Origin of the sequence: Actinomadura geliboluensis (assembly GCF_005889745.1) — a bacterium.
Lineage (GTDB): Bacteria > Actinomycetota > Actinomycetes > Streptosporangiales > Streptosporangiaceae > Spirillospora > Spirillospora geliboluensis.
The window spans coordinates 1-46667 of record NZ_VCKZ01000014.1 but is presented as its reverse complement, the minus strand read 5'-3'; the positions used below and the strand labels follow the sequence as shown (position 1 = coordinate 46667).

39 protein-coding genes are annotated in these 46667 nt (G+C 75.2%); 19 read left to right on the top strand and 20 right to left on the bottom strand.

Going from position 1 to position 46667, the window contains the following annotated elements; all coding sequences use genetic code 11:
• From ETD96_RS44390 to ETD96_RS04085, 8 genes are all read left to right on the top strand, one after another.
• On the top strand, positions 1-295 hold a 295-nt coding region (locus ETD96_RS44390; RefSeq protein ID WP_171068846.1), incomplete at its 5' end, for a hypothetical protein.
• Positions 296-338: 43 nt separating this feature from the next.
• The gene (locus ETD96_RS47455; RefSeq protein WP_138634268.1) at positions 339-4856 is read left to right on the top strand and encodes a type I polyketide synthase; all 4518 of its coding nucleotides are present in this window, start codon (positions 339-341) and stop codon (positions 4854-4856) included.
• A gap of 19 nt (positions 4857-4875) precedes the next feature.
• The gene (locus ETD96_RS04110) at positions 4876-6363 is read left to right on the top strand and encodes an FAD-dependent oxidoreductase (protein ID WP_138634265.1); all 1488 of its coding nucleotides are present in this window, start codon (positions 4876-4878) and stop codon (positions 6361-6363) included.
• A gap of 22 nt (positions 6364-6385) precedes the next feature.
• Positions 6386-7423: a 3-oxoacyl-ACP synthase III family protein gene (locus tag ETD96_RS04105; RefSeq protein WP_138634262.1), complete on the top strand. Its 1038-nt coding sequence runs from the start codon at positions 6386-6388 to the stop codon at positions 7421-7423.
• On the top strand, positions 7420-9333 hold the full coding sequence (locus ETD96_RS04100; RefSeq protein ID WP_138634259.1) for an HAD-IIIC family phosphatase: 1914 nt from the start codon (positions 7420-7422) through the stop codon (positions 9331-9333). Before ETD96_RS04105 ends, ETD96_RS04100 begins: the two co-directional genes overlap by 4 nt.
• Positions 9330-9557 carry an acyl carrier protein gene (locus ETD96_RS04095; protein WP_138634256.1) on the top strand — a complete coding sequence of 76 codons (228 nt, stop codon included), beginning with the start codon at positions 9330-9332 and terminating at the stop codon, positions 9555-9557. The genes ETD96_RS04100 and ETD96_RS04095 overlap by 4 nt, the downstream gene beginning before the upstream one ends.
• A complete protein-coding gene (locus ETD96_RS04090) occupies positions 9554-10297 on the top strand; it encodes a 2-oxo acid dehydrogenase subunit E2 (RefSeq protein WP_138634253.1) in 744 nt (247 codons plus the stop codon). Before ETD96_RS04095 ends, ETD96_RS04090 begins: the two co-directional genes overlap by 4 nt.
• Positions 10294-11370: an alpha/beta hydrolase gene (locus ETD96_RS04085; RefSeq protein WP_138634249.1), complete on the top strand. Its 1077-nt coding sequence runs from the start codon at positions 10294-10296 to the stop codon at positions 11368-11370. The genes ETD96_RS04090 and ETD96_RS04085 overlap by 4 nt, the downstream gene beginning before the upstream one ends.
• Positions 11371-11445: 75 nt before the next feature.
• Here ETD96_RS04085 and ETD96_RS04080 read toward each other — a convergent pair whose 3' ends face one another.
• The 5 genes from ETD96_RS04080 to ETD96_RS04060 form a co-directional block, all read right to left on the bottom strand.
• A complete protein-coding gene (locus ETD96_RS04080) occupies positions 11446-11643 on the bottom strand; it encodes a ferredoxin (protein ID WP_138634246.1) in 198 nt (65 codons plus the stop codon).
• Positions 11644-11657: 14 nt separating this feature from the next.
• Positions 11658-12899 (bottom strand): cytochrome P450, encoded by a 1242-nt coding sequence (locus tag ETD96_RS04075; RefSeq protein WP_138634243.1) that lies wholly within the window; start codon positions 12897-12899, stop codon positions 11658-11660.
• A gap of 34 nt (positions 12900-12933) precedes the next feature.
• Entirely contained in the window at positions 12934-13710 is a 777-nt protein-coding gene (locus ETD96_RS04070) for an AfsR/SARP family transcriptional regulator (protein WP_138634240.1), read from the bottom strand.
• Positions 13707-14507 (bottom strand): thioesterase II family protein, encoded by an 801-nt coding sequence (locus tag ETD96_RS04065; RefSeq protein WP_138634237.1) that lies wholly within the window; start codon positions 14505-14507, stop codon positions 13707-13709. Before ETD96_RS04065 ends, ETD96_RS04070 begins: the two co-directional genes overlap by 4 nt.
• Positions 14508-14619: 112 nt before the next feature.
• Positions 14620-14841, bottom strand: coding sequence for a DUF5988 family protein (locus ETD96_RS04060; RefSeq protein ID WP_138634234.1), 222 nt, complete (start codon positions 14839-14841; stop codon positions 14620-14622).
• A 242-nt stretch (positions 14842-15083) separates the two neighbouring features.
• On the opposite strand from ETD96_RS04060, the gene ETD96_RS04055 reads away from it, so the two are divergent.
• Complete coding sequence (locus ETD96_RS04055; RefSeq protein WP_138634231.1) at positions 15084-15284, top strand: DUF6059 family protein; 201 nt, start codon at positions 15084-15086, stop codon at positions 15282-15284.
• A gap of 33 nt (positions 15285-15317) precedes the next feature.
• Here the strand turns inward: ETD96_RS04055 and ETD96_RS04050 are convergent, their stop codons facing one another.
• From ETD96_RS04050 to ETD96_RS04040, 3 genes are all read right to left on the bottom strand, one after another.
• The gene (locus ETD96_RS04050; protein WP_138634228.1) at positions 15318-16280 is read right to left on the bottom strand and encodes an SGNH/GDSL hydrolase family protein; all 963 of its coding nucleotides are present in this window, start codon (positions 16278-16280) and stop codon (positions 15318-15320) included.
• A gap of 139 nt (positions 16281-16419) precedes the next feature.
• The gene (locus ETD96_RS04045; RefSeq protein ID WP_240807186.1) at positions 16420-17178 is read right to left on the bottom strand and encodes an SDR family NAD(P)-dependent oxidoreductase; all 759 of its coding nucleotides are present in this window, start codon (positions 17176-17178) and stop codon (positions 16420-16422) included.
• Positions 17175-18458, bottom strand: a complete 1284-nt coding sequence (locus tag ETD96_RS04040; protein ID WP_138634225.1) for a class I SAM-dependent methyltransferase — start codon at positions 18456-18458, stop codon at positions 17175-17177. Before ETD96_RS04040 ends, ETD96_RS04045 begins: the two co-directional genes overlap by 4 nt.
• A 189-nt stretch (positions 18459-18647) precedes the next feature.
• On the opposite strand from ETD96_RS04040, the gene ETD96_RS04035 reads away from it, so the two are divergent.
• The 7 genes from ETD96_RS04035 to rfbB are packed head-to-tail and all read left to right on the top strand — an operon-like array spanning position 18648 to position 26492.
• Entirely contained in the window at positions 18648-19463 is an 816-nt protein-coding gene (locus tag ETD96_RS04035) for an NAD-dependent epimerase/dehydratase family protein (protein ID WP_138634222.1), read from the top strand.
• Positions 19464-19473: 10 nt separating this feature from the next.
• The gene (locus ETD96_RS04030) at positions 19474-20700 is read left to right on the top strand and encodes a nucleotide disphospho-sugar-binding domain-containing protein (RefSeq protein ID WP_138634218.1); all 1227 of its coding nucleotides are present in this window, start codon (positions 19474-19476) and stop codon (positions 20698-20700) included.
• Between the two features lie 23 nt (positions 20701-20723).
• Complete coding sequence (locus ETD96_RS04025; RefSeq protein ID WP_171068845.1) at positions 20724-21914, top strand: nucleotide disphospho-sugar-binding domain-containing protein; 1191 nt, start codon at positions 20724-20726, stop codon at positions 21912-21914.
• A 12-nt stretch (positions 21915-21926) separates the two neighbouring features.
• Positions 21927-23141, top strand: a complete 1215-nt coding sequence (locus ETD96_RS46415; protein WP_138634215.1) for a nucleotide disphospho-sugar-binding domain-containing protein — start codon at positions 21927-21929, stop codon at positions 23139-23141.
• Between the two features lie 14 nt (positions 23142-23155).
• Positions 23156-24382 carry a nucleotide disphospho-sugar-binding domain-containing protein gene (locus tag ETD96_RS47450; protein ID WP_138634212.1) on the top strand — a complete coding sequence of 409 codons (1227 nt, stop codon included), beginning with the start codon at positions 23156-23158 and terminating at the stop codon, positions 24380-24382.
• 17 nt (positions 24383-24399) lie between these two features.
• The gene (locus ETD96_RS04010; RefSeq protein ID WP_138634209.1) at positions 24400-25467 is read left to right on the top strand and encodes a glucose-1-phosphate thymidylyltransferase; all 1068 of its coding nucleotides are present in this window, start codon (positions 24400-24402) and stop codon (positions 25465-25467) included.
• Positions 25464-26492, top strand: a complete 1029-nt coding sequence (rfbB, locus tag ETD96_RS04005) for a dTDP-glucose 4,6-dehydratase (RefSeq protein WP_138634206.1) — start codon at positions 25464-25466, stop codon at positions 26490-26492. The genes ETD96_RS04010 and rfbB overlap by 4 nt, the downstream gene beginning before the upstream one ends.
• Positions 26493-26578: 86 nt before the next feature.
• On the opposite strand, the gene ETD96_RS04000 is transcribed toward rfbB, so the two are convergent.
• The 10 genes from ETD96_RS04000 to ETD96_RS03955 form a co-directional block, all read right to left on the bottom strand.
• Positions 26579-27700, bottom strand: coding sequence for a DegT/DnrJ/EryC1/StrS family aminotransferase (locus tag ETD96_RS04000; protein ID WP_138634203.1), 1122 nt, complete (start codon positions 27698-27700; stop codon positions 26579-26581).
• Complete coding sequence (locus ETD96_RS03995; RefSeq protein ID WP_138634200.1) at positions 27697-28143, bottom strand: sugar 3,4-ketoisomerase; 447 nt, start codon at positions 28141-28143, stop codon at positions 27697-27699. Before ETD96_RS03995 ends, ETD96_RS04000 begins: the two co-directional genes overlap by 4 nt.
• A 40-nt stretch (positions 28144-28183) precedes the next feature.
• Positions 28184-28450 carry an acyl carrier protein gene (locus tag ETD96_RS03990; RefSeq protein ID WP_138634197.1) on the bottom strand — a complete coding sequence of 89 codons (267 nt, stop codon included), beginning with the start codon at positions 28448-28450 and terminating at the stop codon, positions 28184-28186.
• A gap of 32 nt (positions 28451-28482) precedes the next feature.
• A complete protein-coding gene (locus tag ETD96_RS03985) occupies positions 28483-29541 on the bottom strand; it encodes a ketoacyl-ACP synthase III family protein (RefSeq protein WP_138634194.1) in 1059 nt (352 codons plus the stop codon).
• A 38-nt stretch (positions 29542-29579) separates the two neighbouring features.
• Positions 29580-34871, bottom strand: coding sequence for a type I polyketide synthase (locus tag ETD96_RS03980; RefSeq protein ID WP_138634191.1), 5292 nt, complete (start codon positions 34869-34871; stop codon positions 29580-29582).
• A gap of 92 nt (positions 34872-34963) precedes the next feature.
• The gene (locus ETD96_RS03975; RefSeq protein WP_138634188.1) at positions 34964-36004 is read right to left on the bottom strand and encodes a ketoacyl-ACP synthase III family protein; all 1041 of its coding nucleotides are present in this window, start codon (positions 36002-36004) and stop codon (positions 34964-34966) included.
• A 79-nt stretch (positions 36005-36083) separates the two neighbouring features.
• Complete coding sequence (locus ETD96_RS03970; RefSeq protein ID WP_138634185.1) at positions 36084-36941, bottom strand: ABC transporter permease; 858 nt, start codon at positions 36939-36941, stop codon at positions 36084-36086.
• Positions 36941-37855 carry an ATP-binding cassette domain-containing protein gene (locus ETD96_RS03965; protein WP_138634182.1) on the bottom strand — a complete coding sequence of 305 codons (915 nt, stop codon included), beginning with the start codon at positions 37853-37855 and terminating at the stop codon, positions 36941-36943. Before ETD96_RS03965 ends, ETD96_RS03970 begins: the two co-directional genes overlap by 1 nt.
• A gap of 89 nt (positions 37856-37944) precedes the next feature.
• Entirely contained in the window at positions 37945-40497 is a 2553-nt protein-coding gene (locus tag ETD96_RS03960) for an ABC transporter permease (protein ID WP_138634179.1), read from the bottom strand.
• Positions 40497-41279, bottom strand: a complete 783-nt coding sequence (locus ETD96_RS03955) for an ABC transporter ATP-binding protein (RefSeq protein ID WP_138634176.1) — start codon at positions 41277-41279, stop codon at positions 40497-40499. The genes ETD96_RS03960 and ETD96_RS03955 overlap by 1 nt, the downstream gene beginning before the upstream one ends.
• A 285-nt stretch (positions 41280-41564) precedes the next feature.
• Here ETD96_RS03955 and ETD96_RS03950 point away from each other — a divergent pair, with 285 nt between their 5' ends.
• Complete coding sequence (locus ETD96_RS03950) at positions 41565-42848, top strand: sensor histidine kinase (RefSeq protein WP_138634173.1); 1284 nt, start codon at positions 41565-41567, stop codon at positions 42846-42848.
• Here the strand turns inward: ETD96_RS03950 and ETD96_RS03945 are convergent.
• A complete protein-coding gene (locus ETD96_RS03945; RefSeq protein WP_138634169.1) occupies positions 42827-43678 on the bottom strand; it encodes an ABC transporter permease in 852 nt (283 codons plus the stop codon). The genes ETD96_RS03950 and ETD96_RS03945 overlap by 22 nt on opposite strands.
• A complete protein-coding gene (locus ETD96_RS03940) occupies positions 43678-44655 on the bottom strand; it encodes an ATP-binding cassette domain-containing protein (RefSeq protein WP_138634167.1) in 978 nt (325 codons plus the stop codon). Before ETD96_RS03940 ends, ETD96_RS03945 begins: the two co-directional genes overlap by 1 nt.
• A gap of 177 nt (positions 44656-44832) precedes the next feature.
• Between ETD96_RS03940 and ETD96_RS03935 the strand changes: the two genes are divergently transcribed.
• Positions 44833-46281, top strand: a complete 1449-nt coding sequence (locus tag ETD96_RS03935; protein ID WP_240807184.1) for an NDP-hexose 2,3-dehydratase family protein — start codon at positions 44833-44835, stop codon at positions 46279-46281.
• Between the two features lie 25 nt (positions 46282-46306).
• Positions 46307-46667, top strand: a 361-nt coding sequence (locus ETD96_RS03930) for a Gfo/Idh/MocA family protein (RefSeq protein ID WP_138634161.1), incomplete at its 3' end; no start/stop codon positions are given.

Here is a 46667-nt window from a genome sequence, read left to right as displayed (position 1 = left end):
CCCCACCGCCACCGCACTCGCCACCCACCTGCGGGAACGGCTCGCGCCCGCCGAGCCCGCCGTCCCGCAGGACCCGGTGCTGGCGGCGCTGGACGAGCTGGAACGGGCGCTCGCCGCCGCGCCGGCCGACCGCGCGGGCGGCGCCGACCCCGCGGTGCCGGCCCGGCTCCACGCCCTCGCGGCCAAGTGGGGCGGCACGGAACGGGCCGAGCCCGCCGCGGTCGCGGACCGCATCCAGGCGGCCTCCGCCGACGAGATCTTGGAATTCATCGACCGGGAACTCGGCCGGTCCTGACCGGCCGGGCCGACCACACCACCAGTTCTGGGGCTGATGCCGGATGCCGAGCCAAGAGCGACTCCTCGACTACCTGCGCTGGGTGACCGCCGACCTGCACCGGACCCGCGAGCGGCTGCGGGACGCCGAGGCGGGCCGCCGCGAGCCGGTCGCGATCGTGGCGATGAGCTGCCGCTACCCCGGCGGCGTCCGGTCGCCCGAGCAGCTGTGGCGGCTGGTCGCCGAGGAGACCGACGCGGTCTCGGGCCTGCCCGCCGACCGGGGCTGGGACCTGCCGGCGCTGTACGACCCGGACCCCGACCATGCCGGCACGACGTACGCGCGCGAGGGCGGGTTCCTGTACGACGCCGACCACTTCGACCCCGCGTTCTTCGGCATCAGCCCGCGCGAGGCCCTCGCGATCGACCCGCAGCAGCGGTTGCTGCTGGAGACCGCGTGGGAGGCCGTCGAGCGGGCCGGGATCGACCCGGCGTCGCTGCGCGGCTCCCGGACGGGCGTCTTCGCGGGCGTCATGTACGGGGACTACGCGGCGCGGCTCCTGCACCACGTCCCCGACGGGTTCGAGGGCCTGCTCGGCAACGGCAGCGCGGGCAGCGTCGCGTCCGGCCGGGTGGCCTACACGTTCGGGTTCGAGGGCCCGGCGGTCACGGTCGACACGGCCTGCTCGTCCTCGCTGGTCGCCCTGCATCTCGCCGCGCAGGCGCTCCAGAACGGCGAATGCGACCTCGCGCTCGCGGGCGGCGTCACCGTCATGGCCACCCCCACGGTCTTCATCGAGTTCAGCCGGCAGCGCGGGCTCTCGCCGGACGGCCGCTGCAAGTCCTTCTCCGCCGCCGCCGACGGCGCGGGCTGGTCCGAAGGCGCGGGGATCGTCGTGCTGCAGCGGCTCTCGGACGCCCGGGCGGGCGGCCATCCGATCCTCGCGGTGATCCGCGGCAGCGCCGTCAACCAGGACGGCGCCAGCAACGGGCTGACCGCACCGAACGGGCCGTCCCAGGAGCGGCTGATCCGGGCGGCGCTCGCCGACGCCGGGCTGGGGCCCGCCGACGTGGACGCCGTCGAAGCCCACGGCACCGGCACCACGCTCGGCGACCCGATCGAAGCCCAGGCCCTCCTCGCCGCCTACGGGCAGGACCGGCCGGACGACCAACCCCTGCGGCTCGGGTCCATCAAGTCCAACATCGGGCACACGCAGGCCGCCGCAGGCATCGCCGGGATCATCAAGATGGTCATGGCCATGCGGGAAGGCGTCCTGCCCAAGACGCTCCACGTGGACGAACCGTCCCCGCACGTCGACTGGACGGCGGGCGCGGTCTCCCTCCTCACCGAGGCCGCCCCCTGGCCCGACACCGGACGGCCCCGCCGGGCCGGGGTGTCGTCCTTCGGGATCAGCGGCACCAACGCCCACATCATCCTCGAAGCCCCTCCCGAGGACGAGGAGCGAGAAGCCGAAGCAGCGGACGCCGACGTCAGCGACGCCCCGATGCCGGGCGTGCTCCCCTGGCTCGTCTCGGCCAAGACCGGGCAGGCTCTGCGCGACCAGGCGTCCCGGCTCGCGGCGCAACTCCCGGACGCGCCCGTCCGGGACGTCGGGCACGCCCTCGCGGCGACGCGCACGCCGTTCGAGCACCGCGCGGTCCTCATCGCGGACCGCGCCGACGACTTCCGCGACGGGCTCGGCGCCCTCGGACGCGGTGAACCGCATCCGCTACTCGTCCAGGGACGGGCCGTGCCGGGCGGCAAGCTGGCGTTCCTGTTCACCGGGCAGGGCAGCCAGCGTCCCGGCATGGGCCGTGAGCTGTACGAGACCGCCCCGGCCTTCGCCCGTGCCTTCGACGCGGCCTGCGAGCACTTCGACGCGCACCTCGACCGGCCACTCAAGGACGTGGTCTTCGGCGACTCCGACGGCGGCTCAGACGACGACGCGCTGCACCACACCGAGTACACCCAGGCCGCGCTGTTCGCGGTGGAGACCGCCGTGTTCCGGCTGCTGGAGTCGTGGGGCGTCCGCCCCGACTACCTGGCCGGGCATTCGATCGGCGAGCTGGCCGCCGCGCACGCCGCCGGGGTGTTCACGCTCGCCGACGCCTGCCGCCTGGTCGCGCTGCGCGGCCGCCTCATGGGCTCGGCGCGGGCCGCCGGCGCCATGGTGGCGGTGCGCGCGCCCGCCGACGCCGTCACGGCGGCCATCGCCGGGCGGGAGGACGAGATCGCGATCGCCGCGGTGAACGGCCCCGCCGCGACCGTCGTCTCCGGGGACGAGGGCGCGGTGCTGGAGCTGGCCGCGCGGTGGAAGGCCGAAGGCCGCCGCACCCGCAGGCTCCGCGTCGGCCACGCCTTCCACTCCCCGCACATGGACGGGATCCTCGCGGAGTTCCGGAAGGCCGCCGGGGAGATCCCGATGAGCCCGCCCGCGATCCCGGTCGTGTCCAACGTGACCGGCGACATCGCCACCGACGAGCAGCTGTGCTCCCCCGCCTACTGGGCCGACCACATCCGGCGGACGGTGCGCTTCGCCGACGGCGTCCGCACGCTCCACGACCGGCGCGTCACGCGCTACCTGGAGGTCGGGCCGGACGCCGTGCTCACCGCGATGGTCCAGGAGTGCCTGGACGCGCCGCCCGCGGCGCTCGCACCGGTGCTGCGGGCGCGCAGGCCCGAGCCGCGGACCGCGCTCACCGCCCTCGCCCACCTGCACGTGTCCGGGCATCCGGTGGACTGGTCGACGTGGTTCCCCGGTGAGCCGCCCCGCCGCATCGCGCTGCCGACCTACGCCTTCCAGCGGCGGCGGTACCGGCTCGACCCGGCCGCCCCGGCGCGGCCCGGTGACGAGCACGGCTTCTGGGACGCGGTCGAGAAGGGCGACCTGGGCGGGCTCGCGGACCGGCTCCAGCTGTCCGGCGGGCAGCGGGGCGCCCTGGAGTCGCTGCTCCCCGCGCTGTCGGCGTTCCGCAGGCGGCGCGACTGGGGCTACCGGATCGGCTGGACCCCGCTGCCCGACGTCCCGGCCCCGGCCCGGACGGCCGCGTGGCTCGCCGTCGTCCCCGAGAACGCGGGCGACAGCGCGGCCGACCCGCTCGTCGCGGCGGCGGCCGAAGCACTGGCCGAGCACGGCGCCGAGGTGACCGCCGTGCCGCTGCCCGCCGGAGCCGACGCGGACGAACTGGCCGGACGGCTGCGCCGCGCGGCCGGGACCACCGGGGCCTCCGGGCCCGGGATCCTCTGCCCGCCCGACCTGGACCTCGCGGCGCGGCTCGCGGCGGCGCTGGAACCGGCCGGGCTGGGCGGGCCGCTCTGGGTGCTGACGCGCGGCGCGGTCTCCGTCGGCGACGACGACCCGCTCACCGCGCCCGACCAGGCAGCGCTGTGGGGCCTGGGCCCCGTCCTGGCCGCGGAATGGCCGCGCCACTGGGGCGGTCTGGTCGACCTACCCGCCGAGCCCGGCCCCGCCGCACGGCGGCGGCTGGCCGCGGTGCTGGCAGGCGCGTCCGGCGAAGACCAGGTCGCAGTGCGGGACGACCGCGTGTTCGGCCGCAGGCTGCTGCGCACCCGGCTCGGGCACGGCGAAGGCGGCTGGCGTCCCAGCGGCACCGTGCTCGTGACCGGGGGCGGCACCGCGCTCGGCGCGGCGGCGGCGCGCTGGCTGGCCGCACACGGCGCCGAACGCGTCCTGGTGACGGGCGGCGCCGACCCGGACGGCCCCGGCACGGCCGTGGACTGCGACCCCGCGGACCGCGACGCGCTCGCCGCGCTGCTCGCCGAGCATCCGGTGACCGCCGTCGTGCACGTCGCGGCGGAGGCCGCCGGCCGGGGCATGGACGACCCGGCGGTGCGGGCGGCGGCCAACCTCGACGAACTGGCCGGCGACGTGGACGCGTTCGTGGTCCTCTGCTCCGCCGACGCCGTCCTCGGCGGCCCCGGCCTCGGCGGCACCGCCCCCGGCCAGGCGTTCGCGGAGGCGCTGGCACGGCGCCGCCGGGCCCGGTCCGCACCCGCCCTCGCCGTCGCGTGGGGGCCCTGGGACGGCCATCCCGCCGCCGACGTCCTGCGCGCCCGCGGGCTGAACCCCGTCGTCCCCGACCAGGCGATGACCGTGCTGGAGGACGCCGCGTCCGCCGACGCCACCGTGCTGGTCGCCGACCTCGACTGGCCGCTCCTGCTCCCCGCGCTCACCGCCGAGCGGCCCGCGCCGCTGGTCCGCGACGTCCCGGAGGCGCGGCGCGTCGCCGACGCCACCGCCGTGACGCCCGACGCCGAACTGGCCGGACGGCTGGCCGCGGCGCCGGACGCCGAGCGCCGGGAGATCCTCACCGAGCTGCTGCGCGGGCACGCCGCCGCCGTGCTCGGCCTGCCGTCCGCCGCCGAGATCGAGGCCGACGGCAACCTGCTGGACCTCGGCTTCTCCTCGTTCACCGCGCTGGAGCTGAGCAACCGGCTGAGCGCGGCCGGGCTGAGCCTCCCGCCGGTCCAGGTGTACGACGACCCGACCCCGGCGGCCCTCGCGCGGCGGCTGAGCGCGCAGCTCGGCGCCGCCGGCCCGGTCGCCGCCGAAGAGCACTGACAACGGAAGGAACACCGCCATGAGTCCTGCAGTCGCCGTCGCCGGAGCCGGGCCCGTCGGCCTGATGCTGGCCTGCGAGCTCAGCGTCGCCGGGGTGGAGGTGGTCGTGCTGGAGCGGTCCCCCGAACCGCGGCGGGACGCGCTGGGCATGGCCATCAACGCGACCGTCGTGGAACTGCTCCACCAGCGCGGCCTCATGGACGGGCTGCGCCCCCACGGCCTGTCGTGGCCCGCCGCGCACTTCGCGCACATCCCGCTGGACCCCGCCCGGCTGACCGGGCGCCGCGAGAACAACTTCATCGTCCCGCAGGCGCGGCTCGAACGCAGGCTGGAGGAGCGCGCGGCCGAACTCGGCATCGAGGTCCGGCGCGGGACGGAGGTCGTCGGCCTGAGCCAGGACGGCACCGGGGTGACCGTGCGGGTGCGGACGTCCGGCGGCGCCGAGGACGAGCCGGTCCGCGCCGCCTACCTGATCGGCTGCGACGGCGCCGACAGCACCGTCCGGTCACTCGCCGGGATCGGCTTCCCCGGCGAGGACCTGCCGTTCCACGGCATCACCGGGGACCTGCCGGCCACCGACGCGCTGTCCGCCTGGTTCGGCGCGCACCAGCTCGACCGCGGCATGTTCACCGTCGCGCCGTCCGCCCCCGGCGTGCTGCGCGTCTCCACCGGCGAGTTCGGCGTCGAGCCGGCGGACGCGGCCGCCCCGGCCGGCGTCGCCGAGCTGCGGGACGCCGCCCGGCGGCTCACCGGCCGGGACCTCGACCTCCCCGAACCGCACTGGCTCGCCCGCTGGGGGCACCGCACCCGCCAGGCCGAGCGCTACCGGGACGGGCGGGTGCTGCTCGCCGGGGACGCCGCGCACGTGATCTTCCCGCTCGGCGGGCAGGCGCTCAGCACCGGCGTCGAGGACGCCGTCAACCTGGCCTGGAAGCTGGCCGCCGCGCTGCGCGGCGACGCCCCGGCCGGGCTCCTGGACACCTACGAGGCCGAGCGGCACCCGGTGGCGGCCCGCGCGCGCCGCACGACGCTGGCGCAGTCGGCGCTCATGCACCCGATGGACCGGATCGCGCCGCTGCGCGAGCTGTTCGCCGAACTCGTCGAGCTGCCCCAGGTCAACGAGTTCCTGGTGGACATGGCGGCGGCCCGCGACGTCCGCTACGCGTTCGGGCCGGACCACCCGCTCGTCGGCGACCGGCTGCCCGACGTGCCGCTCACCACCGCGTCCGGCGGGATCGGCCTCGCCGGGACGCTGCACGCCGCGCGCGGGGTGCTGCTGGTCCTCGGCGACGGCGGCGCGCTCGCCGAGGAGGCCGCGGGCTGGGCCGGCCGGGTCGACGTCGTCCGCGCCGCGCCGTCCGCCGAGATCGACGCGACGGCGCTGCTGCTGCGCCCGGACGGGAGGGTCGCGTGGGCGGCCGGGGACGGCGGCGCGGCCGGGCTCCGCGACGCCCTCGCCGCCTGGTTCGGCGACCCGGTCCCCGCCGGCGCGCAAGGGCGTCTTTAGCCCCGCGTCCGACGATGGGGGCATGACGAACGGTCCCGACGTCCACCTGCTCGGGGTAGGCACGGCGCTCCCCGGCCCGCCGGTCGACAACGCCGCCCTCACCCGCCGGTTCGGCATGCCGCCGGTCTGGGAGCAGTGGATCGACTCCTTCATCGGCATCCGCACCCGTCACTTCGCCCTCGACCTCGACACCGGCGAGATCCGGCACACCCTCGCCGACCTCGGCGAGACGGCGGCGCTGCGGGCGCTGTCGGCGGCGCGGACGCGGCCGTCGCAGATCGACCTGATGGTGCTCGGCACGTCGTCGCCGGACCGGCTGATGCCGGGCACCGTCAACGTCGTCGCCGACCGGCTCGGCATCGACCAGATCCCCACCTACCAGCTGCAGTCCGGGTGCAGCGGTGCCGTCCAGGCGCTGGAGCTGGCCCGGCGGCTGCTCGGCACCGGCGCGTACCGCACCGCGCTGGTGCTGGGCGCCGACACCTGCGCCAAGCACATGGACCTCACCGTGGACGCGGCCGCGCTGCCGCACGCCGAGCAGGTCAACGGCGTGCTGTTCGGCGACGGGGCGGGCGCGGCGGTGCTGTCCACCGAACCCGGCCCCGGCTCGGCCGTGCTGCGCCACACGATGGTCCGGCTGACCGGCCTCAACCGGGAGCCCGGACAGATCGTGGAGTGGTTCGGGCGCGGCGACCGGGACTCCGGCCGGCAGCCGCTCAGCGAGGACTACAAGGCGATCGAGGAGTCCGTGCCGAAGATGGCCGTGGAGATCCTCGAAGAGATCCTGGAGGAGCTCGGCTGGGCGGAGACCGACGTGGACCGGCTGCTGCCGCCGCAGCTCTCCGGCCGGATGACCGAGCGGATCGCGGCGGCGCTGGACCTGCCCGGCGCGGGCCAGGTGAACTGCGTCGCCGAGACCGGCAACACCGGCAACGCGCTGCCGTTCTTCCAGCTCGAACGGGTCCTGCCGCAGCTCGCGGAGGGCGACCGCGTCGTCGGCGTCGCGGTGGAGTCGAGCAAGTGGATCAAGGCGGGCTTCGCCCTGGAGAAGGCCGGATGACCGGAGAAGGCCGGCTGGACGGCGCCCCGCCGGCGCACGCGGAGCTGCTGCGCCTGCACCGCGACGGTCAGCTCGCGGACCGCTTCCCGGCGGCCGTCCGGCTGCTGGACGGCCTGTCCGACGAGGAGCTGGCCTCGGCGGGGCGGCTGCTGGCCCGGCTCGACCCGGCCGCGGTGGCGGGCGCCCACCCGGGGGTGCGGGCCGTCACCGTCGCGGTCACCGGGCACGGCACGCTCGCCGCGCTCGTCCCGGCGCTGACCGGGCAGCTCGCGCGGCACGGCCTGCTGATGCGGCCCCATGTGACCGAGTACGACGGGCACGTGTTCGCGCTCGGCGACCCGGAGAGCGAGCTGTACGCCGCCGACCCGGACCTGGTGGTGTGCGTGCTCGACGCCGACCTCGTCTTCGGGCGGCTGCACGTCCCGTGGCGGGTCGAGGACGTCGCCGAGGCCGCCGCCGGGCGGCTCGCCGAACTGCGCCGCCTCGCCGCCCGCTACCAGGAGACCGGCCGGGGGACGCTGGTGTTCAACACCGTCCCGCTGCCGCAGCGGTACCGGGCCCAGCTGGTCGACCACGCCTCCCGCGCCGGACTCGGCGTGCGCTGGCGCGAGTTCAACATCGGGCTGCTGCGGCTGGCCGAGGAGCACCCGTCCGTCGCCGTCGTGGACCTCGACCCGCTCGTGGCCGAGGGGCATCCCGCCGACGACGTCCGGCTGAGCCTGTACGCCAAGGCGCACCTGTCGGCCGAGCTGCTCGGCAGGTACGCCCGCGAGCTCGGGCACCTGGCCCGGCATCTGGCCGGCCGGACGAAGAAGTGCCTCGCCCTGGACCTCGACGACACCCTGTGGGGCGGCGTCCTCGGCGAGGACGGCCCGGAGGGCCTGGCGGTCTCCGAGGGCTACCGCGGCGAGGCGTTCACCGCCTTCCAGCGGGTGGTCAAGCAGCTCGGGTCGCAGGGCCCGCTCCTCGCGGCGGTCAGCAAGAACGACCCGGAACCGGTCCGCGCGATGCTCCGCGACCATCCGGGGATGACGCTGCGGGAGGACGACTTCGTCCGCGTCGCGGCGAGCTGGCGGCCCAAGCCCGAGGCGCTCACCGAGCTGGCCGCCGCACTCAACGTCGGCGCCGACTCCTTCGTCTTCGTGGACGACAGCCCCTACGAGCGCGGGCTCGTCCGGCACTCGCTGCCCGGCACCGCCGTCGTCGACATCGACGGCGAGCCCGCCCTCCACATGGAGCGGCTGCTGTACGACGGGTGGTTCGACGTCCTGGAGCTGACCGCCGAGGACCGCGCCCGCGCGGCCCGCTACCGCGCGGAGCTCGACCGCAAGGACTTCCTCGACACCTTCGACTCCATCGAGGACTACCTGCGCGAGCTCGGGGTGCGGGCGCGGCTGGAACGGATGCGGGACGAGGACGCCGCCCGCGTCGCGCAGCTGACCCTGCGCACCAACCAGTTCAACCTCACGACCCGGCGGCTGCAGCGGCCCGAGGTGCGGGCGTTCGCCGACGACCCGGACGCGCTCGTCCTCACCCTGCGCAGCGGCGACCGGTTCGGCGAGAACGGCCTGGTCGGCGCGCTGTTCCTGCGCCGGGACGGCGACGAGCTGCACATCGACAACTTCCTGCTGAGCTGCCGGGTGTTCGCCCGCGGCCTCGAACAGGCGTGCCTGGCGGCGGTGCTGCGGCACGCGCGCGCGACCGGCGCCCGCGCGGTCCTCGCCGGGTACCGGGAGAGCCCCCGGAACGCCAAGGTCGCCGACCTGTACCCGCGGTACGGCTTCGCGCCGGCCGTGGACGGGCCGTGGCCGCGGACCTTCCGGCACGACCTCGCCGAGATCGTCGGCGTGCCGGGGCATCTGGAGCTGACCGCGGACCTGGAAGCGGACCTGGAGGGGGACCCCCGTTGAACACCATCGACGACTTCATGCTCCTGGTGGAGGAGGAACTCGGCCTGCCCGTCACGGCGGAGGAGGCCGGGCGGCACTTCGACGAGCTGGCCGGCTGGGACTCGCTGCACATGCTGGCGCTGCTCGCCGCCGTGGAGCGGCGGACCGGGCGGCGGGTGCCGCTGCCCGAGATGCTGGAGGCCACCAGCCTGCGGGACGTGTACGCACTGGCGGTCGGCACATGACCACCGCGCCCGTGGCCCGCGAGCGGCGGCACACCCTGCACTTCCTGCGCGCCGTCCGTCCGGCCGCGCCGGTGTACCTCGACATCGAGGTGGACATGGGCGGCGTGCTGCGGCACCGCGAGACCGCCCGCAAGTACTCGCTGGTCGCGTACGTGCTGCGGACGGCGGGCCGCGTCCTGGCGAACCACCCGGAGGCCAACGCCGCGATCAGCGGCGGGCCCTGGCCGCGCGTCGCGCGCTACCCGTCGGTGACCGGGAAGCTGACCCTCGACCGGACGCTGAACGGCCACCGGGTCGTGCTCGCCGCGCTGCTGCCCGACCTCGACACCGCCGGCCTCGACCGGATCCAGGACGAGATCGACCGGATCCGGGACGCCGACCCCCGCACCGCGCCCGAGTTCGCGGGCGCGCGGCTGCTGCACCGGCTGCCGTGGCCCGCCGGGTCGCTGCTGTACCGCGCGGTGACCGGGCCGCTCGGCCGCCGCCCGGCGGTGTTCGGCACCGTCGCGGTCACCTCGCTGGGGCACCGGCCCGTGGACGCCTTCCACTCCTACGGCGGCACCGCCGTGACGCTGGGCGTCGGGCGGGTGGCGGACCGTCCGGTGGTCCGGGACGGGGCGGTCGCCGTCGCCCCGGTGATGCGGCTGAGCCTCACCTTCGACCACCGGGTGATCGACGGCGCGGAGGCCGCCGACGTGCTCGCCGAGATCAAGGACGGACTGGAGGCGGTCTCCCCATGAACGACGTCGCGGAACTGAAGCGGTTCGCGGTCGTCCACGCGCGCAGCGGGAACCTCCCGGGCTACCGGGAGGTGCTGGCGCGCATCGAGACCGACGACGGGGACGCCCCCGGCTCCTGGGTCGGCGAATGGTCGGCGGCGGCCGAGCGGCTGGGCGCCGAAGGGCGCGTGATGGACGCGTGCCGCGCCTACGCCATGGCCCGCTTCCCCTACGTGGACGGGCCCGCCCGGCAGCGGGCGCTGGAGCGCTGCACCGCCGCGTTCGAGCAGGCCAGGCCCGCCGGGGTGGAGCGGCTGGACGTCGAGACCGCCGGCGGCCTGGTGCGCTGCTGGACCGCCGGGCTGTCCGCCGACCGGCCGCGTCCCGTGCTGGTCATCATGGGCGGGATCGTCACCGTGAAGGAGCAGTGGGCGCCCGTGCTCGCCCGCGTCGGGCGGCTCGGCATGGCGGGCATCGTCACCGAGATGCCCGGCACCGGCGAGAACACGCTGCGGTACGACGCCAAGAGCCCGCGAATGCTGTCCGCGGTGCTGGACGCGGTGGCCGGCCGCGCCGACGCGTCCCGCGCCTACGCCATGACGCTGAGCTTCAGCGGGCACATGGCGCTGCGCGCGGCGCTGGACGACTCGCGGATCAGGGGCGTCATAACGACGGGCGCGCCGGTGCGGGAGTTCTTCACCGACACGGCCTGGCGGCCCCGCGTCCCGCGCATCACGATGGACACCCTCGCCCACATGGCGGGCGTACCGGCCGACGAACTCGGCGGCGAACTGGCCACGTTCGCGCTGAGCGACGCGGAGCTGGCCGAGCTGGCCGTCCCCGTCCGGTACGTGGCCAGCTCCCGGGACGAGATCATCCCGCCCGCCGAGGCTGCGCGGCTGCCCTCCCGTGTCCGCGACCTGCGCATGCTCGTGCACGACGACGTGCACGGCTCGCCCGCGCACACCGTCGAGACCCAGCTGTGGTGCCTGCGTGAGCTGGTCCGGATGAGCGGGGCCGGGCTTCCGCAGCGGGCCGTGTTCGACCTGCTGTGGCGGGCCGCCCGGCTGCGCGGCGCGCTCCCCGGCAACTGAACCCCGAACGCGAGCGGTTCTCGAACACGAAGGAGGGCGGCCCCACGGCGGGGCCGCCCTCCTTCGTGTTCCCGTTCAGTCTTCGATGAGCGTGAGCGCGCGTCCGGGGCACCACTTGACGGCGTACCGCACCTCGTCGGCCAGGTCGTCCCCAGGCCGCTCGTTCAGCAGCAGGACGCGGCCGTCCTCGTCGCTCTGGTCGAACACGGTGTCCTCGGTGAGCACGCACATGCCCGACCCGATGCACTTGTCCCGGTCGATGGCGATCCTCATGCCGGCCCCCTCCGCTACCAGGCGACCGGCAGCTCGTGGACGCCGTAGATGCTTGCGTCGTCCTTGAACTCCAGCTCCTCCAGCGGCTTCGCGAGGCGCAGGTCCGGGATGCGGGCGAACAGCGTGTTGAACACGATCTCCAGCTCCAGCCGCACGAGGTTCTGGCCGAGGCACTGGTGGATGCCGAAGCCGAACGCGACGTGGTGCCGGGCGCCGCGCTCCAGTGAGAGCTCGGCCGGGTCCGGAAACACCTCCGGGTCGCGGTTGGCGCCGCTGAGCAGCGCCACCACACCGTCGCCGGCGCGGATGACCTGGCCCGCGATCTCGATGTCGGCGGTGGCGACCCGCGACCCGCTGGCGATGTCGGCGATGCTCCAGTACCGCAGCAGCTCCTCCACGGCACGGGGCGTCACGCCCGGGTCGCGCTTGAGCAGCGCGAGCTGGTCGGGGTGCTGGAGCAGGGCGAGCGTGCCCAGCGAGATCATGCTCGCGCTGGTCTCGTGCCCGGCCATCAGCATCAGCATGGCCAGGCCGAGCATGTGCTCGTGGTCGTAGGCGTCCTGGTCGCGGTACTTCACCACCAGCCGGCCGATCAGGTCGTCGCCCGGGTCCCGCTCCTTGGACGTGACCAGCTCGTCCATGTACCCCATGAGTTCGAGGAACGCGGCGATGCGCTGCTCGGTGGTGAACGTGCGGTCCAGGATGACGTGGGTCTTGCCCTCGAAGAAGTCGTGGTCCTCGTAGGGGACGCCGAGCAGCCCGCAGATCATCAGGGACGGCACCGGCAGCGACAGCGCCTGGACGAGGTCCACCGGCGGGCCCTGCGCCAGCATCCGGTCGATCCGCTCGTCCACGATCCGCTGCACGACCGGCCGCATCGAGCGGAACCGGCGGACCGTGAACTCGTTGATCATCATGCGCCGGTGCAGGGTGTGCCGCGGCGGGTCCAGCCCGATCAGCGAGTTGTTGATCTTCCCGAGCAGGGCCAGCGCCTGCGGGTTCATCTCGACCAGGTGCGGGTAGCCGTCGGTGAGCCGGTCCACGCTGACCCGCGGGTCGTTGAGGATCCGCCGGACGTGCTCGTGCCCCTGGACGAGCCAGGCGGTCCGCCCGGTGGGCAGCGTGATCTTCTTGACCGGCTCCCGCGCCCGGTACTCGGCGTACCGGTCGGGCGGGTCCATCGGGCACCCCCGCGCCTCGGGGAAGGCGGGCGGCTCGGCCGGGGCCGGGGGCTCGGAGACGAGGCTCTCAGTCATGATCTCCCACTTCGTCGGGGCGCGGCGGGCCGGGTCAGACCGCGGCCGCGTACAGTTCCAGCTGGTCGTCGGCGGTGAGGATGGCGCGCTGCAGGTCCTGCAGGGCGCGGCACGGCTCCAGCCCCAGCTCCTCGTTCAGCGTCCGCCGGGCGACCTGGAAGACCTTGAGGGCCTCGGCCTGGCACTCCGAGCGGTAGAGCGCGAGCATGAGCTGCCGGTAGAACGCCTCCCGCAGCGGGTGCTCGGTGATCAGCGAGTAGAGCCGGCCGACGAGCTCCCGGTGCCGCCCGAGTTCGAGCTGGGCGTCGTTCAGCATCTCCAGGCACTCCATGCGGGCGTCGCTCATCCACGTCACGAAGCCGTCCACGATGGGGCCGCTGAGCAGCCCGCCGAGGACCGGTCCACGCCACAGCCCGAGCGCCTGCTCGAAGCACTCCGCCGCCTGCGGGTGCCGCCGGTCGCGGGCGTGCGAGCGGCCCTGGTTCATCAGCCGCAGGAACGCGTGGAAGTCGAGCTCGTCGGAGCCGACGCGCAGCACGTACCCCGGCGGATGGGTCACCACCGGGCTCCCCTCGCGGTCCGCGCGGTGCAGGAACTTGCGGATCTGGGAGATGTAGACGTGCAGGCCCGCGGTCGCCCGGCGCGGCGGCCGGTCCCCCCAGATCTCGCCGATCAGCTGGTCCAGCCCGACGATCTGGTCGGACCGGATGAGCAGGGCGGCCAGCACCGCCTCGATCTTGCGGGCGCTGATCGCGGACACGGCGCCGTCGGCGTCCACGACGCGCAGCGGGCCGAGCAGTTCGTACCTCATGAAGCGTTCTCCTCCACAAACCGGGTCGGCCGCCCGTCCGGCAGGACGGCGCGGACGGCGCCGACGACGGCGGCGCGCTGGGCATCCAGATAGAAGTGGCCGCCGGGGAAGACCCGCAGCTCGAACGGGCCGGTGGTGTGCTCCCGCCAGGCCGCCGCCTCCTCGGCGGTGGTCTGCGGGTCGGCGTCCCCGGTCAGCGCGGTGACCGGGCAGCCGAGCGGCGGGACCGGCGACCAGGCGTAGGTCTCGATCGCCCGGTAGTCGGCCCGCGTCACCGGCAGGATCGCGGCCAGCAGCTCCCGGTCGTCCAGGAACCGCTCGTCGGTGCCGCCGACCCGGCGCAGCTCGGCGACGAGGCCCGCGTCGTCGCGGGTGTGCACGTCGCCGCCGCGGGGACGGGACGGCGCGCGCCGCCCCGACGCGAACAGCCGCGCCGGCTCCCAGCCCGTCCGGTCCCGCAGCAGCAGCGCCGTCTCGTAGGCGACGACGGCGCCCATGCTGTGGCCGAAGAACGCGACCGGGCCGGTGGAGCCGCCGCCGAGCCACGGCTCCAGCGCCGCGGCGGCGCCGGCGGCGATCCGCCGGACGTCGGTCAGCGGCGGCTCGTGCCGGCGGTCCTGCCGCCCGGGGTACTGCACCGTCAGCACCTCGATCCCGGGCGCCAGGGTTTGCGAGAAGGGGTAGTAGTACGACGCGGACCCGCCCGCGTGCGGAAAGCACACCAGCCGGGCGCCGCTGTCCGAGCACGGGTGGAACCGCCGTATCCAGCGGTCGTCCACGGTCTCGGCTGCAGACATCGGGAGCCCTTTCATCGTGCCCATCGGCCTTTCTCGACCGAGCATAGGAATCGGTCGGCCGCGGCAAATACCCCTAGCTCTCCCCTATTCGGCGGGCCGCCCGCCCCTAGCCCTACTCGGCGATTTTTGTACGCATCGTCCAATGGAAGACCGCCGGTTTCGGGTCCGGCCCGGCGGCGGCCTGCTCCACCAGCTCGAAATGCTCGTAGCCGCCGCGCCGCATGATCTTGATCTTGCGGTCGCGGGGCGCGGCCCGGCGGATCCGGGCGTCGGCCGGAATGTCGGCCGGGCCGCCGATCAGCACCACGTCCATGGCGTTCTCCTGCTCGGGCATCTCAGTTTCCTTCCTCGACAAGACGGCGGGTCCAGATCTCAATGGTGAATGAGCGGGGCCCCGGCAAAAACCCGTAACCCGGCCCCTATCGCGGCGCGGTCCCCCCTAGCCGGACCCGTATCCCGGACCCCGATTGGCGCGGCTTTGGCGAGAATTCAGCGCGGCGGTGCGCAATAGGGGATCCGTTCCGCCCGAGAGGAGACCGGCAGGTGTCCCGCGAACGACGACGCACCCGGCCCCGGATGAGGTCCGTGCTCGCCGCCGCCATGCTCGAGATCGGCTACTGCTGCGGCATGGCGATGGGCTACCCGATCCCCTCCCCGCGGCGTCCCGGCGGGCCGCCCGAGCCGTTCGGGCCGCCCGGCTGGCACCCCGAGCGGGCGTGCGGCGACGCCCCGACCGACGTCGAGCGGCTGCTCTGGGACGACCTCGGCCTGCGGTGACGCCCGACCGGCCCGGCTGACCGGCCCGGCCGGTCAGCGGGCGCGCTTGAACGGCCTGCCGGGGCCGGTCCGGACCTGCCGGATCACCAGGTCGGCCAGGCGCCGGTACCCGGCCGCGTTCGGATGGAAGCTGCGCAGCTCGGCGGCCATGTCCAGCAGCTTGAACTTCAGCCCGTTGACGTAGGGGCGGGGCGTGCCGAGCTCGTGGCCGGCGAACGCGTCGAAGGCGTCCACGTACTCGACGCTCCCCTTCCGCCCGGCCGCCCGCAGGGCGCGGTCGGCGTCGGCGGCGCTCCGCCGCAGCACGGCGTCCAGCTCGCCGCCGCGCTCGTTCAGCCACCGCTGGTCGTCGCGGCCCATCGTCGCCACGTCGTCCTTCGGGGACGGGGCGAACATGCGCGGATACCCGACCACCAGCACGCGGGCGGAGGGCGCCCGCGCGGTGACGGCGGACAGCAGCGTCGGGAGCGTCCGGCGCAGCGTGGCGAGCCGGTCGGCGATCTGCCCGCCCTGGTGCCGGCAGCCGCCCATCAGGGGTTCGACCATGCACCGCGTCAGGACCTTGGTGAAGCCCACGTCGTTGCCGCCGACGCTGACCGTCACGAGGCTCGTCCCGGCGCCGACACGGCCGACCTGGGGCGGCCGGCCGTCCTTGCCGTGGAGCAGGTCGGGGACGGTCGCGCCGGAGCAGGCCCACAGCGACGTGCCGCCGGGGAACCGGAAGGACTTCGCCACCGTGTGGTAGAACGCCGCGCTGCTGCGGTGGCACCCGTCGTCGGGCACCGCGTCCGCCTCGGCGATCGCAAGGCCGACCCCGGCCGAGTAGGAGTCGCCCAGCGCGACGTAGGCGCCGGCCGTGGCGACGGACTCGGGGGCGACGGTCCGCATCGAGGGCCTGCCCGCCTCGGGCAGCGTGTCCAGTGCGACGGCCGCCGCCACGACGGCGGCCAGCACCGCCAGGGCCGAGCCGATCGTTCCCGGTCTCCTTCTTGGCACGGGGGATCGCTCCTTCTGGGTGGCCTCCGGTCCGCCGCCTCAAGTCCACCCGCGCGGCCGGGCCCGGGGAAGCCGCCAAGGAGGGGCGCGCGCAGCACCGAAAGTGGGGCCCGGCGGGACTTTCGTCGTACGCGGCGGGTCAGCAGATGCTCGTGCCGCCGTCCACCCGGATCACGGCCCCGGTGAGGAAGGCGGCCTCCGGGCGGGCGGCGTTGACGATCCACCAGGCGATCTCCTCCGGGGTGCCGAGCCGCCCGAGCGGGATGGTGTTGCCGCTCCGCCGCCGCTCGATCTGCTCCTCGGAGAAGCCCGCGTGCAGCAGCACGGGCGTGTCGGTCGGGCCCGGCGCCACCGACGCCACCCTGATCCCCGCGGCGGCGAGCTCGCGCGCCCAGGTGTGGGTGAGGAAGTCCAGCGCGACCTTGGTCGCGCCGTAGACGGAGTTGGCCGGCCAGCCGCGCATCGGCGGGTTGGAGGTGACGTTGACGACCGCGCCGCCGCGCGGCATGTGCGGGACGGCCCGCTGCGTCAGCATCAGCGGGCCGAGCAGGTTGGTGGCGAGCTGCGCCTCGGCGAGGCCGCGGTCGATCTCGCCGAGCGGGGCGGGCCGGGTGATCGCCGCGTTGTTCACCAGCACGTCGAGGCGGCCGGAGTCGCGCACCGCCGCCGCGACGATCGCGGCGGGCGCGTCCGGCGCGGCGACGTCGGCGGCCAGCACCCGGATCCCCGTCCGGCCCGCGGCGGTCTCCTTCAACCGCGCCTCGGTGCGGCCCACCACCAGGACGTCGGCGCCCTCGGCGGCGAACATCCGGGCGGCGGCCCGGCCGATGCCGGTACCGCCGCCGGTCACCACGACCGTCCGTCCCGCCAGCGCCTCCCCCGGCAGGGCCCGGCTCACGTGCGGGCGGCCGCGGGCAGCGAGTCCGCGGAGACGATCGACGGCACCGGGTGCATCACGATGAACTTGCCGCCCTTCTCCAGGAAGGCCCGCTCCTTGTGGAGGATCTCCTCGGCGTAGTTCCAGGCCAGCAGGAGGAAGTGGGTCGGCGGGTGCTCCTCGGCGTACTCCGGCGGACGCACCGGGATGTGGCTGCCGGGCAGCACCTTGCCCTGCTTCAGGTCCGTGGTGTCGATGCAGTACTCCAGGTCGCCGGGGCCGAGCCCGCAGACCGAGAGCAGCGTGTTGCCCTTGGCGGGCGCCCCGTACCCGGCGATCCGGCCGCCGCCGAGCCGCAGCCCCCGCACCAGCGCGGTCAGCGACTCCACGACGCCCTCGGTCCGAGCGGCGAAGGCGCGGTAGGCGGCGTCGTCGTACAGCCCCTGCCGCTCCTCCAGCGCGATCAGCTCCTTGACCGCGGGACGCGGCTGCCACGGGCCGTCGGCGTGGCCGGCGAACACCAGGATCGAGCCGCCGTGCACCGAGATCCGCTCGATGTCGATCACGCGCAGGCCGTGCCGCTCGAACAGCGTCGCCAGCGTCCCGACCGCGTAGTACGAGAGGTGCTCGTGGTAGATGGTGTCGAACTCGGTGCGCTCCAGCATGTCGAGCGCGTACGGCACCTCGATGGCGAACACGCCCGCCGGCTCCAGCAGCCGCCGCACCCCGGCCGCGATGCCCGCCACGTCGTCGATGTGCGCGAACACGTGCCGGCCGAGGATCAGCCGCGCCTCGCCGTACCGGTCGGCGATGTCCGCGGCGGTGTCCGCGGAGAAGAACTCCGGCAGCGTCTCGACGCCGCGCCCGGCGGCGACCTCGGCGAGGCTGCGCGCCGGGTCCACGCCGAGCGTCCGCATCCCGGCGTCCTGGAAGATCATGAGCTGGTCGCCGGTGTTGCTGCCGACCTCCACCACGAACGAGCCGGCGGGCATCTCCCAGCGCTCCCGGCACAGCTCGGCGACGAACCGCATGTGCCGCCCCATCGTGTCGGACGTGGACGTGACGTAGGAGTAGTCGCGGTACAGCACCTCCGGGTCCACGACGTGCGTCAGCGTCATCAGCCGGCACGACCGGCAGGAGATCACGTCGAGCGGGAACCGCGGCTCGCCGTCGTAGGAGTCCGCCGGGTCGAGGTAGCCGTTGGCCAGGGGCACCGGGCCGAAGGAGACGACCTCCTGCCAGTCGGACCCTCCGCACACCCGGCACTCGGTGACCCGCCGCGCACTGTCGCTCGCACTCATCTCCGGACCTCTCCAGTGTCTTCGGCCGCCGCTTGTTCGGCGTGCCGGAACCGTAAGCGGCGCCGGTTTGCTGCCGGCTGCGCGCTCCTAAAGCCGCAGTTCGGCGGGGCGCTTTAAGCGGCCTTCAGTACGGCTCGCCAGGCTCTGCCCCGTCCAGAGCGCCGAACCGGAAACGAGCTCCCCAGGCCCATGGAGATCATCGGGCGCGGCTTTTTCGCGCGGAACCTGCAGCCGATCGCGTCGGCGCACCCCGGAGTGACCGTGCTGGCCGCCGGCGTGGCCCGGACCAGGACGGCGGCGGAGGCGGAGTACCGCCGCGAAGCCCGGCTGGTGCACCGGACCCTGGCGGACTGCGCGCGGCGGGGCCGGACGCTGGTCTTCCTCTCCACCGCCTCGGCGAGCCTCTACGGCGGCGACGGCGTACCGGGGCGGGAGGACGCCGTGCCGCCCGCCCCCGAGCCGTTCGGCCGGCACAAGCTCGGGCTGGAGGACGCGGTGCGGGAGTCGGGCGTGCGGCACCTCGTCCTGCGGATGGCGCACGCCGTCGGCCCGCACCAGACCGGGCAGCTGCTGATCGGGCTGCTCGGCGCGCTCCGCGCGGGCGAGGTCACGGTGTACCGCGGCTCCCGCCGCGACCTCATCGACATCGCGGACGCCGTGGCGATCATCGACGCGCTGCTGCGCGCGGGCGTCGCCGGGGAGACCGTCAACGTCGCCTCCGGGCACGCCGCCGCCATCGAGGACATCGTCGACCGCCTGGAGCACCACCTGCGGCACCGCGAGGCGGCCGCCCCGGCCCGCCGGCGCTGGGTGGACGCGGCGTCGGTGCAGGCGGTCAGCACCGCCAAGCTGCTGCGGCTGGTCCCCGCCGCGGGACGCATGGGCTTCGGGCCCGACTACCACCGCGCCGTCATCGACCGGCACATCGGCACCCTCCTGCGGGCCGCCGCGCCGCCGCCCCCGGGGCCCGTCGAGGGCCTCGCCGCCACCCGTCCCCCGGCTTGAGAGGTCCACCATGCGCGTCCTGTTCGTCCCGCTGGCCGGGGCCACCCACTACTTCCCGCAGGTGGTGCTGGCGTGGGCGTTCCGCGCGGCCGGGCACGACGTGCGGGTGGCCGCCCAGCCGTCCGTCGCCGGGGTGGTGGCGCGGTCGGGGATGGTCGCCGTCGAGGTCGGCGGCTCCTACGACTTCGGCGGCCACGCCACCGACCTGATGGAGGTGGTGCGCCGGCACCTGGGCCGCCTTCCGGCGAGCATCGAGGAGGCCCGGCGGGTCGCCGCGACGCTGCCGCCCGAGGTGCTGCGCGAGGTGGACGAGGCACGGTACCTGCCGCACGTGCGGGCGGCCGAGGCCATGGCCGCCGAACTGCTCGACCTCGCCCGGCACTGGACGCCCGACCTGGTCGTCGCCGACCACGCCGCGCTCACCGCGCCGCTGGTCGCCGAGACCGTCGGGGCGCCGCTCGTCCGCTGCCTGTACGGGCCGTGGACCGGATCGCAGGTCCCCTATCCCGGCCGCAACATGCCCGTGGCGGACTGGCCGGACGTGGTGCGCTCACTGTTCGACCGGTTCGGGGTCGAGATCCGCGAGGACTACACGGCCCGGACGGTCGACCCGTGCCCGGACAGCATGCAGGTGCCCGGCATCCCGCGCCGCGTCCCGATGCGCTACGTCCCCTACAACGACAGCGGCGTCCTGCCCGGCTGGCTGACCAGGCCGCCCGAGCGGAGGCGGGTGTGCGTCACACTCGGCACGCTCAGCGAGAAGACGGTCCCGGGCTCGACACAGACCCTCGTCCAGCGCATCCTTTCCGCGCTGGACGGGTTCGACGTGGAGATCCTCATCGCGGTGCGCAGCGGCGCGGGCGGCCGGCTCGGCGACCTGCCGGGCAACGCCCGCGTGGTCACCGACATGCCGCTCGACCTGCTGCTGCCCGGCTGCGCCGCGATCGTCCACCACGGCGGGGCGGGCAACGTGATGACCGCCGCCTGGCACGCGGTCCCGCAGGTCGCCGTGACCCAGGTGCCCGACAACACCTTCGAGGCGGAGCGGATGGCGGGCACCGGGGCGGGCGTCGCGCTGCGCGCGGACCGCGCCGGAGTCGACGACATCGCCGCCGCCGCCGCGTCCGTCCTGGCGGCGGACGGGCACCGCGCCGCCGCGGACCGGCTGCGCGCCGAGATCCGCGCGCTGCCCTCGCCCGCCGAGGTCGTCGCGGCCCTGCGGGAACCGATCTGCTGACCCCACCGGAAGCGAGAGACACCATGCGCGTCCTGTTCACCCCGCTCGCCCCCACCCACTACTTCCACATGGTCCCGCTCGCCTGGGCGTTCCGCGCGGCCGGGCACGAGGTCCGGGTCGCCGTCCAGCCGGCCACCGCGGACGCCGTCACCGGCTCCGGCATGATCGCGGTCCCGGTCGGCGGCGGGTACGACTTCGCCGCCAACGCGACCGCGTCCCAGCGCCGGATCGAGGAGCGGATCGGCCGCATGCCGCGCGGCATCGACGCCGGGGAGGAGACCGGCCTCTCGCCGGACGACCTGACCTGGGTGAACATCGAGCGGTTCGGCGTGCTCATCGACACCGCGCGGGACGTGGCGGACGACCTGGCCGCGTTCGCCGCCTGGTGGCGGCCCGACCTTGTGGTGTCCGACCCGCTCGCGCTGGCGGCGCCGCTGGCGTCCGAGCCGGTGGGCGCGCCGCTGCTGCACCACCTGTGGGGGTTCGGCGCGCCCGGCGCCGGGGTGCCGCCGGAGATCTGGCCGCCGCACCTGCGGGAGCTGTTCGAGCGGCACGGCGTCGAGCCGCGGGCCCGCTACGCGGCGCACCACGTGGACCCGTTTCCGGGCAGCCTCCAGGCGCCCGAGGTGACCGACCGGATCCCGGTGCGCGCGGTGCCGTACAACGGCGCCGGCACCGTCCCCGAGTGGCTGCGCCGCCCGGCGGACCGGCGGCGGATCGCGGTGACGACGGGCACGGTCGTGACCGGCGTCCGGGACGGCGGCGGCCTGCTCGACCGGGACCTGCTCGACGCGCTCGCCGAACTGGACGCCGAGGTCGTCGTCACCGTGCGGGAAAGGGACCGCGAACTGCTCGGCGAGCCGCCCGCCGGAGTGCGGGTGGTGGCGCAGCTGCCGCTGCACCTGCTGCTGCCGACCTGCTCCGCGATCCTGCACCACGGCGGCGCCGGCACCGTCCTGGCCTCGCTGTACGCAGGCGTGCCGCAGCTGCTGCATCCCGAGCCGGAGGACTACCCGATGGCGCGCGCGCTCGCCGGCGCGGGCGCGGCGGCGCTGCTGCCGGAGACCTGCACCGCCGCCGACGCCGTGACCGCGCTGTCCGCGCTGCTCGGTTCGGACGGCCCGCGCGCGGCGGCGGACAAGCTGCGCGCGGAGATCCACGAGCAGCCCTCGCCCGCCGAGGTCGCGGCGTCCCTCGACGAGCTCGCCGGCTGACGGGAGGCGACCATGCGCGTCCTGTTCGTCCCCTTCCTGATGGCGAGCCACTACCTGCACCAGGTGCCGCTGGCCTGGGCGCTGCGGGCGGCCGGGCACGAGGTCCGGATCGCCACCGGGCAGCCGCAGGTCGCCGACGCGGTCCTGCGGTCGGGCCTGACCGCCGTCCCGGTGGGCGGCGACTACGACCTGATCAGCGAGATGTCCGCCGTGACCCGGGACCAGCCGGTGGAGCGGATGGCGCCCGGCGAGTTCCGCCGCCGCAACCGGGAGGGCCTGGAGCGCTACGCCCGGGCCGTCGCGGAGCTGACCGGCGACCTCGCCGGGTTCGCCCGGCGGTGGCGGCCCGACCTGGTGGTGGCCGACCCGATGGCGACCTTCGCGCCGCTGGTGAGCGAGCCGCTGGGCGTCCCGCTGGTGCGGAACCTGTTCGGGCCCGACCTCACGCGGCGACTCGGCTTCCCCGGCGGCGGCGCCCCGGTCGACGGCGACGTCCGCGAGGCGTGGCCCGCCCCGCTGGTCCGGCTGTTCGACGCCCACGGCGTCGAGCCGCGCGCCGACTTCGCCGTCCGCACCGTCGACTCCTGCCCCGGCGCGCTGCAACTCCCCGGCGTGCCGAACCGGCTCCCGATGCGGTACGTGCCCTACAACGGCCCCGGCGAGGAGCCCGCGTGGCTGCGCCGCCCGCGCGGGCGCCCCCGGGTGTGCCTGACCTGGGGGACGGTCAACGCGTCGCTGCGCGGCGAGGCCGGCTTCGAGGCGCCGGGCATCCTCGCCGCGCTGGCCGCGCTGGACGTGGAGGTCGTCGCCGCGCTCAGCGCCACCGACCGGGCGCGGCTCGGCGAGCCGCCGCCCGGCGTGCGGGTGGCCGAGCAGCTCCCGCTGCACCTGCTGCTGCCGACCTGCGACGCGATCTTCCACCACGGCGGCGGCGGGGCCATGCTCACCGCCGCCGCGCTCGGCGTCCCGCAGGTCGTGTCGGCGCAGAGCACCGACCAGGCGCTCAACGCCGAGCAGATCGCCGGCGCGGGCGTCGGCATCGCGCTGCCGCCCCGCGCCGCCGAGCCCGAGGAGGTCAAGGCGGCAATGGCGGCCGTGCTGTTCGAGGACGAGACGCGCGCGCGTGCCGCCGCCCTGCGCGTCGACGTCCGGTCCCAGCCGTCCCCCGCGCAGGTCGCGGCGCGGCTCGAACGGCTGGTGGAGGACCCGCCGGAACGGCCGTACTGAAAGGAGGCAGAACCATGCGGGTGCTGTTCATCCCGTTATCGGTACCGACCCACTACTTCCACCAGGTGCAGACGGCCTGGGCGTTCCGGGCCGCCGGGCACGAGGTGCGGGTGGCGGGCGAGGCGCCCGTCCTCGACGCCGTCGCCCGGTCCGGCATGATCGCCGTCCCGGCGGGCGGCGGCTTCGACTCGGTCGCCGCCAACGCGCGCGGCGTCCGGCTCGGGACGCTGCCCGCCGCCGAGGCCGCCCGGCGCAACGAGGCGCGGCTCGACGAGTTCGCCCGCGCCGCCGGGGCGCTGGCCGCCGACCTGGTCGCCTTCGCCGAGGCGTGGCGGCCCGACCTGGTGGTGGCCGACCCGCTGGCCTCGATGGCGCCGGTGGTGGCCGGGCGGCTGGACGTCCCGCTGCTGCGCCACCTGTTCGGCCCCGACCTCACCCGGCACCTCGGATACCCCGGCAGCGGCGCGCCGGTCGACGGCGACCCGCGGGCCGGGTGGCCGCCGCGGCTGCTGGACATCTACGACCGGTACGGGGTGGAGCCGCGCGCGGACTTCGCGCTGCGCCACCTCGACCCCTGCCCCGAATCGGTGCAGGTCCCGGGCATGCCGAACCGGCTGCCGCTCCGGTACGTCCCCTACAACGGCCCCGGCGTCGCGCCCGACTGGCTGCGCACCTCAGCCGACCGTCCCCGGGTGTGCGTCACGTGGGGCACCACCACGACGACGCTGCACGGCGAGGACGGCTTCCTGGTGCCGAGCGTCCTACGCGCCCTGGCCTCCCTCGACGTCGAGGTCGTCGCGGCGCTCAGCGCGGCCGACCGGCGCCTGCTGCGGGACGTCCCGGACGGCGTGCGCGTGGTCGAGCAGGTCCCGCTGCACCTGTTCCTCGGGACCTGCGACGCGATCGTCCACCAGGGCGGCGCCGGCGCGATGCTCACCGCCGCCGCGCTGGGCGTCCCGCAGGCGATCGCCCCGCAGCACCCCGACCAGGTGCTGAACGCCGACAGTCTCGCCGCCACTGGGGCCGGGACCCTCCTGCCCGCGGCCGACCTGACCGCGGGCCCGGCGGCCGTCGAGAACGTCCGGGCGGCGGTCGCCGCACTGCTGTCCGGCGAGGCCGCGCGGACCGCCGCCGCCGGGCTGCGCGCGGAGATCCACGCGCAGCCGACCCCGGCCGCGGCCGTCCGCTCCATCGAGGAACTGATCCGGCCGGAGACCGCACGGACGCCGGCGCCGGCATGACGAGGAAAGGGCACACCATGAAGGCACTCGTACTCGCGGGCGGCACCGGGTCCCGGCTCCGCCCGTTCAGCCACAGCACCCCCAAGCAGCTCGTCCCCGTCGCGAACAAGCCCGTGCTGCTGCACGGGCTGGAGTCGCTGCGGGACGCGGGCATCACCGAGATCGGCGTCATCCACAACGCCGGGCACACCGCCATCCCCGCCGCGATCGGCGACGGCGCGTCGCTCGGGGTCCGGGTCACCTACATCCCGCAGGACGAGCCGCGCGGCCTCGCGCACTGCGTGCTGATCGCGCGGGACTTCCTCGGCGACGACGACTTCCTCATGTACCTCGGCGACAACGTGTTCGCCGACGGGCTCGGCGCGCCGGTCGCGCAGTTCCGGGACGAGTCCCCGGACGCGCAGCTCGTCCTGGTGAAGGTCGCCGACCCCACCGAGTACGGCGTGGCGGAGATCGCCACGGACGGCCGCGTGCTCGGGCTCCAGGAGAAGCCGTCCGAGCCGCGCAGCAACCTCGCGGTGACCGGCGCGTACTTCTTCACCCCGGCCATCCACGAGGCGGTCCGCGCGATCGCGCCGAGCTGGCGCAACGAGCTGGAGATCACCGACGCCGTGCAGTGGCTGGTGGAGCGCGACTTGAACGTGCGCGGGCACGTCTGCGCCGGGTACTGGAAGGACACCGGGAACGTCTCCGACCTGCTCGACTGCAACCGGGCGCTGCTGGAGAAGCTGCGGCCGGGCGTGCGCGGCCGGCTGGACCCGCTCACCCAGATCGGCGCCTCGGTGGTGGTCGAGGCCGGCGCCACCGTGATCGCGTCCCGGATCGACGGCCCGGCGATCATCGGCGGCGGCACCGCGATCGTCAACAGCTACATCGGCCCCTACACCGCCGTCGGGTCCGGCTGCCTGGTCGAGAACGCGGGCGTGGAGGACTCCATCCTGCTCGACCGCTCCTCGGTGCACGGCCTGCGCACGGTGAAGGGCTCGCTGATCGGCCGGGAGGCCGCGGTCAGCCTCGCCCGCCACGAGCTGCGCGTGCACCGGCTTATCGTGGGCGACGACAGCCGACTGGAGGTGCCCGCGTGAGGATCCTCGTCACCGGCGGAGCCGGCTTCATCGGATCGGCCTACGTCCGCGACCTGCTCGGCGGGCGGTACCCGGGCACGGACGGCTGGCGGGTCACCGTCCTGGACAGCCTCACCTACGCGGGCGACCGCCGGAACCTGCCGCCCGACGGCCCCCGGCTGGCCTTCGTGAAGGGCGACATCTGCGACGCGCCCCTGCTCGCGGACCTGCTGCCGGGGCACGACGCGGTCGTGCACTTCGCGGCGGAGTCGCACGTCGACCGCTCCGTGGCCGACGCGGCGCCGTTCGTCATGACCAACGTCGTCGGCACCCAGACGCTGCTGGAGGCGTGCCGCCGCGGCGGTGTCGAGCGGTTCGTGCACGTCTCCACGGACGAGGTGTACGGGTCGATCGAGACCGGGTCGTGGACCGAGGACCACCTCCTCGCCCCGAACTCCCCCTACTCGGCGTCCAAGGCCGCCGGCGACCTGTTCGCGCGGGCCTACTGGCGCACCCACGACCTCGCGGTCTCGGTGACCCGGTGCTGCAACAACTACGGCCCCTACCAGTACACGGAGAAGGTCATCCCGCTGTTCGTCACCACCCTGCTGGACGGCGGGTCGGTGCCGCTCTACGGGGACGGGCACAACGTCCGCGAGTGGCTGCACGTGGCCGACCACTGCCGGGCCGTCCACCTCGTCCTCACCCGGGGGCGGGCCGGGGAGATCTACAACATCGGCGGCGGCACGGAGCTGAGCAACCTGGAGCTGACCGGGCGGCTGCTCGACCTGTGCGGCGCGGGCTGGGACCGGGTGCGCCGGGTCGCCGACCGCAAGGCGCACGACGAGCGCTACTCCCTGGACGACGGCAAGATCCGCACCGAGCTGGGCTTCGCGCCGGAGGTGCCCTTCGCGGACGGGCTGGTCGCCGTCGTGGACTGGTACCGCGACAACCGCTGGTGGTGGGAGCCCGGCGCGGACGGCGCGGACGGCGCGGACGGCGCGGCGGGCGCGGCGCGGCCGCGGCCCATCGCCCGCCTCACCTGAACGGCGGACCGGCCACGAGCGACAGGCCCCGCCCCCTTGCCAGGGGACGGGGCCTGTCTTGCGGGGTCTCTTCCTTAGCGGGGTCTTCAGCGGGCGGCGGTCGCGGGCGCCATCGCCTCGCGGACGGCGGCGATGACGGTGTCCACCGCCTCGTCCGGCAGGTGCGGGCCCATCGGCAGGCTCAGCACCTGCTCCGCCAGCCGCTCGGCGATCGGGAAGGAGCCCGCCGCGTGCCCGAGGTCGGCGTACGCCGGCGACAGGTGCGCCGGGACCGGGTAGTGGATGATCGTCTCCACCCCGGCCGCCGCCAGCCGCTCGCGGAGCGCGTCCCGGCGCTCGGTCCGGACCACGAACAGGTGCCACGACGTGCTCGCCCACGGCTCGACGACCGGGAGCGCGAGCCCCGGCACCCCGGCCAGCCCGGCGAGGTACCGGCGGGCGACTTCGGCGCGGCGGGCGTTCCACTCGTCCAGCCGGGCGAGCTTCACCCGCAGCACCGCCGCCTGGATCTCGTCGAGCCGGGAGTTGGTCCCCTTGATCTCGTGGTGGTACTTCACGGCGCTGCCGTAGTTGCGCAGCAGCCGGATCCGGTCGGCCAGCGCGGCGTCGGAGGTGACCACCGCGCCGCCGTCCCCGAGCGCGCCGAGGTTCTTGCCGGGGTAGAAGCTGAACGTGGCGGCGTACGGCCCGGACCCGACCGGTTCGCCGCGGTGGCGGGCGCCGTGGGCCTGCGCGGCGTCCTCCACCACGAGCAGTCCGTGCCGGTCGGCGACCTCCGCGATGGCCCGCATGTCGGCGGGCTGCCCGTACAGGTGCACGGGCAGCACCGCCCTGGTCCGGCGGGTCACTGCCGCCTCGATCCGGGCGGGGTCGAGGTTGCAGGTCCGCTCGTCCGGCTCGACCGGCACCGGGCGCGCGCCCGCCGCCGTCACCGCGAGCAGCGTCGCGATGAACGTGTTGGACGGGACGATCACCTCGTCGCCCGGCCCGACCCCGTGCGCGCGCAGCGCCAGCGTGATCGCGTCGATGCCGGACCCGACGGCGACGCAGTGCCCCGCCGCGCAGTAGGCGGCGAACTCCGCCTCGAACGCGGCCAGTTCCTCACCGAGCAGGTACCAGCCCGAGGACACGACCCGGTGCACCGCCGCGTCGAGTTCGGCGCCGAGCTCGTCGTGGACGGCCCGCAGGTCCAGAAAGGGAACCCTCATCCCAGCCTCTCCGCGTCGCGCAGGAACTCGTCGTACCTGCGGTAGTAGTCCGCCTCGTCGTAGTGCGAGGAGGCGAGGACGAGCCCGACCGCGCCCGGCGAGAAGTTCTCCAGGTTCCGCCAGATCATCGGCCCGATGTAGAGGCCGCGGGTCGGGTCGTCCAGGTGGAAGCGCGTCCGGCGGCGGCCGTCGTCCACGGTGATGTCGAACTCGCCGTGCAGCGCCAGCAGGAGCTGTTCGAGCTCGCGGTGGGCGTGCGCGCCGCGCACCGTGCCGGTCGGCATGCCGTACAGGTAGTAGACGCGCTCGATGGCGAACCCGATGGTCTCGCCGGCCTCGACGGAGGCGAGCCCGCCGCGGTCGTCGACGAAGTCGGGCACCTTGACGATGCGGCACGGCGCGACCCGGCCGACGACGGTCTCACCAGCCCCTGCTTGCTGCATTACCTTGATCCCTTCCGGCGACGGGCGGGCCCCGCGACGGCTAGCGCGAGTCGGCGGCCGCGAGCTCGCACACCAGTGCGGCGATGGTGGCGACGTCCTTGAGGTAGCGCGCCTCGATGAAGCGCGCGGGCAGCGGCGTCCGCAGCCCGTCGCGCAGGTGGTTGAGCAGGACGGCGGTGCGGAGCGAGTCGAGGATCCCCGACTCCAGCAGCGGGGTGTCCGCCGCGATCTCCACGCCGCCCGCGGCGGACCCGAAGTTCTCCCGGACGAAGCCGAGCAGCTCGGCGCGGACCTCTTCCTCGGTCATGCGTCCTCCTCGTCGGGCGCCGGCGGCGCCGGTCAGTTCAGCCACGGCGGGGTGGCGAGGATCTTGATGACGGCGCTGGAGAGCGTGACGCCGGGCGCCATGCCGGCCAGCAGCACGTGGTCGCCGGGCCCGAGCTCGCCGGTCGTCAGCAGGTGGTCGAGAGAGACGAGCTGGTCGCTGGCGCCGAGGTGCCCGACGGTGCGGCCGAACTCCCAGGTGGACATCGACAGCGGCAGCCCGAGCGCGCCCATGCAGCGCTGCTCGACCGTCTCCCGGTCGTTGTTCATGAACGCCACGCGGGCGAGGTCGGCGAGCTCGATGCCCGCCTCGTCGAGGGACCGCTCGACGCTCTCCAGCAGCTTCTGGTGCACGGTCACCCACAGGGACGGGCCGCCCTCCGTCCGGGCCCGCGCCTTGGCGAGCGCCCCGGCGAGGAACGACTCGGTGCGCCGGTGGAAGTCCATGGACTGGCCGGTGGTGGCGCCGGGCGGGAACAGCGGCTCGCCGCTGCGGTGGAGTTCCTCGCCCTCGGGGACGGTGATGGAGTTGACCGACAGCAGCTGCGCGAAGCCGGGGGCGCGGCCGAGGACGAGCGCGCTCGCCGCGTCGCCCATGACGAAGCCGGGACCGGCGTTCCACCGGTTCACCAGCGGGGTGCCGTAGTTGTCGGTGCTGACGACCAGCGCGGTGCGGCGCGCGGGGTCGGCGCTCAGGTAGGCGGCGCCCAGCTCCAGCGCGCTGAACACCCCGTTGCACCCGTGCCGGGTCTCCACGGCGAGGGCACCGCCGCCGACGAGGTGCCGCTGCAGGTAGTACTGCGGCTGCCAGCCGTCCGGCCCCTGGTGCCAGGTGTCGGTGTAGAGCAGCAGGTCCACCTCGTCGGGGCGCTGGCCGCAGCGCTCGAACGCCGTCCGCGCCGCGCGCAGCGCCATCTCGGGGGCCGGGACCTCCCCGGCCACGGCGACGCCGGTGAAGCCGTGCGCCTCCGCCCCCTCCTCCGGGTGCAGGCCCTGGGCGACGGCCCATTTGACGTCGACGGTCTCCGGCAGGTAGACGCCGACGCTCCTGACGTACGCGTCCTGGGTGCGCATGACCTCGGTTCCTCGCTTCCGGTTGCGTCGGGCCCGTGTCAGGCGCCGACCATCGGCTCGGCCTCGCCGGAGAGCAGCCCGGCCAGATGTTCGGCGATCGCGGTGACGGTGGGCTGGTGCCACAGCAGCGTGGCGGGCAGTCCGTGCCCGAACCGCTTCTCCAGCCGCCGCCGGATCACCAGCGTCATCACCGAGTCCAGGCCCTGCTCGGCCAGGGAGCGGCGGGGGTCCAGGTGCTCGGCGGACAGCCGCATCTCGGTCGCGATCTGGGCGCCGACGACCTCCAGCAGGCGCGCGCGCAGCTCGTCCGGCGGCAGGCCGGCCAGGCCGTCGGTGTCGGACGTGCCGCCCGGCGCGGCGGCCCGGTCCCGGGCGGCGGCGTCCGCCGCGGCGGCGACCTCGGCGAGCAGCGGCGGGCGCCGCGTGCCCGGTTCGGCCGGGGCGACGCCGAGCACCGCGTAGTACGCGCCGCCGTGCGCGGCGGCCAGGTCCCAGGCGGCGAACGCCTCCGGCGCGGTGACGTCGGTGACGCCGCGGGCCTGCAACTCCATGTCCACGACCTCGTTGACGGCCATGCCCTTGCCGCGCCAGGACGTCCAGCCGAGGCTCACGGTGTCGCGGCCCCCGGCGGCGCACCGGTGCGCGGCGAACGCGTCGAGGAAGGCGTTGGCGGCGGCGTAGCCGGCCTGGCCGGGCAGGCCGAGCAGGTGGCCGCAGGACGAGAACAGCGCCAGGAAGTCCAGGCTGCCGGGCGGGAACAGCCGGTGCAGCGTCCAGGCCCCGTCGACCTTGGGACGCAGCACGGTGCGCAGCGACGCCTCGTCCACGCCGGGGATCATCCGGTTGTCGAGGGCGCCGGCGGCGTGCACGACGCCGCGGATCGGCGGGAGGCCGAGCGCGTCGGGGTCGAGCGCCCGCGCGGCCTCGGCGGGGTCGGCGATGTCCAGCGCCACGGTGGCGACGGTGACGCCGAGGCCCTCCAGCGCCCGGACGCCCTCGATCCGGCGGCGGGTCTCGGCGTCGGCGGGGGCGTCCCAGTCCGAGCGGGCCGGGAGGGGGCGGCGGCCGGCCAGCACGATGCGGCGCGCGCCGCGCTCGGCCAGCCACCGGGCGACCTCCAGGCCGAGGACGCCGAGGCCGCCGGTGACGAGGTAGGTGCCGTCGGGGTGGCAGCGCACCGGTTCGCCCTCCGGGGGCGCGTCGTCGGGGCGGGCGAGGCGCGCGACGGTGATCTCGTCCGGGCGCAGCGCGATGACGTCGTCCCCGGGCGCCGCCCGCAGGACGGCCAGCAGCGCGGCGGCGTCGGGCACCGATCCGTCCGCCGGGAGGTCGATCGTGCCGCCCCACAGCTCGGGGTGCTCGCCGGAGACGATCCGTCCGAGGCCCCACAGCGGCGCGTGGCCGAGGGCGTCCTCCGCCCGGCTCTCCCTGACGCCCGCCGTCAGGCACCACAGGCGCGGCGCGGCGGCGGGATCGAGCGCGGACAGCCGCTGGACGGCCTGCGTCAGCAGCCATGCCGCGTCGAGGGCGGCCTCGGCGACGGGCCGTCCCGATGTCGCGGGCGGCGGGACGAGCAGGACGTCCGTGGACGGCCCGGCCTCGGTGGCGAACCTCGCGAGCGCCTCCGGGCCGGACACTGCCGTGCAGGTCGCCCCGGCCGCGTGGAGAGTGCCGCGCAGAGCGTCCACAGCCTGTGGATCCGGGCCCACGATGACGACGTCCCGCTCGGCGCCGCCGCCGGACGGGGTGAACGGCCGCCAGGCCAGCTCGTGCACCAGCCGTGCCGGATGCGCGGCGGCCGTGCCGGGGTCGCGGTCCATCGTCGCGTAGCGAAGACCCGCGAGCCGGGCCAGGACCCGGCCGTCCGGGTCGGCGATCAGCACGTCCACGGAGTCGTCCCGGGACGGGTCCACGACGACCTCGACGACCGCGTCCTCCGGCGGCTCGCTCGCGAGGTGCACCTCTCCGACGTGGGCGACCATGCGGAGCACGGCCTCCCCCGGATAGGCGGCGGGCGCGATCGACAGCGCCGCGTCCAGCAGCGGCCCCCAGGTCGCGGCGCCGCGCGCCGGATGCCCGGCCGTGACGACCGCGCGCAGCCGCCCCTCGCCCCGGTACAGCTCACGGACGGTCCAGTCGAACGCCATCGTCGGGACGCCCACCGACGCCAGGCGCTGCTGGACGAACCCGGTGTCCACCGCCTCGCCGGGGGCCGCGGTGTCGGCGAGCGCCGGCGGCAGCGGGTCGGCGGGGCCGGACGCCACGGCGGCGGTGCAGTGCGTGAGCCACGACCTATCCGCGGAGTCGTCGGCCGTCGCGCGGGAGGCCAGGCGGGCGGCGCCGTCCTCCAGCAGCACCTGAACCTCGCGGCGGTCGGTGGTCAGCGGCAGCCGGAGCGCCACGTCGGCCAGCGTCGGCGGCGGGCCGTCCCGGTCGGCCACGGCACCGAGGAAGGTGTTGATCAGCACCGCCGCGGGCACGATCTCGACCCCGTTGATGGTGTGGCTGCCCGGGTAGGGGCGGCAGTCGTCGTCCAGGACGGTCCGCCACAGCCGCAGCGCCCGGCCGGCGACCGGGACCGGCGACCCCAGCAGCGCGTGCGCGTCCACGTCGTGGCCGAGCCCCTCGCCCGCGCCGCCGGACGGCGCGTCCCGCCAGTGCCGCCGCCGCTGCCAGGCGACGCCGGGCGGGGTGACCAGGTCGCCGCCGGGCGCCAGCGTCCGCCAGTCCAGCGGCAGCCCGTGGCAGTGCAGCGCGGCGGCCGCGTCGAGCAGCTGCGCGGGCTCGGACCGGTCGCGGCGCAGCGTCGAACCGACGAACGCGTCACCGAGACCCAGCTCGCCGAGGGTCTCGCCGATCGAGTGGGCCACCACCGGATGCGCGGAGACCTCCAGGAACGCGCGGTACCCGTCCTCGGCGGCGGCCTCGACGGCCGCCGCGAGCCGCACCGGGTTGCGCAGGTTGGCCGCCCAGTAGGAGCCGTCCGGGGCGGGCATCGCCTGCGGGTCTTGCAAGGCGGTCGAGTACATCGGGACGGCGGGCGGGACCGGCGCCAGGTCGGCCCCGGCGGCGGCCAGCTCGTCCAGCAGCGGGTCCATGTGCGGGCTGTGGAAGGCGACGTCGGAGGAGACGCGGCGCACCTGGACGCCCTCGTCCCGCCACCGCTCCACCAGCTCCTCCACGGCGGCGGCGTCCCCCGCGACGACGGTGGACAGCGGCGACGACTGGATCGCGGCCACCAGGTCGGCGCGGTCGCCGAGCCGCTCCTCGACCTCGGCGAACGGCAGCGCCGCCATGGCCATCGCGCCCCGGCCCGCGACCCGGCCCAGCAGCCGCGACCGGCGGCAGATCAGCCGCGCGCCCGCCTCCCGGGTCAGCGCGCCCGCGGTGACGGCGGCGGCGATCTCCCCGACCGAGTGGCCGATCACCGCGGCCGGGGCCGCGCCCCGGGACCGCCACACGGCGGCCAGCCCGAGCTGCACCGCGAAGATCATCGTCTGGATCCGGGCGACGTCGGTCAGCGGGTCGGCCAGCAGCACCTCGCGCGGCGAGAAGCCGATCTCCTCCCGGAAGACCGGCTCCAGCGCGTCGATCACCTCGGCGAACGCCGGTTCGGCGGCCAGCAGCCCGCGGCCCATGCCGGCCCACTGCGAGCCGTGCCCGGAGAAGACCCACACCAGGCCGGCCCCGGCCTCCGCCGGGACGGTGCCGGTGGTCACGCCGGGGCCTTCGGCGCCGTCCGCCAGCAGCCGGAGCCCGGCGACCAGCGCGTCCCGGTCCGCGGCGACGACCCCGGCCCGGTGCGGCAGGTGCGAGCGGCGCAGCGCCAGCGTGTGCCCGACGGACGCGAGCGGCGCGCTCTCCCCGCGCCCCGCCAGCCAGTCGGCAAGCTCGCCCGCGTGCTGCCGGAGCGCGGCTCCGGACGCGGCCGACACCGGGTAGAGCCGCGGCTCCCCGTCCCCGTCAGCAAGACGCGGCGCGTCCGGCCGCGCCGGGGCCTCCTCCAGCAGGACGTGCGCGATCGTCCCGCCGTACCCGAACCCGGACACCCCGACCCGCCGCGGGGTCTCGCCGCGCGGCCACGGCGTGGGTTCGGTGACCACCTTCAGCCCGCCTCCGGCCCAGTCGATCGCGGGGTTCCCGGTGGTGAAGTTCAGGCTCGGCGGGATCTCCTCGTTGGCGAGGACGAGCACCGCCTTGATGACGGACGCGACGCCCGCGCCCGCTTCGAGGTGCCCGATGTTGGCCTTCACCGACCCGATCAGGCACGGCTCGCCCGCCGGCCGGCCCGCCCCGTAGACGGCGCTGAGCGCGGACGCCTCCAGCGGGTCGCCGAGCCGGGTCCCGGTGCCGTGCGCCTCGACGTAGCCGACCGTCGCCGGGTCCACCCCGGCGCTGCGGCAGGCCCGGTCGAGCACGTGCCGCTGCGCCGCGCCGCTGGGCGCCATGATCCCGTTGGTGCGGCCGTCCTGGTTCACGGCGCCGCCGCGCACCACCGCGAGCACCCGGTCGCCGTCCCGCTCGGCGTCGGCGAGCCGCTTGAGCACCAGCACGCCGCAGCCCTCGCCGCGCCCGTAGCCGTCGGCGGACGCGTCGAACGACTTGCAGCGGCCGTCGGCGGCCATCGCGCCCGCCGCGTCCAGGGTCAGCGTCAGCCCCGGCGACACGATCACGTTGACGCCCGCCGCGAGCGCGAGCGGGCTCTCCCCCGTCCGGACGCTCTGGCACGCCAGGTGCAGCGCCACCAGCGACGCCGAGCAGGCGGTGTCGACCGCGAGGCTCGGGCCGCGCAGGTCCAGCGCGTAGGAGATGCGGTTGGCGACCGCGCACATCGCGGCGCCGATGCCGGTCCACGCCTCGATCCGCGGCAGGTCCTCCAGCAGCCGGCGGCCGTAGTCGTCCGACCCCACCCCGACGAACACCCCGGCGTCGGAGCCGGCCAGGTCGCGGGGCGGGACGCCGGCGTGCTCCAGCGCCTCCCAGGCGGTCTCCAGCAGGATCCGCTGCTGCGGGTCCATCAGCTCGGCCTCGCGCGGGGTCAGCCCGAAGAACTCGGCGTCGAACGACTCGACGCCGGAGAGGAAGCCGCCCCACGGGGTGGCGCGGCGCAGCGCCGCGGCGAAGTCCGGGCCGAACCGCTCGTACTCGCGCCACCGCTCGCGCGGGACCTCCCCGATGCCGTCGCGGCCGTCCCGCAGCAGCGACCAGTACGCCTCCGGCGAGTCGGCGTCCCCGGCGAACCGGCAGCCGACGCCGATCACCGCGACGGGCTCCGCGCCCGGCTCCGCGCCGGCCGGCCGCGCCCGCCCGGCCCCGCTGTCCTGCACCATCGATGGGCCCCCATCCACTCTCGGGTCGTGTCGCACGCGGCCGCCGTCCGCCGGGACGCGCCCGTCCGGTCCGGCCGGGTTCACCGCGGCGCTCACCGCAGCCAGGGCGGCGTGCTGAGGATCTGGACGATCGCGCTCGACAGGGTGACCCCGGGGCCGACCCCGACGAGCAGCATGTGGTCGCCGGGGCGCAGCTCCCCGGCGGTGAGCAGGTGGTCGAGCGAGACGAGCTGGTCGCTGGCGGCCAGATGGCCGACGGTCCGCCCGAACTCCCAGGTCGACTTGGACATCGGCAGCCCCAGCGCGAGCATCCCGCGCTGCTCGACGATCTCGCGGGAGTAGTTCATGAAGGCGGCGCGCGCGATGTCGCCGATCTCCAGGCCCGCCTCGGCGAGCGTCCGGTCCACCAGCTCGACCATCCGCTGGTGGACGGTCACCCACACGGTGGTGCCGGCCCCGTCCGCCATCGCCCGCCGGTTGAAGTCGGCCGTCCGGCCGCTGAAGTCGAGCGGCCGGCCCGCCGTCGGGCCGGGCGGGAAGAGCGGCTCACCGCTGCGGTGGACCTCCTCGGCCTCCGCGACGGCGGTGGTGCACACCGACAGCAGCCGGGCGAAGCCGGGCTCGGTGCTGAGCAGGACCGCGCTCGCCGCGTCCCCGGCGATATAGCCGGGGCCGAACCGCCAGCGGTCGATCATCGGGGTGCCGAAGTTGTCGGCGGCCACCACCAGCGCGTCGCGCCGGCCGGGCGAGCGCAGGTAGGACGCGGCGAGCTCCAGCGCGCTGAACACCCCGTTGCAGCCGTGCCGGACCTCCACCGCCAGCGGCCGGCCGCCGACCAGGTGCCGCTGCAGGTAGTACTGCGGCTGCCAGCCGTCCGGGCCCTGGTGCCACGAGTCGGCGTACAGCAGCAGGTCCAGCTCCTCGGGGCGGTGCCCGCAGCGCTTGAACGCCTGCTGCGCAGCCCGCAGCGCCATCTCCGGAGCCGGGACGTCCCCGGCGACGGCGGCGCCGGCGAGCTCGTGGAGCTCGGCCTCCTCGGCGGAGTAGCGGCCCTCCCGGACGGCCTGCTCGACGCCGGCCGCCGGCGGGAGGTACACCCCCAGTCCCTTGAGGTGAACGTCGGGTGTGCGCACGACCGCCTCCTTGATTGCTCAAAGCTGCGATCACTGTCCACCGCCGCGCTTAAGGGGGGCTAAGCGCGATCTGAACCGGTCAGATGTCGCGGCGGCGGAACACCGCGCACGCCACCGCCGCCGTCGCGCCGACACCGGCGATCATGATGCCGAGCAGCGTGAACGCCGGGATCCCGGTCTCGGTGGTGGTCGACATGACCATCATCCCGGCCATGATCGGCCAGAGCCCGCGGACCAGCGGCGGCAGCAGCGGGCCGAGCAGGTACGGGACGATGATGGCGGCCACGACCAGCACCACGATGGCGCCCGCCGTCGAGCGGATCAGCACGCCGAGCGCGGCGCCCAGCAGCCCGACCAGGGCGAGGTACAGGCCCGCCCCGACGACCGCGCGCAGCGACTCGTGGTCGGTGAGGGAGGCGTGCGGGACGTCCATCCCGACGAGCACCTGCTGGCCCAGCAGGAAGCCGCCGACGCTGACCAGCTCCCCGACCGCCAGCCCGACGACGGTGATGACGAGGGCCTTCGCGGCCAGCACCCGCAGCCTGCGCGGCACCGCGGTCAGGCTCGTGCTGATCATTCCGGTGGCGAACTCCCCGCTGGTGCTGAGCACGCCGAGCGCGCCGACGGTGAGCTGGGCGAACAGCGTCGCGCCCATCAGGCTCGTCAGCGTCGGGTCCCACTCCGCGCGCTCGGCGGCGGTCATGTCCGCGTACCCCTCGGCGGTCCCGCTGGTGAACAGGAACGCCATGCCCACCCCGACGACGATGGTGGCGACGACGGAGTACAGCGACGACCGGAGCGTGCGCAGCTTGGTCCACTCGGAGCGGACGGCGTCGACGAACGTCGCCCGCCCGTCCACCGGCACCAGGGCCGCGGCGGGTTCCGGCGCGGCGGCCGGTCGGTCCGTGAACGGCGTCGGTCGGCCCGTGAACGGCATCAGGCGGCCCCTTCCGTGACGTTGAACTGGACGCTGTCGCGGGTCAGCTCCATGAAGATCTGCTCCAGGGAGGCCCGGTGCGGGGTCAGCTCGGCCAGCACGGCGCCGTCCGCCGCGGCCAGCCGGTAGATCTCGGTGCTGTCGAGGCCGGTGACGAGCAGCCCGCCGTCCGGCTCCCGGCGCACCTCGGCGCCGCGCGCGGCCAGCCGCCGGGCGAACGTGCCGGCCTGCGCGGTGCGCACCAGCACCTTCGGCCGGGTGGTGCGGCCCATCAGCTCGCTCACCCCGGAGTCGGCCAGCAGCCGGCCGCGGCCGATGATGACCAAGTGGTCGGCGGTGAGCGCGATCTCGCTCATCAGATGGCTGGAGATCAGCACGGTGCGGCCCTCGTCGGCCAGCCGCCGGGCCAGCGTGCGGACCCACATGATGCCCTCGGGGTCCAGCCCGTTGATCGGCTCGTCGAAGATCAGGCAGGCGGGGTCGCCGAGCAGCGCCGCGGCGATGCCGAGCCGCTGGTACATGCCGAGCGAGAACGTGCGCACCCGGCGGTGCGCCACCCGGTCCAGGCCGACGAGCTGCAGCACCTCCGGGACCCGCCAGCGCGGGATGCCGTTGCTCAGCGCGAGGCACAGCAGATGGTCCTCGGCGCGGCGGCTGTCGTGCACCGCGTGCGCGTCCAGCAGCGCCCCCACCTCCCGCATCGGCGCGGGGAGGTCGGCGTACCGGCGGCCGCCGATCGTGGCCGTCCCGCGGGTGGCGGCGTGCAGGCCGAGGATGACCCGCATCGTCGTCGTCTTGCCCGCGCCGTTGGGCCCGAGGAACCCGGTGACCAGGCCCGGTTTGACGGTGAAGGTCAGATCGTCGACCGCGACGGTCTCGTCGAAGCGCTTGGTCAGACCTTTGACCTCGATCATGGTGCGTTCACTCCGCGGGGTCGGTGGGTCGGATCGGGTCGTCCCCCGCCGTCCGGGCGCGGGCGGGCGCGCCCGGACGGCGGCGGGGGCTACTCGGTCGAGCCGATGGCCCGCAGGACGTCCATCGTCGAGGCGCGCCGGGCGGGCCAGACCGCCGCGACGACCCCGATGAGGGCCGAGGCCAGCACGTACAGCGCCAGCTGCCCGACCGGCACCGACAGGACGTCCATCCCCTCGTCGGCCGCCGCGTTCTGGATGCTCACCGCGATCACGACGCCCACCGCGAGACCGAGCAGCGCGCCGAAGGTGGAGATGACCACGGCCTCGAACCGGATCATCCGGCGCACCTGCCCGCGCTGCATGCCGATCGCGCGCAGCAGCCCGATCTCGCGGGTCCGCTCCACCACCGACAGCGCCAGCGTGTTCACGATGCCGAGCGCGGCGATGACGATCGACAGCGCGAGCAGCACCAGGACCACCCGCAGCAGCAGGTCGATGCTCGCGGTGTACTGCTCCTTGATCTGCTCCCGGTTCTTCAGGTCCAGGTTGGGCCAGCGGTCCAGGGTGCCGCGCAGCGCGCGCTCGACCGCCGCCGCGTCCGTCCCGGGCGCCTTGATGATGTCGATCTGGTCGATCTGCGCGTCCGAGTAGTGCTCGGCGTAGCTGCCCGCGCCGAGGATGATCGTGGGCGCGGTCTCCAGCACCGACTTGACGTCGGCGTAGATCCCGGCGATCCGGAAGGTGGCGCGGGTGCCGTCCTGGTACTGGCCGGGCACGGCGGACCCGACCTTCCAGCCCTTGTCGTCGGCCGTCTTGCGGTTGACGAGCAGCTGGTCGGGCCCGAGCGAGGACGAGCCCGCCTCGATGCGCAGCCGGTACAGCCGCACCAGCCCGGCGGCGTCGCCGGCGGTGGCGCGGCTCGCCTTGCCGTCCAGCTTGAACGGGGCGGTGGCGACGCCGATCGCGTCCCGCACGCCGGGCGTCTTCGCCACCGCGTCCCGCACCTCGGTGCTGAGCGGGGTGAGCGAGCTCGGCGCGTCGATCCGGTAGTCGGCGGTGAGGCCCTCGTCCACCTGCCGGTCGGTCGAGGCGACCATCGACGCGGAGATCACCGACACGCCGCTGACCAGGGTCAGCCCGATCATCAGCGCGGACGCGGTGGCGGCGGTGCGGCGCGGGTTGCGCTGCGCGTTCTCCCGGCTCATCCGGCCGGTGACGCCGGCGATCCGGGCGAACGGCCAGCCGAGCAGCCGCGTCGCGGGGCGGCTGACGATCGGGCTGAGCGTGGTGATGCCGATGAACAGCGCGGCGGCGCCGCCGCCCGCGATGACCAGCGCCGCGTCGCCGGACCCGCCGAACCCGATCGCCATCACGACCGCGCCGGCGACCGCCTCGATCGTCCCGGCGATCGCGCGCAGCCGCAGCGACCGGCCGCTCGCGGCCACCGCGTCGTCGCGCATCGCCGCGACCGGCGGGATCCGCGCCGCCCGCGACGCGGGCAGGTAGGCGCCGACCAGCGTGACCAGCATGCCCACCGCGTACGACCACAGCACCGCCATGGGCGGCAGGGTCAGGTCGCCGGCGGGGACGCCGAAGTCCAGCGCGCCGAACAGCGCGATCAGCCCGAGGCCGAGCCCGCCGCCGGCGAGCAGGCCGATCGTCGAGCCGAGGAACCCGACGCCGAGCGCCTCGCCCATCACCATCAGCGTGACCTGGCGGCGGGACGCCCCGATCGCGCGCAGCAGCGCCAGCTCCCGGGTCCGCTGCGACACCAGCATCGAGAACGTGTTGAAGATGATGAACGAGCCGACGAACACGGCGACGAACGCGAAGACCAGCACGAACGTCCGCAGCATCTTCAGCACGTCCTTGACGGACGCGGTCTGCTCGTCGATCGCCTTCGTGCCGGTGACGGCCTCGTAGCCGGACGGCAGCACCCGCGCGATCGCGTCGCGCAGCTCGGTCTGCGACACCCCCGGCGCGGCGTGCACGGAGATCTGCCGGTAGGTGCCGGGGTGCTCCATCAGCAGCCTCTCGGCGGCCTGCGGCTGGAACGCGGTCACGACCAGGGCGCTGAGCGCGTCCGACGAGCCGTACTGGAAGATCCCGGAGACGGTGAAGGTCCGCACGCCGGACGCCAGCACCACCTGGACCCGGTCGCCGGCCTTGTAGCCGGTCGCGTCCGCGGTGTTCTGGTCGAGGGCGATCTCGTCGGCGGCGCGCGGCCCCGTCCCGGACTTCAGCCGCATCGGCGACAGGTCCGGGTCGGCGTTCCAGTCCCGGCCGGTCTGCGGCGGCGACCCGTAGATCTTGCCCTTCTTGTCGACGACGCCCGCGAAGCCGGTGACCTCGCCGTGCACCTTCGCCACGCCGGGCGCGGACCGGATCGTCGCCAGCAGCGACGCGGGCACGGGCCGGTCGGGCGCGTCGGTACCGAGCTCGGTGCTGACCGCGCGCTGGGTGCGCACGACCGCGTCGGTGCCCCGGCCGAGGTCGGAGAAGGCGCTGCCGATCGACTTGTCCAGGGTGGCCGACAGGATCATCGTGCCGGACACGAAGCCGACGCTGAGGATGACCGCGAGCGCGGTGAGCCCCAGCCGCAGCTTGTGCGCGAGCAGGCCCCGCAGGGCCAGGCGTGCCATCACGACCGCTCGCCCCCCGGCAGCTCGAAGCCCTTCATGCGCTCCAGGACGCGCTCCGCGGTCGGCTCGGCCATCCGGTCGACGATCTTCCCGTCGGACAGGAACAGCACCTCGTCGGCGTAGCCCGCGGCGGCCGGGTCGTGGGTGACCATCACGATGGTCTGCTCCAGGTCGCGCACCGAGTCCCGCAGGAACGCCAGCACCTCGCCGCTGGAGCGGGAGTCGAGGTTGCCGGTCGGCTCGTCCGCGAAGACGATCTCCGGGCGGGAGGCCAGCGCGCGGGCGCAGGCGACCCGCTGCTGCTGCCCGCCGGACAGCTCGGCCGGCCGGTGGCCGAGCCGGGGCCGCAGCCCCACCGTGTCGATGATCTTGTCGACCCAGGCCCGGTCCGGCTTGCGGCCCGCGATGTCCATCGGGAGCGTGATGTTCTCCAGCGCCGTCAGCGTCGGGACGAGGTTGAACGCCTGGAAGACGAAGCCGATCTTGTCCCGGCGCAGCGCGGTGAGGCGCTTGTCGTTCAGGCCGGACAGGGCCGCGTCGCCGATGTAGACCTCGCCGCCGCTGACCCGGTCCAGCCCGGCCATGCAGTGCATGAGCGTGGACTTGCCGGACCCGGACGGCCCCATGACCGCGGTGAACCGGGCCCGGGGGATCTCCACGCTGACGTCGTCGAGCGCGGTGACGGTGGCCGCGCCGGTCACGTAGGTCTTGGTGACGTGCTCGGCCCGCGCGGCGGCCGCGGCGACGCGCGGCTCGGTACTCGCGGTTGCGCTGCTGCTCATATCCGTTTCCTTCATCAGGAGGTTCCTCGTCACGGGACTTGCGGGGTCGCGTGGACTCGCGTGGTCACGTGGACTCGCGTGGTCACGTGGCTTCGCGGGGCCGGCCGCCGGTGCTCCGGCCTCGTCTCGATTCCAGCCGCTCGGCGGGGGTCGCCGACAGCGGGCAAGGTACGGAGCGCGGCGTACGAAGGTGCAGGCCGCCGGACGCGGGAAGCCACTTTCGTAGGGCCCCGCACCGCCGCGGGCACACCCGGCGGCGGGCCGGGAGCGCTTACATTTGAGTGCGTGAAGCCTGTGCTGCGGCGCCCCTGGAGCACCCCCCGGGGTGCCGTCCTCACCGACCTCGCCGTGGTACTGGCCGTCCTGCTGCTCGGCCTCGCCGTCACCGCGACGCCGGACGCTCCGCTGAAGCCGGCCGGCGGCCTCACCTACCTGCTCGTCCCCGGGCTGGCGCCGGCGCTGTTCTGGCGCCGCCGCGCGCCGCTCGCCGCCACCTGGGCGGTGGCCGTCGCGGCGGTGCTGGTCCCGGCGGCGGAGCTGGTCGTCCCCGGCACCTTCTTCCGGCACGGTGGGGACGCCGACTACACCGAACTGCTCGCCTGGACGCCCGCCGCGCCCTTCGCCGCGTACGCCGCGCTCGCCTTCGTCAGGAGCGCCCGCACCGCCTGGGCGCCGCCGGCGGTGATGGCCGTGGGCGCGGCGCTGATGGGCTGGGCGATCCCCGGCCCGGAGCAGGGCGGCCCCGGCTCCACCGACGCGGTGGTCTTCCGCAGCATGGCCTTCCTCGCGGTCGGCGCGCTGCTCGGGCTGTACGCGGGGGCGCGCCGCCGCATGGTGCACACGCTGGTCGAACGCGCCGAGCGCGCGGAGCGGGAACGCCACCTGCTGGCCGAGCAGGCGCGCGCGGAGGAGCGGGCGCGCCTCGCCGCCGAGATGCACGACGTGGTCACCCACCAGGTCAGCCTCATGGTGCTGCAGGCCGGCGCCCTGCGGGTCACCCTGCCGGACGAGGAGTCGCGCGCCGCCGTCGAGCAGATCCGCTCCACCGGCTGCGCCGCGCTGGAGGAGCTGCGGGACGTGGTGGGCCTGCTGCGGCGCGGCGGCGAACCGATCGCCCCGCCCCGCGACGGCCCGGGGCCGGCCGAGCGGATCGACCTGTCCCGGCTGATCGCCGAGTCGGAGTCGGTGGGGGTGCCGGTCGCGCTGGCGGAGGAGGGCGGCCCGCCGCTCGCCCCGCCCGCGGTCGGCCGCACCGTCCACCGCGTCGTCCAGGAGGCCCTCACCAACGTGCGCAAGCACGCCCCCGGCGCGCGGGTCGAGGTGCGGCTGCGCCGCGACCCCGGGACGGTTTCGGTGACCGTGGCCAACACCGCCCCCACCGGCGAGGACGGGGTGCTCGCCGCCGCCGGCTCCGGGATGGGGCTGCGCGGCCTGCGGCAGCGGGTCGAGATGGTCGGCGGGTCGTTCGCCGCCGGGCCGGCGGACGGCGGCGGCTTCCGGGTGGAGGCGACCCTGCCGACCGGCCCGGACACGGCCGGCGACGACGCTCAGGTCTCCTTCACCCGGTAGCTGCGCACCGTCAGCGGCACGAAAACGGCCAGCAGCGCCACCGACCACGCCACGGTGGCGATCACCGGATGTTGCAGGGGCAGCGCCGGGTCCGCCAGCCGGGCACCTGGGCTGCCGAACAGCTCCCGCCCGGCCACCACCCCGGCGCTGACCGGGTTCCATTCGGCGATGGTGCGCAGCCAGCCCGGCATGTCGCCGGTGGGCACGAACGCGGTCGAGATCAGCGCGACCGGGAAGAAGAACGGGGCGAGCCGCCCGGCCATCTCCTCCGAGCCCGCGGCCAGCCCGATGAACAGGCCCACCCACGTCATCGCGTACCGCAGCAGCAGCGTCAGCCCGACCGCGGCGGCGGCGTTCGCCGCGCCCGCGTGCGGCTGCCAGCCGACCACCACGCCGCAGGCCATCATCAGCAGCAGGCCGATCGTGCCGATGAGCATGTCCGCCCCGGACTGCCCCAGCGGCACCGCGACCCGCGACACCGGCATCGAGCGGATCCGGTCCAGGATGCCGCGCTGCGCGTCCACGGCCGCGTCGGTCGCGACGGTGGAGACGCTGGTGAACGACATCATCACGAACAGGCCCGGCATCAGGTACTCGCGGTAGTCGCCGCCGCCGGGCACCTCGACGGCGCTGCCCAGCACGTAGCCGAACAGCAGCACCATGATCACCGGGAACATCAGCGCGGCGACCAGCACCTGCGGCTGGCGGCGGAGCTGGGTCAGCGGGCGGCCGACGAGGGTCAGCCCGTCGGCCACGGCCCAGCGCAGCCGCGCCGCCGCCGTCGTCGGGACGACGGGGACCGTCGCGGCGGCACCTCCCCGGGCCGCCATCACACCGCCTCCCGCACCTGGTCGCCGGCCCGTTCGGGATCCCCGCCGCCCCGCGCGGTCAGGTGCAGGAACACCTCGTCCAGGGTGGGACGGCGCAGCGCGACGTCCACCGCCGCGATCCCCCCGGCGTCCAGCCGCCGCACGACGTCGACCAGGGTCGCCGCGCCGGTCGGGACCGGCAGGCTGAAGCCGTCCTCGCGCAGCTCGGCGGGCCCGTCGCCGATCTCGGCCGCGAGCAGCGCCGCCGCCCGCTCCACCGGGGCGGGACGGGCCAGCGTGACGTCCACCCGGTCGCCGATGATGCCCTTCAGCTCGTCGGGCGGGCCGGACGCGACGATCCGGCCCCGGTCCACCACCGCGATGTCGTCGGCGAGCTGATCGGCCTCCTCCAGGTACTGCGTGGTGAGCAGCACCGTGGTGCCCTCGGCGACGAGGGTGCGGACGGTGTCCCAGATCTCGCCCCGGCTGAGCGGGTCGAGCCCGGTCGTCGGCTCGTCCAGGAACAGCACCTTCGGCGCGATGATCAGGCTGGTGATCAGGTCGAGCCGGCGGCGCATGCCGCCGGAGTAGGTGCGCACCTGCCGGTCGGCGGCGTGCGCCAGCCGGAACCGGTCCAGCAGCTCGTCGGCCCGCCGCCGGGCCTCACGGCGGGACAGATGGTAGAGCCGGCCGAACAGGCGCAGGTTGTCGCGCCCGGTGAGCGCCTCATCGAGCGCGGCGTACTGGCGGGCGACCCCGATCCGGGCGCGCACCTGCGCGGGCTCCGTCACGGCGTCGAACCCGGCGATCCTGGCCCGTCCGGCGTCCGGCGCGCACAGCGTGGACAGCACCCGCACCGCGGTGGTCTTGCCCGCGCCGTTCGGTCCGAGCAGCCCGCAGACGGTGCCCGGCGCGACGCGCAGGTCCAGGCCGGCCAGCGCCCAGGTCTCGCCGAACCGCTTCCGCAGCCCCTCGGCCGCGATCATCGCGTCGTCCATGCACCCTCCGCTGTCGGACATCGGCAGATAACGCCCGCAGCGTAAATGATCGGAATTCCGCCGCGCAATACTGGGAAAGTCATTTACAGCGCCTTTGTCGCCGACTTTGGCGGCGCATTGTCGCCGCTTCAGCGGGCCCGTATGAACTGGCCGCCGAGACCTGGACGGAGGCACCCGGTGAGCCCTGCGATCGCGCCCTCGGAAGACGATCACACGCTGGACGGAGCCGCGAAGTTCACCCTGTCGGCCTCCATCGACCACCAGGCGGGACCGTCCTCGGCGTTCCGCAAGTGGTGGGACGGGCGGCACCGGGACGGCCGCTTCGAGGTCACCCGGATCCCGTTCCGTGAAATGGACAGCTGGCATTTCGCGCCGGACACCGGAAATCTGCGGCACGCGAGCGGCAGATTCTTCACGGTCGAGGGGCTGCGGGTGAGCGAGGGCGGGGCCGAGCTCTGGTCGCAGCCGATCCTGCACCAGCCGGAGATCGGCATTCTCGGGATCCTGGCCAAGGAATTCGACGGCGTCCTGCATTTCCTCATGCAGGCGAAGATGGAGCCGGGCAACGTCAACGCGGTGCAGCTCTCGCCGACCGTCCAGGCGACCCGCAGCAACTACAGCCGGGTGCACCGCGGCGCGCGGACCCGGTACCTGGAGTACTTCCTCGCGCCGCGGCGCGGCTCCCGGGTGCTGGTGGACGTGCTGCAGTCCGAGCAGGGCGCGTGGTTCCTCGGCAAGCGCAACCGCAACATGGTGGTGCAGGCGCTCGGGGACGTGCCCGACCACGACGACTTCCACTGGGTGACCATCGGCGAGCTGCGCGCCCTGCTGGCGCACGACAACCTGGTGAGCATGGACGCGCGGACCGTCCTCGCGTCGATCCCGTTCACCGCCCCGCGCCCCGGCGACCACCTCGCGGAGCACCGCGCCGGCCCGGACGAGGCGTTCACGGGTGCGCTGCTGCGCTCCTACGCGGCCGGCGGGTCGGGCGCGCTGCACTCCCGGCGGGAGGTGCTGAGCTGGTTCACCGAGATGAAGGCGGCGTGCCACTGGCGGGTGGACCTCGTCCCGCTGAACGGCGTCGCCGGCTGGGCGCGCTCCGCGGACGAGATCGCCGACGACGGCCGGGGCGGCTTCCGGATCCTGGCGACCCGCGTGCGGGCCGGGAACCGGGAGGTCGCGACCTGGTCGCAGCCGCTGCTCGCGCCGCGCGGGCACGCGGCGGCGGCCTTCGTCGCCCGCTCGTTCGGCGGCGTCCTGCACCTGCTGGTCCAGGCCCGGCCGCAGCCCGGCCTCCGCGATCTGGTGGAGCTGGCGCCGACCGTGTACGTGCCGCCGTGCGCCGACCCGGCCGCGGCCGCCGCCGCGCTGCCCTTCGGCGCGGAGGCGATGACCGCCGACCCGGCGCGGGTGCGCTTCGACACGCTGCTGTCGGAGGAGGGCGGGCGCTTCTACCACGCCCAGACCCGCTACCGGGTGGTGGAGGCGGGTGACGGCTTCCCGGCCCGCGTCCCCGAGAACTACCGCTGGCTGACGGTGCGGCAGCTCATGGAGCTGGTGCAGCACGGCCACTACCTGGACATCGAGGCGCGCAGCCTGCTGGCGTGCGTGCACAGCCTGTGGTGACGGCCCGAGAGGAAGGGGACGAACGATGCGGCCACCGCCGCTGCGCATGGGGCTGCTGGGCTGCGCCGACATCGCCTGGCGCAACGCCCTGCCGGCGATGGAGCGGGTGCCGGACGTCGCGCTCGTGGCCTGCGCCAGCCGCGACCGGGCCAAGGCGGAGCGGTTCGCCGCGCGGTTCGGCGGCGACGCGCTGGCGGGCTACGAGGAGTTGCTCGCCCGGCCCGACGTCGACGCGGTCTATGTCCCGCTGCCGTCCGGCCTGCACCACCCGTGGGGCCGCCGGGCGCTGGAGGCGGGCAAGCACGTGCTCCTGGAGAAACCGGCCGTCACCAGTGCGGCCGAGGCCGCGGACCTCGCGGCGCTGGCGGGCGGGCGCGGGCTGTGGG

Coding starts and splice junctions, on each gene's coding strand:
- ETD96_RS04085 (WP_138634249.1), top strand. CDS start 10,294: ATGAACGACGTCGCGGAACTGAAGCGGTTCGCGGTCGTCCACGCGCGC.
- ETD96_RS47455 (WP_138634268.1), top strand. CDS start 339: ATGCCGAGCCAAGAGCGACTCCTCGACTACCTGCGCTGGGTGACCGCC.
- ETD96_RS04065 (WP_138634237.1), bottom strand. CDS start 14,507: ATGTCTGCAGCCGAGACCGTGGACGACCGCTGGATACGGCGGTTCCAC.
- ETD96_RS03985 (WP_138634194.1), bottom strand. CDS start 29,541: ATGCGCACCCAGGACGCGTACGTCAGGAGCGTCGGCGTCTACCTGCCG.
- ETD96_RS04075 (WP_138634243.1), bottom strand. CDS start 12,899: ATGACTGAGAGCCTCGTCTCCGAGCCCCCGGCCCCGGCCGAGCCGCCC.
- ETD96_RS03955 (WP_138634176.1), bottom strand. CDS start 41,279: ATGAGCAGCAGCGCAACCGCGAGTACCGAGCCGCGCGTCGCCGCGGCC.
- ETD96_RS04055 (WP_138634231.1), top strand. CDS start 15,084: ATGAGGTCCGTGCTCGCCGCCGCCATGCTCGAGATCGGCTACTGCTGC.
- ETD96_RS04040 (WP_138634225.1), bottom strand. CDS start 18,458: ATGAGTGCGAGCGACAGTGCGCGGCGGGTCACCGAGTGCCGGGTGTGC.
- ETD96_RS04110 (WP_138634265.1), top strand. CDS start 4,876: ATGAGTCCTGCAGTCGCCGTCGCCGGAGCCGGGCCCGTCGGCCTGATG.
- ETD96_RS03965 (WP_138634182.1), bottom strand. CDS start 37,855: ATGATCGAGGTCAAAGGTCTGACCAAGCGCTTCGACGAGACCGTCGCG.
- ETD96_RS04060 (WP_138634234.1), bottom strand. CDS start 14,841: ATGCCCGAGCAGGAGAACGCCATGGACGTGGTGCTGATCGGCGGCCCG.
- ETD96_RS04100 (WP_138634259.1), top strand. CDS start 7,420: ATGACCGGAGAAGGCCGGCTGGACGGCGCCCCGCCGGCGCACGCGGAG.
- ETD96_RS03990 (WP_138634197.1), bottom strand. CDS start 28,450: ATGACCGAGGAAGAGGTCCGCGCCGAGCTGCTCGGCTTCGTCCGGGAG.
- ETD96_RS04000 (WP_138634203.1), bottom strand. CDS start 27,700: ATGAGGGTTCCCTTTCTGGACCTGCGGGCCGTCCACGACGAGCTCGGC.
- ETD96_RS04105 (WP_138634262.1), top strand. CDS start 6,386: ATGACGAACGGTCCCGACGTCCACCTGCTCGGGGTAGGCACGGCGCTC.
- ETD96_RS46415 (WP_138634215.1), top strand. CDS start 21,927: ATGCGCGTCCTGTTCGTCCCCTTCCTGATGGCGAGCCACTACCTGCAC.
- ETD96_RS03970 (WP_138634185.1), bottom strand. CDS start 36,941: ATGCCGTTCACGGGCCGACCGACGCCGTTCACGGACCGACCGGCCGCC.
- ETD96_RS04030 (WP_138634218.1), top strand. CDS start 19,474: ATGCGCGTCCTGTTCGTCCCGCTGGCCGGGGCCACCCACTACTTCCCG.
- ETD96_RS04025 (WP_171068845.1), top strand. CDS start 20,724: ATGCGCGTCCTGTTCACCCCGCTCGCCCCCACCCACTACTTCCACATG.
- ETD96_RS03995 (WP_138634200.1), bottom strand. CDS start 28,143: ATGCAGCAAGCAGGGGCTGGTGAGACCGTCGTCGGCCGGGTCGCGCCG.
- ETD96_RS03980 (WP_138634191.1), bottom strand. CDS start 34,871: ATGGTGCAGGACAGCGGGGCCGGGCGGGCGCGGCCGGCCGGCGCGGAG.
- ETD96_RS04010 (WP_138634209.1), top strand. CDS start 24,400: ATGAAGGCACTCGTACTCGCGGGCGGCACCGGGTCCCGGCTCCGCCCG.
- ETD96_RS04080 (WP_138634246.1), bottom strand. CDS start 11,643: ATGAGGATCGCCATCGACCGGGACAAGTGCATCGGGTCGGGCATGTGC.
- ETD96_RS04090 (WP_138634253.1), top strand. CDS start 9,554: ATGACCACCGCGCCCGTGGCCCGCGAGCGGCGGCACACCCTGCACTTC.
- ETD96_RS03945 (WP_138634169.1), bottom strand. CDS start 43,678: ATGGCGGCCCGGGGAGGTGCCGCCGCGACGGTCCCCGTCGTCCCGACG.
- ETD96_RS47450 (WP_138634212.1), top strand. CDS start 23,156: ATGCGGGTGCTGTTCATCCCGTTATCGGTACCGACCCACTACTTCCAC.
- ETD96_RS04070 (WP_138634240.1), bottom strand. CDS start 13,710: ATGAGGTACGAACTGCTCGGCCCGCTGCGCGTCGTGGACGCCGACGGC.
- ETD96_RS03960 (WP_138634179.1), bottom strand. CDS start 40,497: ATGGCACGCCTGGCCCTGCGGGGCCTGCTCGCGCACAAGCTGCGGCTG.
- ETD96_RS04035 (WP_138634222.1), top strand. CDS start 18,648: ATGGAGATCATCGGGCGCGGCTTTTTCGCGCGGAACCTGCAGCCGATC.
- ETD96_RS03940 (WP_138634167.1), bottom strand. CDS start 44,655: ATGGACGACGCGATGATCGCGGCCGAGGGGCTGCGGAAGCGGTTCGGC.